At 46.5% G+C, this 55814-nt stretch carries 72 protein-coding genes, 1 rRNA gene and 1 other annotated feature (1 of these 74 running past the window's edge); of the genes, 71 read left to right on the top strand and 2 right to left on the bottom strand.

Translation table 11 applies throughout. The features are described from left to right. From clpC to CYJ37_RS25210, 68 genes are all read left to right on the top strand, one after another. Positions 1-433: the end of an ATP-dependent protease ATP-binding subunit ClpC gene (gene clpC, locus CYJ37_RS25555; protein WP_101552843.1), read on the top strand. Its footprint begins 2021 nt before the window's first position; only the last 433 of its 2454 coding nucleotides appear in the window; its start codon lies beyond the left edge, outside the window; its stop codon occupies positions 431-433. Between the two features lie 224 nt (positions 434-657). Then, positions 658-2040 carry a DNA repair protein RadA gene (gene radA, locus CYJ37_RS25550; protein ID WP_009791538.1) on the top strand — a complete coding sequence of 461 codons (1383 nt, stop codon included), beginning with the start codon at positions 658-660 and terminating at the stop codon, positions 2038-2040. Positions 2041-2043: 3 nt separating this feature from the next. Continuing rightward, a complete protein-coding gene (gene disA / locus CYJ37_RS25545) occupies positions 2044-3117 on the top strand; it encodes a DNA integrity scanning diadenylate cyclase DisA (RefSeq protein WP_009791539.1) in 1074 nt (357 codons plus the stop codon). Positions 3118-3327: 210 nt separating this feature from the next. Continuing rightward, on the top strand, positions 3328-4410 hold the full coding sequence (locus CYJ37_RS25540) for a PIN/TRAM domain-containing protein (RefSeq protein ID WP_009791540.1): 1083 nt from the start codon (positions 3328-3330) through the stop codon (positions 4408-4410). Between the two features lie 21 nt (positions 4411-4431). Further along, positions 4432-5124 carry a 2-C-methyl-D-erythritol 4-phosphate cytidylyltransferase gene (gene ispD / locus CYJ37_RS25535; protein WP_101552841.1) on the top strand — a complete coding sequence of 231 codons (693 nt, stop codon included), beginning with the start codon at positions 4432-4434 and terminating at the stop codon, positions 5122-5124. A gap of 18 nt (positions 5125-5142) precedes the next feature. Then, positions 5143-5622: a 2-C-methyl-D-erythritol 2,4-cyclodiphosphate synthase gene (gene ispF, locus CYJ37_RS25530; protein WP_009791542.1), complete on the top strand. Its 480-nt coding sequence runs from the start codon at positions 5143-5145 to the stop codon at positions 5620-5622. A 95-nt stretch (positions 5623-5717) separates the two neighbouring features. Then, positions 5718-7175 carry a glutamate--tRNA ligase gene (gltX, locus tag CYJ37_RS25525; protein ID WP_101552839.1) on the top strand — a complete coding sequence of 486 codons (1458 nt, stop codon included), beginning with the start codon at positions 5718-5720 and terminating at the stop codon, positions 7173-7175. Between the two features lie 492 nt (positions 7176-7667). Further along, positions 7668-8318: a serine O-acetyltransferase gene (cysE, locus tag CYJ37_RS25520; RefSeq protein WP_009791545.1), complete on the top strand. Its 651-nt coding sequence runs from the start codon at positions 7668-7670 to the stop codon at positions 8316-8318. Further along, on the top strand, positions 8318-9715 hold the full coding sequence (cysS, locus tag CYJ37_RS25515) for a cysteine--tRNA ligase (RefSeq protein ID WP_009791546.1): 1398 nt from the start codon (positions 8318-8320) through the stop codon (positions 9713-9715). The genes cysE and cysS overlap by 1 nt, the downstream gene beginning before the upstream one ends. Before the next feature lie 4 nt (positions 9716-9719). Continuing rightward, complete coding sequence (locus CYJ37_RS25510; protein ID WP_101552837.1) at positions 9720-10145, top strand: Mini-ribonuclease 3; 426 nt, start codon at positions 9720-9722, stop codon at positions 10143-10145. Continuing rightward, the gene (gene rlmB, locus CYJ37_RS25505; protein ID WP_009791548.1) at positions 10142-10885 is read left to right on the top strand and encodes a 23S rRNA (guanosine(2251)-2'-O)-methyltransferase RlmB; all 744 of its coding nucleotides are present in this window, start codon (positions 10142-10144) and stop codon (positions 10883-10885) included. Before CYJ37_RS25510 ends, rlmB begins: the two co-directional genes overlap by 4 nt. Before the next feature lie 3 nt (positions 10886-10888). Next, positions 10889-11398: an NYN domain-containing protein gene (locus CYJ37_RS25500; protein ID WP_009791549.1), complete on the top strand. Its 510-nt coding sequence runs from the start codon at positions 10889-10891 to the stop codon at positions 11396-11398. 93 nt (positions 11399-11491) lie between these two features. Continuing rightward, positions 11492-12130 (top strand): RNA polymerase sporulation sigma factor SigH, encoded by a 639-nt coding sequence (gene sigH / locus CYJ37_RS25495; RefSeq protein WP_009791550.1) that lies wholly within the window; start codon positions 11492-11494, stop codon positions 12128-12130. 114 nt (positions 12131-12244) lie between these two features. Next, the gene (gene rpmG, locus CYJ37_RS25490; protein ID WP_009791551.1) at positions 12245-12388 is read left to right on the top strand and encodes a 50S ribosomal protein L33; all 144 of its coding nucleotides are present in this window, start codon (positions 12245-12247) and stop codon (positions 12386-12388) included. 57 nt (positions 12389-12445) lie between these two features. Beyond that, complete coding sequence (gene secE / locus CYJ37_RS25485) at positions 12446-12616, top strand: preprotein translocase subunit SecE (RefSeq protein ID WP_009791552.1); 171 nt, start codon at positions 12446-12448, stop codon at positions 12614-12616. A gap of 246 nt (positions 12617-12862) precedes the next feature. After that, entirely contained in the window at positions 12863-13396 is a 534-nt protein-coding gene (gene nusG, locus CYJ37_RS25480; protein ID WP_009791553.1) for a transcription termination/antitermination protein NusG, read from the top strand. A gap of 173 nt (positions 13397-13569) precedes the next feature. Continuing rightward, positions 13570-13995: a 50S ribosomal protein L11 gene (rplK, locus tag CYJ37_RS25475; RefSeq protein WP_141195060.1), complete on the top strand. Its 426-nt coding sequence runs from the start codon at positions 13570-13572 to the stop codon at positions 13993-13995. Positions 13996-14161: 166 nt separating this feature from the next. After that, complete coding sequence (gene rplA, locus CYJ37_RS25470; protein WP_009791555.1) at positions 14162-14860, top strand: 50S ribosomal protein L1; 699 nt, start codon at positions 14162-14164, stop codon at positions 14858-14860. Positions 14861-14910: 50 nt separating this feature from the next. Further along, positions 14911-15048 (top strand) — a sequence feature (ribosomal protein L10 leader region). Between the two features lie 32 nt (positions 15049-15080). Beyond that, positions 15081-15581: a 50S ribosomal protein L10 gene (rplJ, locus tag CYJ37_RS25465; protein ID WP_022543216.1), complete on the top strand. Its 501-nt coding sequence runs from the start codon at positions 15081-15083 to the stop codon at positions 15579-15581. A gap of 51 nt (positions 15582-15632) precedes the next feature. Continuing rightward, the gene (gene rplL, locus CYJ37_RS25460) at positions 15633-15998 is read left to right on the top strand and encodes a 50S ribosomal protein L7/L12 (protein WP_022543217.1); all 366 of its coding nucleotides are present in this window, start codon (positions 15633-15635) and stop codon (positions 15996-15998) included. Positions 15999-16119: 121 nt separating this feature from the next. Then, the gene (locus tag CYJ37_RS25455; RefSeq protein ID WP_101552835.1) at positions 16120-16722 is read left to right on the top strand and encodes a class I SAM-dependent methyltransferase; all 603 of its coding nucleotides are present in this window, start codon (positions 16120-16122) and stop codon (positions 16720-16722) included. 301 nt (positions 16723-17023) lie between these two features. Then, positions 17024-20584: a DNA-directed RNA polymerase subunit beta gene (gene rpoB / locus CYJ37_RS25445; protein ID WP_035401163.1), complete on the top strand. Its 3561-nt coding sequence runs from the start codon at positions 17024-17026 to the stop codon at positions 20582-20584. 111 nt (positions 20585-20695) lie between these two features. Continuing rightward, positions 20696-24295 (top strand): DNA-directed RNA polymerase subunit beta', encoded by a 3600-nt coding sequence (rpoC, locus tag CYJ37_RS25440; protein ID WP_009791336.1) that lies wholly within the window; start codon positions 20696-20698, stop codon positions 24293-24295. A 200-nt stretch (positions 24296-24495) separates the two neighbouring features. After that, positions 24496-24744, top strand: coding sequence for a 50S ribosomal protein L7ae-like protein (locus tag CYJ37_RS25435; RefSeq protein ID WP_022543219.1), 249 nt, complete (start codon positions 24496-24498; stop codon positions 24742-24744). A gap of 102 nt (positions 24745-24846) precedes the next feature. Then, on the top strand, positions 24847-25269 hold the full coding sequence (gene rpsL / locus CYJ37_RS25430) for a 30S ribosomal protein S12 (RefSeq protein WP_009791334.1): 423 nt from the start codon (positions 24847-24849) through the stop codon (positions 25267-25269). Positions 25270-25316: 47 nt separating this feature from the next. Further along, positions 25317-25787: a 30S ribosomal protein S7 gene (gene rpsG, locus CYJ37_RS25425; protein ID WP_009791333.1), complete on the top strand. Its 471-nt coding sequence runs from the start codon at positions 25317-25319 to the stop codon at positions 25785-25787. Between the two features lie 51 nt (positions 25788-25838). After that, positions 25839-27917, top strand: coding sequence for an elongation factor G (fusA, locus tag CYJ37_RS25420; RefSeq protein ID WP_009791332.1), 2079 nt, complete (start codon positions 25839-25841; stop codon positions 27915-27917). A 118-nt stretch (positions 27918-28035) separates the two neighbouring features. Continuing rightward, complete coding sequence (gene tuf, locus CYJ37_RS25415) at positions 28036-29223, top strand: elongation factor Tu (RefSeq protein ID WP_009791331.1); 1188 nt, start codon at positions 28036-28038, stop codon at positions 29221-29223. Between the two features lie 636 nt (positions 29224-29859). Continuing rightward, a complete protein-coding gene (gene rpsJ, locus CYJ37_RS25410; protein ID WP_009791329.1) occupies positions 29860-30168 on the top strand; it encodes a 30S ribosomal protein S10 in 309 nt (102 codons plus the stop codon). A 36-nt stretch (positions 30169-30204) separates the two neighbouring features. Next, complete coding sequence (gene rplC / locus CYJ37_RS25405; protein WP_009791328.1) at positions 30205-30831, top strand: 50S ribosomal protein L3; 627 nt, start codon at positions 30205-30207, stop codon at positions 30829-30831. 28 nt (positions 30832-30859) lie between these two features. Next, positions 30860-31483, top strand: coding sequence for a 50S ribosomal protein L4 (gene rplD / locus CYJ37_RS25400; RefSeq protein ID WP_009791327.1), 624 nt, complete (start codon positions 30860-30862; stop codon positions 31481-31483). After that, positions 31480-31767: a 50S ribosomal protein L23 gene (rplW, locus tag CYJ37_RS25395; RefSeq protein WP_170939578.1), complete on the top strand. Its 288-nt coding sequence runs from the start codon at positions 31480-31482 to the stop codon at positions 31765-31767. The genes rplD and rplW overlap by 4 nt, the downstream gene beginning before the upstream one ends. 30 nt (positions 31768-31797) lie before the next feature. Then, positions 31798-32628, top strand: a complete 831-nt coding sequence (gene rplB / locus CYJ37_RS25390) for a 50S ribosomal protein L2 (RefSeq protein ID WP_009791325.1) — start codon at positions 31798-31800, stop codon at positions 32626-32628. Positions 32629-32688: 60 nt separating this feature from the next. After that, the gene (rpsS, locus tag CYJ37_RS25385; RefSeq protein WP_009791324.1) at positions 32689-32967 is read left to right on the top strand and encodes a 30S ribosomal protein S19; all 279 of its coding nucleotides are present in this window, start codon (positions 32689-32691) and stop codon (positions 32965-32967) included. Between the two features lie 18 nt (positions 32968-32985). Then, entirely contained in the window at positions 32986-33327 is a 342-nt protein-coding gene (gene rplV, locus CYJ37_RS25380; protein WP_009791323.1) for a 50S ribosomal protein L22, read from the top strand. 3 nt (positions 33328-33330) lie between these two features. Continuing rightward, a complete protein-coding gene (gene rpsC / locus CYJ37_RS25375) occupies positions 33331-33987 on the top strand; it encodes a 30S ribosomal protein S3 (protein WP_009791322.1) in 657 nt (218 codons plus the stop codon). A gap of 1 nt (position 33988) precedes the next feature. Further along, on the top strand, positions 33989-34423 hold the full coding sequence (gene rplP, locus CYJ37_RS25370) for a 50S ribosomal protein L16 (protein WP_009791321.1): 435 nt from the start codon (positions 33989-33991) through the stop codon (positions 34421-34423). Continuing rightward, positions 34413-34616, top strand: a complete 204-nt coding sequence (gene rpmC, locus CYJ37_RS25365) for a 50S ribosomal protein L29 (RefSeq protein WP_003351417.1) — start codon at positions 34413-34415, stop codon at positions 34614-34616. Before rplP ends, rpmC begins: the two co-directional genes overlap by 11 nt. A 19-nt stretch (positions 34617-34635) precedes the next feature. Beyond that, positions 34636-34899 carry a 30S ribosomal protein S17 gene (gene rpsQ, locus CYJ37_RS25360; protein WP_009791320.1) on the top strand — a complete coding sequence of 88 codons (264 nt, stop codon included), beginning with the start codon at positions 34636-34638 and terminating at the stop codon, positions 34897-34899. A gap of 40 nt (positions 34900-34939) precedes the next feature. Beyond that, positions 34940-35308 carry a 50S ribosomal protein L14 gene (gene rplN, locus CYJ37_RS25355; RefSeq protein WP_009791319.1) on the top strand — a complete coding sequence of 123 codons (369 nt, stop codon included), beginning with the start codon at positions 34940-34942 and terminating at the stop codon, positions 35306-35308. Between the two features lie 33 nt (positions 35309-35341). Further along, positions 35342-35653, top strand: a complete 312-nt coding sequence (rplX, locus tag CYJ37_RS25350) for a 50S ribosomal protein L24 (RefSeq protein WP_009791318.1) — start codon at positions 35342-35344, stop codon at positions 35651-35653. A 25-nt stretch (positions 35654-35678) separates the two neighbouring features. Then, positions 35679-36218 (top strand): 50S ribosomal protein L5, encoded by a 540-nt coding sequence (gene rplE, locus CYJ37_RS25345; RefSeq protein ID WP_009791317.1) that lies wholly within the window; start codon positions 35679-35681, stop codon positions 36216-36218. A gap of 25 nt (positions 36219-36243) precedes the next feature. Then, a complete protein-coding gene (locus tag CYJ37_RS25340) occupies positions 36244-36429 on the top strand; it encodes a type Z 30S ribosomal protein S14 (protein ID WP_009791316.1) in 186 nt (61 codons plus the stop codon). 30 nt (positions 36430-36459) lie between these two features. Beyond that, a complete protein-coding gene (gene rpsH, locus CYJ37_RS25335; RefSeq protein WP_009791315.1) occupies positions 36460-36858 on the top strand; it encodes a 30S ribosomal protein S8 in 399 nt (132 codons plus the stop codon). A gap of 30 nt (positions 36859-36888) precedes the next feature. Then, a complete protein-coding gene (gene rplF, locus CYJ37_RS25330; protein ID WP_009791314.1) occupies positions 36889-37425 on the top strand; it encodes a 50S ribosomal protein L6 in 537 nt (178 codons plus the stop codon). A gap of 32 nt (positions 37426-37457) precedes the next feature. After that, positions 37458-37820, top strand: coding sequence for a 50S ribosomal protein L18 (gene rplR / locus CYJ37_RS25325; RefSeq protein ID WP_009791313.1), 363 nt, complete (start codon positions 37458-37460; stop codon positions 37818-37820). Positions 37821-37841: 21 nt separating this feature from the next. Next, positions 37842-38342: a 30S ribosomal protein S5 gene (rpsE, locus tag CYJ37_RS25320; RefSeq protein ID WP_009791312.1), complete on the top strand. Its 501-nt coding sequence runs from the start codon at positions 37842-37844 to the stop codon at positions 38340-38342. Between the two features lie 13 nt (positions 38343-38355). Continuing rightward, positions 38356-38538 (top strand): 50S ribosomal protein L30, encoded by a 183-nt coding sequence (rpmD, locus tag CYJ37_RS25315; protein WP_009791311.1) that lies wholly within the window; start codon positions 38356-38358, stop codon positions 38536-38538. Between the two features lie 30 nt (positions 38539-38568). Then, on the top strand, positions 38569-39009 hold the full coding sequence (gene rplO, locus CYJ37_RS25310; protein WP_022543220.1) for a 50S ribosomal protein L15: 441 nt from the start codon (positions 38569-38571) through the stop codon (positions 39007-39009). Then, a complete protein-coding gene (gene secY, locus CYJ37_RS25305; RefSeq protein WP_009791309.1) occupies positions 39009-40304 on the top strand; it encodes a preprotein translocase subunit SecY in 1296 nt (431 codons plus the stop codon). The genes rplO and secY overlap by 1 nt, the downstream gene beginning before the upstream one ends. Before the next feature lie 59 nt (positions 40305-40363). Next, complete coding sequence (locus CYJ37_RS25300) at positions 40364-41014, top strand: adenylate kinase (RefSeq protein WP_094769453.1); 651 nt, start codon at positions 40364-40366, stop codon at positions 41012-41014. Continuing rightward, complete coding sequence (map, locus tag CYJ37_RS25295) at positions 41014-41760, top strand: type I methionyl aminopeptidase (protein ID WP_009791307.1); 747 nt, start codon at positions 41014-41016, stop codon at positions 41758-41760. The genes CYJ37_RS25300 and map overlap by 1 nt, the downstream gene beginning before the upstream one ends. An 11-nt stretch (positions 41761-41771) precedes the next feature. After that, positions 41772-42059, top strand: coding sequence for a KOW domain-containing RNA-binding protein (locus CYJ37_RS25290; protein WP_224952345.1), 288 nt, complete (start codon positions 41772-41774; stop codon positions 42057-42059). A 50-nt stretch (positions 42060-42109) separates the two neighbouring features. Next, on the top strand, positions 42110-42328 hold the full coding sequence (gene infA / locus CYJ37_RS25285) for a translation initiation factor IF-1 (RefSeq protein ID WP_009791305.1): 219 nt from the start codon (positions 42110-42112) through the stop codon (positions 42326-42328). Between the two features lie 37 nt (positions 42329-42365). Then, entirely contained in the window at positions 42366-42479 is a 114-nt protein-coding gene (gene rpmJ / locus CYJ37_RS25280; protein ID WP_000868344.1) for a 50S ribosomal protein L36, read from the top strand. 21 nt (positions 42480-42500) lie between these two features. Beyond that, positions 42501-42866, top strand: a complete 366-nt coding sequence (rpsM, locus tag CYJ37_RS25275; RefSeq protein WP_009791304.1) for a 30S ribosomal protein S13 — start codon at positions 42501-42503, stop codon at positions 42864-42866. A gap of 22 nt (positions 42867-42888) precedes the next feature. Further along, positions 42889-43278 carry a 30S ribosomal protein S11 gene (rpsK, locus tag CYJ37_RS25270; protein ID WP_009791303.1) on the top strand — a complete coding sequence of 130 codons (390 nt, stop codon included), beginning with the start codon at positions 42889-42891 and terminating at the stop codon, positions 43276-43278. Between the two features lie 171 nt (positions 43279-43449). Further along, a complete protein-coding gene (locus tag CYJ37_RS25265) occupies positions 43450-44394 on the top strand; it encodes a DNA-directed RNA polymerase subunit alpha (protein WP_009791301.1) in 945 nt (314 codons plus the stop codon). A 65-nt stretch (positions 44395-44459) separates the two neighbouring features. Continuing rightward, positions 44460-44822, top strand: a complete 363-nt coding sequence (rplQ, locus tag CYJ37_RS25260) for a 50S ribosomal protein L17 (protein WP_009791300.1) — start codon at positions 44460-44462, stop codon at positions 44820-44822. Positions 44823-45408: 586 nt separating this feature from the next. Next, positions 45409-46248: an energy-coupling factor ABC transporter ATP-binding protein gene (locus CYJ37_RS25255; protein ID WP_101552833.1), complete on the top strand. Its 840-nt coding sequence runs from the start codon at positions 45409-45411 to the stop codon at positions 46246-46248. After that, positions 46224-47093 (top strand): energy-coupling factor ABC transporter ATP-binding protein, encoded by an 870-nt coding sequence (locus tag CYJ37_RS25250; RefSeq protein ID WP_101552832.1) that lies wholly within the window; start codon positions 46224-46226, stop codon positions 47091-47093. Before CYJ37_RS25255 ends, CYJ37_RS25250 begins: the two co-directional genes overlap by 25 nt. After that, entirely contained in the window at positions 47090-47887 is a 798-nt protein-coding gene (locus CYJ37_RS25245; protein ID WP_009791295.1) for an energy-coupling factor transporter transmembrane component T family protein, read from the top strand. The genes CYJ37_RS25250 and CYJ37_RS25245 overlap by 4 nt, the downstream gene beginning before the upstream one ends. 12 nt (positions 47888-47899) lie before the next feature. After that, positions 47900-48637, top strand: a complete 738-nt coding sequence (truA, locus tag CYJ37_RS25240; RefSeq protein WP_009791294.1) for a tRNA pseudouridine(38-40) synthase TruA — start codon at positions 47900-47902, stop codon at positions 48635-48637. A 193-nt stretch (positions 48638-48830) separates the two neighbouring features. Further along, positions 48831-49265 carry a 50S ribosomal protein L13 gene (gene rplM / locus CYJ37_RS25235; RefSeq protein ID WP_009791293.1) on the top strand — a complete coding sequence of 145 codons (435 nt, stop codon included), beginning with the start codon at positions 48831-48833 and terminating at the stop codon, positions 49263-49265. Positions 49266-49287: 22 nt separating this feature from the next. Further along, the gene (rpsI, locus tag CYJ37_RS25230) at positions 49288-49680 is read left to right on the top strand and encodes a 30S ribosomal protein S9 (protein WP_009791292.1); all 393 of its coding nucleotides are present in this window, start codon (positions 49288-49290) and stop codon (positions 49678-49680) included. Between the two features lie 189 nt (positions 49681-49869). Then, positions 49870-50313, top strand: coding sequence for a YbaK family protein (locus CYJ37_RS25225; protein ID WP_022543221.1), 444 nt, complete (start codon positions 49870-49872; stop codon positions 50311-50313). Between the two features lie 77 nt (positions 50314-50390). Further along, positions 50391-51110 (top strand): N-acetylmuramoyl-L-alanine amidase CwlD, encoded by a 720-nt coding sequence (gene cwlD, locus CYJ37_RS25220; protein ID WP_101552830.1) that lies wholly within the window; start codon positions 50391-50393, stop codon positions 51108-51110. Positions 51111-51812: 702 nt separating this feature from the next. Beyond that, positions 51813-52859 carry a P-loop NTPase gene (locus CYJ37_RS25210; protein ID WP_009791289.1) on the top strand — a complete coding sequence of 349 codons (1047 nt, stop codon included), beginning with the start codon at positions 51813-51815 and terminating at the stop codon, positions 52857-52859. Positions 52860-52913: 54 nt separating this feature from the next. On the opposite strand, the gene gerD is transcribed toward CYJ37_RS25210, so the two are convergent. Continuing rightward, positions 52914-53546 (bottom strand): spore germination lipoprotein GerD, encoded by a 633-nt coding sequence (gerD, locus tag CYJ37_RS25205; RefSeq protein WP_009791288.1) that lies wholly within the window; start codon positions 53544-53546, stop codon positions 52914-52916. 151 nt (positions 53547-53697) lie between these two features. On the opposite strand from gerD, the gene CYJ37_RS25200 reads away from it, so the two are divergent. Then, positions 53698-54324: a KinB-signaling pathway activation protein gene (locus CYJ37_RS25200; protein WP_022543223.1), complete on the top strand. Its 627-nt coding sequence runs from the start codon at positions 53698-53700 to the stop codon at positions 54322-54324. Positions 54325-54378: 54 nt separating this feature from the next. On the opposite strand, the gene pdaB is transcribed toward CYJ37_RS25200, so the two are convergent. Further along, positions 54379-55131, bottom strand: coding sequence for a polysaccharide deacetylase family sporulation protein PdaB (gene pdaB / locus CYJ37_RS25195; RefSeq protein WP_094769459.1), 753 nt, complete (start codon positions 55129-55131; stop codon positions 54379-54381). A gap of 168 nt (positions 55132-55299) precedes the next feature. Between pdaB and CYJ37_RS25190 the strand changes: the two genes are divergently transcribed. Together CYJ37_RS25190 and CYJ37_RS25185 are read left to right on the top strand one after the other, a co-directional pair. Further along, a complete protein-coding gene (locus CYJ37_RS25190) occupies positions 55300-55524 on the top strand; it encodes a hypothetical protein (RefSeq protein ID WP_101552827.1) in 225 nt (74 codons plus the stop codon). 220 nt (positions 55525-55744) lie between these two features. After that, positions 55745-55814, top strand: a 16S ribosomal RNA gene (locus CYJ37_RS25185); the annotation flags it as partial.

Genomic DNA, 55814 nt, shown 5'->3' with positions numbered 1-55814 from the left:
CATCCAGGATGGAGAGCAGGACTATAAGGATATGAAAGGCAAGGTAATGGAAGAGCTTAAGAAGGCTTTCCGCCCTGAATTCCTTAACCGGATCGATGAAATCATCGTGTTCCACGCCCTTGAGAAAAAACATCTCAAGGAAATCGTTACATTGCTTTCCGATCAATTGGTTAAACGCCTGCAGGAACAGGAAATTGTCCTTGGCCTGACCGATAAGGCAAAAGAGAAAATTTCCGAGGAAGGGTACGACCCTGAGTATGGTGCAAGGCCGCTCCGCCGCGCGATCCAAAAGCATATCGAGGACCGTTTGTCAGAGGAGCTGCTGAAGGGCCAGGTGCTGACAGGGCAGAATGTCATTATCGATGTAGAAGATGGGGAATTTGTCGTGAAAACAGAAGAATCTCCTGAAACTGCAACAAACTTATCTAAATAAACGTCATATTATATAATAAAAAAGGTACACGGTGCACAATGCGTGTACCTTTTTTCCATTGAAGGCATTTCAATCTGTCCTTATATAAAAAATCAGCCATTTCCACTACTTTCCTTGGACAGGCATTTTTATATAAGCGGGGAAGTATAATATACTTTCCCTATAATGAAACTAATGGTGCACTTTTCACAATAGAAGAGAATGAAATAGAAAGGGAGAAACGGATGGCAAAAAGAAAGACCAAATTCATCTGCCAGGAATGCGGCTATGAGTCCGCCAAGTGGATGGGCAAATGTCCTGCCTGCGGGCAGTGGAATACAATGGTGGAGGAAACGGAGAAGCCTGCAGCTGGAGGAAGAAGAGGTGCATTTGCCCATTCGGCAGGCGTAACCCTTGCTTCTAAAGCGACGCCGATCACCTCAATTGAGACAGTCAATGAACCGCGGATCTATACAGACCTGAAGGAGCTCAACCGCGTTCTGGGAGGCGGGGTGGTAAGGGGCTCGCTTGTTCTGATCGGGGGCGACCCCGGAATCGGGAAGTCGACGCTCCTCCTGCAGGTATCTTCCCAGCTGGCCCGGAAGGATCATTCTGTTCTTTATATTTCCGGAGAGGAATCCATGAGGCAGACAAAGCTCAGGGCTGACAGGCTTGGGGTTGTATCAGATAAGCTGCTCGTATATGCAGAAACGAATCTCGAGGAAATCAGCCGGACCATTGAAAATGAAAATCCCAGCTTTGTGATCATTGATTCAATCCAGACTGTTTTTCATCCGGATATCACCTCGGCCCCTGGAAGCGTCTCGCAGGTAAGGGAATGTACCGCGGAGCTGATGAGGATCGGAAAGACCAAAGGCATCGCGATCTTTATCGTGGGGCATGTCACGAAGGAAGGATCGATTGCCGGCCCGAGGCTGCTCGAGCATATGGTTGACACAGTCCTCTACTTCGAGGGTGAAAGGCATCATACGTACCGCATTCTCAGGGCTGTTAAGAACCGTTTCGGATCGACCAATGAAATGGGCATCTTTGAAATGAAGGAATTCGGCCTTGAAGAGGTGGAAAATCCATCGGAAATATTCCTTGAAGAGCGCTCCCAGGGGGCATCCGGATCTACAGTTGTTGCCTCCATGGAAGGGACGAGGCCGGTGCTGGTTGAAATTCAGGCGCTCATTTCCCCGACGAGCTTCGGGAATCCGCGGAGGATGGCAACCGGGATCGATCATAACCGCGTCCCGCTTTTAATGGCTGTGCTTGAAAAACGTGTCGGGATGCTTCTGCAAAATCAGGATGCTTATTTGAAGGTGGCAGGCGGCGTTAAGCTGGATGAACCTGCGATTGACCTGGCAATTGCCGTCAGCATTGCCTCAAGCTTCAGGGATAAGCCAACACAGGCCTCTGATTGCATCATTGGAGAAGTGGGTTTGACCGGCGAAGTCCGCCGTGTCTCCAGGATTGAACAGCGTGTCCAGGAAGCTGCTAAGCTTGGGTTTGAACGGATCATCCTTCCTGCTAAGAACCTTGGAGGCTGGGACTCTCCGCCGGGCGTGCAGCTAATCGGGGTTAATACAGTCAGCGAGGCCTTAAAAGCGGCATTAGGAGGATAAGATATGGACAATAAAAAGCTGGGCGAAAAGACCCGGAGCGACATTTTGAAATTTCTGGCACCGGGAACACCGATACGCGAAGGGATCGATAATGTCCTGCGTGCAAACACAGGCGGACTGATTGTACTGGGCTGCAATGAAAAGGTGAAGGCGATTGTAGATGGGGGCTTTCAGATCAATTGCCCTTTCACGCCAAGTTATTTGTATGAGCTGGCCAAAATGGATGGCGCCATCGTCCTGAATGAGACAGGCAGCAAGATTCTTATAGCCAATGCCCAGCTTGCCCCGAACCCGGGCATCCCTTCTTCGGAAACCGGGATGCGGCACCGGACGGCAGAGCGGGTGGCAAAGGAGACAGGGGCGCTTGTCGTTGCCATTTCACAGCGGCGGACAGTCATCACACTCTACCAGGGCCATTTCAGATATGCATTGAAAGACATCGCCGTCATTCTCGCAAAAGCCAACCAGGCAGTCCAGACGCTTGAGAAATACAAAGTGGTGCTGGAGCAGAGCATCGCAAGCCTCGGGATCCTTGAGTTTGAAGAGCTTGTGACCTACAGTGATGTTCTTCAGGTGCTGCACCGCTATGAGATGGTGCTGAAGATCAAGCAGGAACTGATGTCCTACCTGAGTGAACTGGGTACAGAAGGCAGGCTGATCCGCCTGCAGATGAACGAGCTCTTGACTGACATGGAAAAGGAAACTTCTTTGATCATCAAAGACTATGCCTTTGATAAGGATGTCAGCACGAAGGAAGCAATCAGCAAAATGCAGGAGCTGGCAAGCGGCGAAACGATCGAGGACAGCATCCTCCTGAAGCTGATCGGCTATAGCGGCTATGTCCACCTGGATGAAGGAATTTGTCCAAGAGGGTACCGGATGCTTAATAAAATCCCCCGGCTCCCGCCAATCATTATTGAAAATCTCATCACCAGATTCCAGGAGCTTCCTGAAATCACAGCAGCTTCAGTAGAGGATCTTGATGAGGTGGAAGGCATCGGTGAAGTCAGGGCGAGAAAAATCCGTGAGGGCCTCAAGCTGGTCAAGGAGCAGCTGTTTGCGGACCGTCAGCTTTAATTGCCCATTGAATTGGTCTATACAGTATGCTAAAATGGTGGTTTTATATTATTTGACACTCTGTTTGCACGGTGCTACGCTTAAGGTGTATCAGTATATAAAACCTCCGATATTATTATATTTAAATAATGTTACAAAAAACCAAATTAACATATTCTGCAGGTTTCAATTCAGGGAATTTGTTTATAATGATTAAAAGGAGGTGAAGGAATGTTAAAACGCATTGTACAGGCATGCTTTCTTATTACCGGGGGGACCCTTGGGATCTTTTTGATTCCGGACTTGCTCGGGCTAGTTGCTTTGGACGACATTCCTCTTTTAAATAATCCGTATGTGTCCGCTATTTTAGGTGCCATTATTTTTTATCTTATATCTTTTTGGGCAGTTGATTATGTAACCAATTTCGTGAGATGGGTAGAGGAATCATTGGTGAAAGCGCCTATAACAGATATTATTTTTGGCAGTGTGGGCCTTGCTTTCGGCCTGATAGTGGCATTTTTGATCGGCTTTGCGCTCAATGCAATCGAATTTCCGATTGTCAATACGGTCGCCCCGATCCTGCTGACGCTGATTTTTGGCTATCTTGGCTTCCAGGTGGGCTTTAAAAAGCGGGATGAGCTTCTGGGATTATTTACGAGCCGGAAAAAGAAATCCGGTGAAGAGGAAGCAGAGCCAGTTGAGAAAAACGCATTAAAGATTCTGGATACAAGTGTGATCATTGACGGCAGGATCGCGGATATCTGCCAGACGGGCTTCCTTGAAGGAACCATCGTCATACCCCAGTTCGTCCTTGAGGAGCTTCAGCATATAGCTGATTCTTCAGATGTATTGAAAAGGAACAGGGGGAGGCGGGGGCTGGATATCCTGAACCGTATCCAGAAGGAGCTTTCCATCAAGGTCGAGATTTATGAAGGGGACTTTGAGGAGATCCAGGAAGTAGACAGCAAGCTTGTGAAATTGGCAAAGCTGACGAACGGTGTTGTGGTGACAAATGACTTTAATCTTAACAAGGTATGCGAGCTCCAGAAGGTATCTGTGCTCAATATCAATGACTTGGCCAATGCGGTCAAGCCGGTGGTGCTGCCTGGAGAAGAGATGAAGGTGCAGGTCATCAAGGACGGGAAAGAGCATAATCAGGGTGTTGCTTATCTGGATGACGGTACAATGATTGTCGTCGAAGATGGCCGCGATTATATCGGCAAGCACATCGATGTCCTTGTCACCAGCGTGCTGCAGACCTCTGCGGGCCGCATGATATTTGCAAAGCCTAAGCTGCTTGAAAAAGCTTTATAAAAGAGAGTTGGGAGACTGTTTATGCCTTATCAGGTAATTATTCCTGCTGCAGGCCAGGGGAAAAGGATGGGCGCCGGCAAAAATAAACTTTTGCTTGAGATCCGCGGTGTGCCGGTTTTCATACACACGCTGAGGGTGTTTGAAAGCGATCCGGATTGTACTGGCATCCTGCTTGCGGTCAATCCTTCCGAGAAGGCGGAGATCCAAGAGCTTCTTGCCTTTTACGATATCAAGAAAGTCATTGGACTCGTTCCCGGTGGATCCGAACGCCAATACAGCGTCTATAATGCGGTGAAGGAGCTGCAGGGCAATGGCATTGCCATGGTGCATGATGCGGCCCGCCCCTTCATCGACCAGCACCTGATCAGGGAGCTGACGGAGGCTGCGGATCAGGATGGCAGCGCAGTACTGGCCGTGCCGGTGAAGGATACTGTGAAAAAGGCTGTCGGCAATCAAATCCTGGAAACAGTTGAACGATCAAGTCTGTGGGCAGTCCAAACCCCACAGGCTTTTCGTGTTTCCACCCTCCTGCACATTCATCAGAAAGCGGCTGAGGAGGATTACCTCGGCACAGATGATGCCAGCCTGGCAGAACGGCTCGGCATCCCTGTAAAAATCGTTGAAGGACATTATGATAATATCAAGCTTACAACCCCGGAGGATCTTTATTTTGCAGAAGCGATTATCCGGAAACGTGAAGCTCGAAGTAACTGACATAAAGGGGAATATACTATGTTTCGTATTGGACAGGGCTTTGATGTACATCAATTAACCGAAGGAAGGCCGCTGATTATCGGCGGTATTGAAATTCCCTATGAAAAGGGGCTGCTGGGCCATTCTGATGCGGATGTGCTTCTTCATACCATTGCAGACGCGTGTCTCGGGGCAATAGGGGAAGGCGATATCGGCAGGCACTTTCCGGATACAGATCCTGAATTCAAGGATGCTGATTCAGCCAAGCTGCTGGAGCATGTATGGAAGATTGTAGATGAGAAAGGATATAAGCTTGTGAATGCCGATTGCACCATCATTGCGCAAATGCCGAAAATGGCGCCTTATATCGGCCAGATGAGAGAGCGGATTGCAGAGCTGCTGCAGGCAGATGCGGACCGCATCAATGTCAAGGCAACGACAACAGAAAAGCTCGGTTTTCCGGGCAGGGGCGAAGGGATCGCTTCACAGGCTGCCGTCCTGCTGCAGAAAAAGGACTGAGCCCCCCCCCCGAAAAAATTAGCTTTATAAGGCAAAAACACGGTGTTAGAATATAGCAAAGAAGAAGGAAAATGACTACAATAGGAGGCTTATTCATGTCTAATGAAATCAGGGTCCGCTATGCGCCAAGCCCAACCGGACATTTACATATAGGCAATGCCCGCACAGCGCTGTTCAACTATTTGTTCGCACGCTCAAAAGGCGGGAAATTCATCATCAGGATCGAGGATACCGACCTTAAGAGGAATATTGAAGGCGGAGAGGAAAGCCAGCTGAAGTATCTGCAGTGGCTTGGAATCGACTGGGATGAAAGCATTGATAAAGATGGGGGATACGGCCCGTACCGCCAGTCAGAACGGAATGATCTCTACCAAGAGCTGTACCAGGAGCTCCTGGATAAAGATCTTGCTTATAAATGCTATTGCACAGAGGAAGAGCTTGAAGCAGAGCGCGAAGATCAGATGGCAAGGGGAGACAACCCCCAATATTCCGGCAAATGCCGCCATTTGACCCAGGAGGAAAGGGAAAAGCTGGAGGCTGAAGGCCGCAGGCCAAGCATCCGATTCATCGTGCCCAAAGGGAAGGTTTATGCATTCAATGATATGGTCAAGGACGAAGTTTCCTTTGAGTCTGACGGATTCGGCGATTTTGTCATCGTAAAGAAAGATGGAATTCCAACTTATAATTTTGCGGTGGCTGCCGATGACCATATGATGAAAATTTCCCACGTACTGCGCGGGGACGACCATATTTCCAACACACCAAAGCAGCTGATGATCTATGAGGCCTTCGGCTGGGAGCCTCCTGTCTTTGGCCATATGACGCTCATCGTCAATGAAAGCCGCAAGAAGCTCAGCAAGCGGGATGAATCCATCATCCAGTTCATCGAGCAGTACGAAGACCTTGGCTATCTTCCGGAAGCATTATTCAACTTCATCGCCCTGCTTGGATGGTCGCCTGCCGGAGAAGAAGAGATCTTCACGAAGGAAGAGCTGATCAATATCTTTGAAGCGGACCGGCTTTCAAAGTCGCCAGCTCTGTTTGATAAGCAGAAGCTGACATGGATGAATAACCAATACATCAAGCAGGAAGAACTCGATAAGCTGGTGGAAATTTCACTTCCTCATCTCATCAAGGCAGGAAAAGTAAGTGAAAACCTGACAGCCGCAGATGAAGAGTGGGTGCGCGGGCTCATTTCCCTTTACCAGGACCAAATGAGCTATGGCGCTGAAATCGTTGACCTTTCAGGTATCTTCTTCACAGAGGACGTCAGCTATGATGGAGAAGCGAAAGAAGTCCTGAGCGAAGAGCAGGTGCCGGAAGTGCTTTCTGCCTTCCTGACCGAGATTGATTCCCTGGAAGATTTTACGGCAGAAGAAATCAAAGCAGCCCTGAAGGCAGTCCAGAAAGGCACAGGCCATAAAGGCAAGAAGCTGTTCATGCCTGTACGTGCAGCCATTACAGGCCAGACACATGGACCGGATCTTCCTAAGGCCATCGCTCTTTTAGGAAAAGACAAGGTAAAAAATCGTTTGGCAAGCATTAATGATTAACATCTTGGCAAAAATGTAATATAGTAAGAGTAATTCAAATTTCATGATTCAAAAGTGTTGAAGAGGAAGAGTAGAAAAATGATGCTTCATAGCCTGGCCCATAACGGGATAAGGCTGAAAGAGAGAACCATCACCGGCTGAAAGTGGTTCAGGCCCCTCATTTTTTGAAGTGCCCCTCTGAGTCCCATTTCGAAAATACAGAGTAGATTTGGGCGGATTTCCTACCGTTAACAGGGCAGAGTTGGGGCCTTTTTTACATGTGCCTAAACAGAGTGGAACCGCGCTTTCAGCGTCTCTGTCATTATGACAGGGGCGCTTTTTTGTTGTTAAGGATCAAAGCTTGCCGGGCTTGAATAAACAGCCCGAGGCCTGCTTGAGCACCCGGTCACTCGTATATGAGCCGCTCCGGAAGGGAATTCCCTGAAGGGATGCAGGCTGTCCGGAAGATAAATTTCAACCGTCAGATAGGCAATAACAGGGAGGGGAGAACAAATGTTCCGAAGGCTTAAAGAGGATATAGAGGTGGTTTTTGACCAGGACCCCGCAGCCAGGAGCTATATTGAAGTTATACTTACGTATTCCGGAGTCCATGCCATATGGGCACATCGGCTGGCACATGCCCTGTTCAAAAGGAAATTCTATTTTTGGGCCCGGGTTGTTTCCCAGATCAGCCGATTCTTCACCGGTATTGAGATCCACCCTGGTGCAAAAATCGGCCGGCGTTTCTTCATTGATCACGGCATGGGCGTAGTGATCGGCGAGACATGCGAAATCGGCGATAATGTGACGGTGTTCCAGGGCGTCACCCTCGGCGGGACCGGCAAGGAAAAAGGAAAACGCCACCCGACCATCAAAGATAATGCCCTGATAGCCACCGGTGCGAAGGTTTTAGGTTCCATCACCATCGGCGAGAACTCGAAAGTGGGAGCGGGGTCGGTCGTCCTTAGGGATGTTCCCCCCAATTCAACGGTAGTGGGGATTCCGGGCAAGGTGGTCATCAAAGATGGCGTAAAGCTTAAGAAGGATCTCAACCACAGCGATCTGCCCGATCCAGTGAGCGACAGGCTGGTCGAGATGGAGAAGAAGCTTCAGGAGATGCAGGTCGAACTGGAGGATTTGAGAAGAGAAAGGAGCCTTAAATAATGGCAATTGCTATTTATAATACAATGTCCAGGCAGAAGGAAGAGTTTATCCCCCTTGAAGAAGGGAAAGTCAAAATGTATGTATGCGGACCGACCGTATATAACTATATCCATATAGGAAATGCCCGTCCGCCGATCGTTTTTGATACGGTAAGAAGATATCTGGAGTTCAGGGGCTATGATGTGCAATATATCTCCAATTTTACGGATGTGGATGATAAGCTGATCAGAGCTGCCAAGGAGCTTGGGGAGGATGTTCCATCCATTGCCGAGCGTTTCATCGATGCATATTTTGAGGATGTGTCAGCGCTTGGGTGCAAACGGGCGGATGTGCACCCGCGCGTAACTGAGAGCATGGATCTTATCATCCAGTTCATCGAGGCCCTGATTGAGAAAGGATTTGCCTATGAATCAAATGGAGATGTGTATTTCCACACCAGAAGATTCGATGAATACGGCAAGCTGTCACAGCAATCCATTGACGAACTCCGTGTCGGAGCCAGGATTGCTGTAGGGGAGAAAAAGCAGGATGCCCTTGACTTTGCACTCTGGAAAACGGCGAAAGAAGGAGAGATATCCTGGGAAAGCCCATGGGGCAAAGGACGTCCGGGCTGGCATATCGAGTGCTCTGCCATGGCGAGGAAATATCTTGGCGACACGATTGATATCCATGCCGGCGGCCAGGATCTCTCGTTCCCGCACCACGAAAATGAAATCGCCCAGTCCGAAGCGCTGACAGGCAAGACATTTGCGCGCTATTGGATGCATAACGGGTATATTAATATCAATAATGAAAAGATGTCCAAGTCGCTTGGCAACTTTGTCCTTGTGCATGACATCATCAAAAAGCATGATCCGCAGGTTTTGAGATTCTTCATGCTTTCTGTCCATTACCGCCACCCGATCAATTACAGCGATGAGCTGCTTGAAAATACACGCAGCGGGCTGGAAAGAATCACAACTTCTTATCAGAACCTTGCACACCGGAAGGAAGCAAGCGCCGAGCTGACAGACAACAACAGCGAATGGCTGAAGAAGATTGAAGATCTCCACGGGGAATTTATCAAGGAAATGGATGATGACTTCAATACAGCAAACGGGATCTCCGTCCTGTTCGAGCTTTCAAGGCAGGCGAATTATTATCTGCTGGAAAAGAATACGAGCGTCGAAGTAATCGAAGCCTTCATGAAAGAATTTGAAATTCTGTTCGATGTCCTCGGTCTGTCGCTTGGCGGCGAAGAGCTGCTGGATGATGAGATCGATGCGCTGATTGAAAAGCGCAACCAGGCGAGGAAAGAGCGGAACTTCCAGCTTTCCGACCAGATCCGTGATCAGCTGAAGGAAATGAACATCATTCTGGAAGATACGGCCCAGGGCACAAGATGGAAAAGAGGCTGACGTCATGCTCCGCTACGAAAATAAAGTCAATGAAAAGCAGCTGAACAGCCTCGCGCTTGCCTATATGGGCGATGCTGTATTTGAGCAGTATGTACGGAATCACTTGATCCAGAAGGGGACCGTGAGGCCGAACTTCCTTCATAAAGAGGCGACGGCTTATGTATCCGCCAAGGCGCAGTCCTATGTGATCCATAAATTCCTTGAAGCGGACTTTCTGGATGAAGAGGAAGCTGCCGTTGTCAGGAGGGGGCGGAATGCCAAGTCCGGAACCATCCCGAAAAATACTGATGTGCAGACATACCGGTACAGCACTGCATTTGAAGCGCTGATTGGCTATCTATATTTAGCTGGAGCGGAGGAGCGGCTGGAGGAAATCATCTCTGCCGCCTTCCTTCACGCCGAAGAAAGGAAAGGGGGGCAAGGAAAGTGAGCCAGGATTTTATTATTGGGAAAAACCCCGTGCTGGAAGCCTTAAGGGCTGAGCGGGATATCAACAAGATTTTTATAGCGGAAGGATCCCAGGGCGGGCAAATGCAGCAGGTTATCGGCCTTGCCAAAACAAACGGGGTGCTTGTGCAGTTTGTGCCGAAGAAGAAGCTTGACCAGATGGCAGAAGGAATTCACCAGGGCGTCGTGGCAGCGGTCGCGGCCTATGAGTACGCAGAGGTGGATGATCTCTTCGCGGCAGCGGAGAAAAAGAATGAAGCTCCGTTTTTCCTGCTGCTGGATGAGATTGAAGACCCCCATAACCTGGGCTCCATCATGAGGACGGCAGATGCTGTCGGTGCCCATGGCATCATCATTCCGAAAAGAAGGGCAGTGGGGCTGACCGCCACAGTGGCGAAGGCATCGACCGGTGCAATCGAGCATATCCCCGTCGCAAGAGTGACCAATTTGGCCAGGACGATTGATGAGCTGAAGGAAAAAGGTGTCTGGATCGCCGGGACGGATGCAAAGGGAAGCGAGGATTACCGCCGTTTTGACGGAACTATGCCGCTGGGCCTTGTGATCGGCAGTGAAGGAAAGGGGATGGGCCGCCTGATCCGCGACAAGTGCGATTTTCTGATCCATTTGCCGATGGCCGGGCATGTAACATCTCTGAACGCTTCTGTTGCAGCAGCACTTTTAATGTATGAGGTATACCGCAAACGCCATCCGCTAGAGGGATAAAAGATGGACATCCTTATAGTGGACGGCTATAACATCATTGGCGCCTGGCCTGATCTCAGGGAGCTGAAGAACAAGGATCTTGGTGCAGCAAGGGACAAGCTTGTAGAAAAGATGGCGGAATTCCAGGGATACTCAGGATACCGGGTCATCATCGTCTTTGATGCCCATTATGTCAAAGGAACAGAGAAAAAGTTCAAGAACTATAAAGTCGAGGTTGTTTTTACAAAAGAAAATGAGTCAGCAGATGAACGCATTGAAAAACTCGCCATCAGCCTGAACAACATTAAAACACAAATCCATGTCGCCACGTCCGATTATACCGAGCAATGGGCCATTTTCGGACAGGGCGCCCTGCGCATATCCGCGCGGGAGCTGTTGATCGAGATGGAGAGCACGGAAAAAAGGATCGAAAAAAAGGTGAAGAAAATTCAGGAAAAAAAGCCGGTTTCAAAGATCCCGCTCACTGATGAAGTGGCAGAAATTTTTGAAAAATGGCGCAGAGGACAGAAATGAGCGGTTGACGCTCAAAATTTTCCTGCTGTATAATATTTCTATCCAGTGGTTTGTGCGGTCAGGGGGATCTGTGTGAGTACCGATTTCAAGACGATGATCAACGAAGAGGAAAAGAATTATCTTCAGCTCGAAGATGAAGAGATAATTGAATTGGTCCACAGGGGCGAGAGCGAGGCTTTGGATTATCTGATCCAAAAGTACCGGAATTTCGTGCGTGCCAAGGCAAGGTCCTATTTCCTGATAGGCGCTGATAAAGAAGACATCGTCCAGGAGGGCATGATCGGCCTCTATAAGGCCATCAGGGACTTCAAAGAGGACAAGCTGTCTTCCTTCAAGGCGTTTGCCGAGCTGTGCATCACCCGGCAGATCATAACAGCGATCAAAACCGCCACCCGCCAAAAGCATATACCGCTCAATTCCTATGTTTCGCTTGATAAGCCGATTTATGATGAAGAATCGGACAGGACGCTGATGGATGTGATCTCCGGCGCCAAGGTGATGGACCCGGAAGAGCTGATCATCAACCAGGAGGAATTCGACAACATTGAAGTGAAAATGTCCGAGCTCCTGAGCGATCTGGAAAGGAAGGTCCTTGCCCTCTATCTTGACGGGCAGTCCTATCAGGAAATCTCTGAGGAACTGAACAGGCATGTGAAGTCGATTGACAACGCCCTGCAGCGGGTCAAGAGGAAGCTGGAGAGATATCTTGAAGTCCGCGAATTTTCATTGTAAAGCCAATTATTACAAATAGATCCTTATTTCCTATGATTCTGACTCTTATTGACATGATAGGGGTGCCATGTTAAAGTTTGTAAGGAAACAGACAAGCAATAAGAAGGTGCCGATATGAGGAAAAAAGTTGTACTGGCTTGTGCAGAATGCGGGTCCCGCAACTATTCGACCATGAGCAATAAAGAATCAGAGCGTATGGAATTAAAAAAGTTCTGTGATACATGCAAGGCTCATACTGTCCACCGGGAAACAAAATAGCAATAGCACTCATCCATAGATCAGCAAGCAACCCTTGAAAGTTGGAGGTTACGAACCGTGAATTTTTTCCGTGATATTGGACGCGAAATGAGAAAGGTCAGCTGGCCAAAGCGCAAGGAGCTCACCAGCTATACGATAACAGTCCTTGTGACAGTAACGTTCTTCGCCCTTTTCTTCGCCGTTCTTGACTTAGGTATTTCTGAATTGATTCGTTTAATTCTTGAATAACTCCTGTAATCTCATGGTATAATGGAGAATAACACAGGAAACTTCTGCAAAGCCCGGAAACGGGTTTTTTCATTTGCTTAAAAAAAGACAGGCATCCGCGCCTGTTTTGGCCTGGGAAGAGCGGAACTCTTTAAGGGAGCCGGAGGAGTAAACAGGATCCGGCCGTGTTCACAGGTATATTGGAAACCTACAGAGGGAAGTTTGATTTTATTTAGACAGGGAGGGAAGGACGAACAGTCCTCTTGAATGGAAAAAAACTGGTATGTAGTCCATACTTATTCAGGTTATGAAAACAAAGTAAAAGCCAACCTGGAAAAACGGGTGGAAACAATGGCGATGCAAGATAAGATCTTCCGCGTGATTGTGCCTGAAGAAGAAGAAACAGATATTAAGAATGGCAAGAAAAAAGTGGTGAAGCGAAAGGTATTTCCGGGTTATGTGCTTGTCGAGATCGTCATGACAGACGACTCCTGGTATGTAGTCCGCAATACACCGGGCGTTACAGGGTTCGTCGGTTCGGCAGGGTCGGGCTCAAAGCCGACGCCATTGCTCCCTGAGGAAGTAAATGTTATCCTTAAGCGCATGGGCGTTGATGAAAAGCGCGTGGACATCGACTTCGAAATCGGCGAGACCGTCAAGGTGAACGAAGGTCCTTTTGCGAACTTCACGGGCTCCATTGAAGAGATTGATAAAGACAAAGCGAAGATCAAAGTTCTGGTTAATATGTTCGGGCGGGAAACTCCTGTCGAGCTCGATTTTACACAAATTGAAAAATTATAGCCTGAAAAACTTGAAATCCGCTTTTAAAAATGTTACTATTTCATAGGTCAGTATGTCTCGGACAACGAGGCTGGACAAATTGCTATGTTCTTTATTTTTAATATAAAGACTACAAGTTGAGTGGGAGGGAAATTCCCTATTACCACATCACGGACTTTAAGGAGGTGTGTCTCGTGGCTAAAAAAGTTATCAAGGTAGTTAAATTGCAAATCCCTGCTGGTAAAGCAAATCCAGCACCGCCAGTTGGTCCTGCATTGGGTCAAGCCGGTGTTAACATCATGGGATTCTGTAAAGAGTTTAATGCTCGTACAGCTGAACAGGCTGGACTGATCATCCCTGTTGAAATCTCGGTTTTTGAAGACCGTTCATTTACATTTATTACGAAAACTCCTCCTGCTGCCGTTCTTCTTAAGAAAGCGGCTGGAATCGAGTCTGGTTCTGGTGAACCAAACCGTAATAAAGTAGCAACAGTTAAGCGTGATAAAGTACGCGAGATTGCTGAGACTAAAATGCCTGACTTAAATGCTGCTAGCGTTGAATCCGCTATGCGCATGGTAGAAGGTACTGCACGCAGCATGGGTATCGTCATCGAAGACTGATCCATGCTCGAAGATTAGGTTCTAACGGGGTTGCGGCTGAATTGGATTCACTCGCAACCTTTGTTCTGTAAAGCCCGGGCGCCCGGCCTTTTCGAGGGAGGGCGCCCCTGCTTTTGGGACGTGGGAGGTTATTCCGCTAAAACCACAATTCAAGGAGGAAATAATAATGGCTAAAAAAGGTAAGAAGTATTTAGAAGCTGCTAAGCTTGTAGATCGTTCTAAAGCTTACCCAGTCGCTGAAGCGATTGAGCTTGCTAAGAAAACAAACTATGCGAAATTCGATGCAACTGTTGAAGTGGCTTTCCGTCTTGGGGTTGACCCTAAGAAAGCTGACCAGCAAATCCGCGGAGCAGTCGTGCTTCCAAACGGAACTGGTAAAACTCAGCGTGTATTAGTATTCGCTAAAGGTGAAAAAGCGAAGGAAGCTGAAGCTGCCGGAGCTGACTACGTAGGCGATTCCGAGTACATCAACAAAATCAGCCAAGGCTGGTTCGAATTTGATGTAATCGTTGCTACTCCAGACATGATGGGTGAAGTTGGTAAGCTTGGACGTACATTAGGTCCTAAAGGCTTAATGCCAAACCCTAAAACTGGAACAGTTACTTTTGATGTAGAAAAAGCAGTAAACGAGATCAAAGCTGGTAAAGTTGAGTACCGTCTGGACAAAGCTGGAATCATCCACGTTCCAATCGGAAAAACTTCATTCGAAGATGCGAAGCTTGCTGAAAACTTCAACACGATCTACGATACTATGCTGAAGGTTAAGCCTGCTGCAGCAAAAGGAACTTACGTAAAATCTGTTACTGTAACAACAACTATGGGCCCTGGCGTCAAAGTTGATCCTTCTACAGCCGCAGTAAAATAATACCAATTGACAACAGCCGGTTTATTTCATATAATCTAAACTGTTGTGAAAATAAAATAACATTTGTACCGTAGACAGCAGGTGCGACAGCTTAATTTCCTGCCGAGGTCATACGATAGATTTTCTTTTGAACGGCTATTGTATACTTCCTCCATGTCTGCAAGATGTGGAGGTTTTTCTTTGGACGGTATAAATGAAAAAATCTACAGGAGGTGTAAGGATGAGCAGCGCTATTGAACAAAAGAAATTGATCGTTGACGAGATTGCCGATAAATTCAAAGCAAGCAAATCAACGGTTGTAGTTGACTACCGCGGACTGACTGTTGCTGAAGTAACTGAACTTCGTAAGCAGCTTCGTGATGCGGGAATCGAGTTCAAGGTTTACAAAAACAGCATGGCTCGCCGTGCTGCAGAAGCTTCTGAGCTTTCTGGCTTGAACGAAGCACTGACAGGTCCAAATGCGATTGCATTCAGTAATGAAGATGTAGTTGCACCTGCGAAAATCCTAAACGATTTCGCTAAAAAACATGAGGCTCTTGAAATCAAGGCTGGTGTAATCGAAGGCAACATCGCTTCTGTTGAGGATGTTAAAGCTCTTGCTGAACTTCCATCACGCGAAGGCTTGCTGTCTATGCTACTCAGTGTACTTCAAGCACCTATCCGCAATCTTGCTCTTGCTGCAAAAGCTGTTGCAGATCAAAAAGAAGAACAAGGCGCGTAAGCTAGTCTTTTTATAAAAAAATCAAACCAATCATAAGGAGGAAATTTTATCATGACTAAAGAACAAATCATTGAAGCAGTCAAAAGCATGACTGTTCTAGAACTTAACGACCTAGTAAAAGCAATCGAAGAAGAGTTTGGCGTAACTGCTGCAGCTCCTGTAGCTGTAATGGGTGGCGCTGCTGGCGGAGATGCTGCAGCTGAGAAAACTGAATTTGACGTTGTTCTTGCATCTGCAGGCGACCAAAAAATCAAAGTTATCAAAGTTGTTCGTGAAATCACAGGTCTTGGTCTTAAAGAAGCAAAAGAACTTGTTGACAACACTCCTAAGCCTGTTAAAGAAGGCGCTTCTAAAGAAGAAGCTGAAGAAATCAAAGCTAAGCTTGAAGAAGTTGGAGCTGGCGTTGAAGTTAAGTAATGCCAACTTTGAAAAGCCCGCTGCCTAGCGGGCTTTTTGCTTTTTTCTTTTGTATGATTTATAATTCGTCCGAACAGGATGCATGATCCTCAATGTGTTTCCTCAGGTTGGAGGTGATTCTATGACCGAACATTATTATTCCCGCACATCAAAAACGGAAAGTGACCCTGCCTATTGGGATTTTTCCCTAAGAGGGCATTCCTTCCGATTTAAAACCGATAATGGTGTATTTTCAAAAAAAGAAGTGGACTTCGGTTCAAGGCTTCTTGTTGAAGCGTTCAAACTGCCGGAGCTGGAAGGAAATATTCTGGATGTTGGCTGCGGCTACGGTCCGATCGGCTTGTCCATCGCCAAAAGCTTTCCGGAAAGGACGGTCCACATGGTTGATGTGAATCTCCGGGCAATCGAACTGGCAAAGGAAAATGCAGCCGGGAATTCAGTCAGCAATGCTGCCATCTATGAAAGTGACCGGTTAACCGGTGTTGGAGGGGGCAAGTTTGCGGCTATCCTGACAAATCCGCCAATCCGTGCCGGAAAACAGGTTGTCCATGACATTTTTGAACAAAGCTTTGAGCACTTGCTGACGGGCGGAGAGCTCTGGGTTGTCATCCGGAAAAAGCAGGGTGCCCCTTCAGCGATCGAGAAACTTGACTCGCTTTTTTCAGACGTGGAAACCGTAGAGAAGAAAAAAGGCTACTTTATTTTAAAAGCGAAAAAAAGTTGACTTGACTTTTTCTCTATGATAGTATTGTAAAATGCCAACATAATACTTTCCGATTTATTTGCTATTTTGCAGTCGTTCTGTATAAATTTGGCTATAATGGGAAAGCTAATAAAATAATAGTCGAAATGTGAAAATGTGGTTTTTGAGTTGAAAACCCTTTTTCTTTTTGTCTTATGAAAAGTAAAAGCTGTCTGCGCCCGAGGGGGATTGGCAATGCCGGTTTGTATCAATGCCGGTTTCTCTTTTGGACAGGGTGCTTGCGCTTTTCGATAAATAACGCTTGATTTGAGGGGTGAATCAGTTGACAGGTCAACTAGTTCAGTATGGACGACACCGCCAACGTAGAAGTTACGCACGAATCAGTGAAGTTTTGGATTTGCCTAATTTAATTGAAATCCAAACCTCTTCTTATCAATGGTTTCTTGATGAGGGTCTTCGTGAAATGTTCCAGGACATTTCGCCAATTGAAGACTTTACTGGTAACTTATCGCTTGAATTTATTGATTACAGCCTTGGCGATCCAAAGTATTCCGTTGAGGAATCGAAAGAACGAGATGTTACATATTCAGCACCTTTGCGTGTTAAAGTGCGTCTTGTAAACAAAGAAACAGGCGAAGTTAAAGACCAGGATGTCTTTATGGGTGACTTCCCGCTTATGACAGAAACAGGTACGTTTGTGATCAATGGAGCAGAACGCGTCATCGTTTCTCAGTTAGTACGTTCACCGAGTGTATACTATAGCGGAAAGCTGGATAAAAACGGGAAAAGAGGCTTCTCTGCTACTGTTATCCCGAACCGCGGCGCCTGGCTTGAATATGAAACAGATGCCAAGGATGTCGTATACGTTAGAATAGATCGTACTCGGAAACTGCCCGTTACGGTTCTTTTGCGTGCACTTGGGTTCGGCTCTGATCAAGAAATCATTGATTTGATCGGAGACAATGAATATATCCGCAATACGCTTGAAAAAGACAACACAGAAAGTACAGATAAAGCCCTTCTGGAAATCTATGAGCGTCTTCGTCCGGGCGAGCCGCCGACTGTAGAAAATGCAAAAAGCCTGCTCGTTTCCAGATTCTTTGATCCAAAACGCTATGATTTAGCGAATGTTGGACGCTACAAGATCAATAAGAAGCTTCATATTAAAAATAGACTGTTCAATCAGCGCCTTGCTGAGACTCTGGTTGATCCTGAAACAGGCGAAATCATCGCTGAGAAAGGGACTATGCTGGACCGCCGCAACCTGGACCGCATCATCCCTAATCTTGAGAACAATATCGGCTTCAGGACAGCAGCTCCTTCAGGAGGAGTGGTGGAGGACGAGGTCCTTCTTCAATCCATCAAGGTGTATGCCCCTAATGAAGACGGAGAAAAAGAGATCAATATCATCGGCAATGCCTATGTCGAGGAAGCGGTCAAGAATATCGCGCCTTCTGATATCATTGCGTCCATTGGCTATTTCTTCAACCTTCTTCATGGAGTCGGCGATACCGATGATATCGACCACCTGGGGAACAGACGTCTTCGTTCAGTAGGCGAACTGCTCCAGAACCAGTTCCGAATCGGACTTTCCAGGATGGAACGTGTTGTCCGCGAGAGGATGTCCATCCAGGATACAAATACAATTACACCGCAGCAGCTGATCAACATCAGGCCTGTGATCGCTTCTATCAAAGAGTTCTTTGGCAGCTCACAGCTTTCACAGTTCATGGACCAGACAAACCCGCTTGCCGAGCTGACGCATAAGCGCCGTCTATCTGCATTGGGGCCTGGCGGTCTGACTCGTGAGCGCGCCGGCTTTGAAGTCCGTGACGTTCACTATTCACACTACGGCCGCATGTGTCCGATTGAAACGCCGGAAGGACCGAATATTGGTCTGATCAACTCACTGTCATCCTTTGCGAAGGTAAACCGCTTCGGATTCATCGAAACGCCTTACCGCCGCATCAACCCTGAGACAGGCAGAGTGACAGACCAGATCGATTACCTGACCGCTGATGAAGAAGATAACTATGTTGTTGCACAGGCGAATGCGCGTCTTGGCGATGACGGTACTTTCCTTGACGATGAAGTCGTTGCGCGTTTCCGCGGGGAAAATACAGTTGTGCCGAAAGACCGCGTCGACTATATGGATGTTTCTCCTAAACAGGTAGTATCAGCTGCAACAGCTTGTATTCCTTTCCTTGAAAACGATGACTCCAACCGTGCCCTCATGGGGGCGAACATGCAGCGTCAGGCTGTGCCATTGCTGCAGCCTGAAGCACCTCGTGTAGGTACAGGAATGGAGTATGTTTCCGGAAAAGACTCCGGTGCGGCTGTCATCTGCAAGCACGAAGGAATCGTCGAGCATGTTGAAGCTCGTGAAGTCTGGGTGCGCCGCATTTCCGAGGTCAATGGCCAGGAAGTCAAAGGCGACCTTGATAAATACAGGATGCTGAAATTCATCCGTTCCAACCAGGGAACCTGCTATAACCAGCGTCCGATTGTTGCTGTCGGGAACCGTGTGACAAAAGGCGAGATCCTTGCCGACGGCCCTTCCATGGAGCTTGGCGAGCTTGCGCTTGGCCGCAATGTGCTTGTTGCCTTCATGACTTGGGACGGCTATAACTATGAGGATGCGATCATCATGAGCGAACGCCTTGTAAAAGACGACGTTTATACATCCATCCACATTGAAGAATATGAATCAGAATCAAGAGATACAAAGCTAGGGCCTGAAGAAATCACCCGCGACATCCCGAATGTCGGTGAAGATGCACTCCGCAATCTTGATGAGCGCGGAATCATCCGTACGGGTGCTGAAGTAAAGGATGGCGACCTGCTTGTCGGTAAGGTTACTCCTAAGGGTGTAACAGAGCTGACAGCAGAAGAACGCCTCCTGCATGCCATCTTTGGCGAGAAAGCCCGTGAAGTGCGTGATACTTCCCTTCGTGTTCCTCACGGAGGAGGCGGAATCGTGCTTGATGTCAAAGTCTTCAACCGTGAAGACGGAGATGAGCTGCCGCCAGGCGTGAACCAGCTTGTACGTGTTTATATCGTTCAGAAGCGTAAAATCTCCGAGGGAGATAAAATGGCAGGACGCCACGGAAATAAAGGGGTTATCTCCCGGATCCTTCCGGAAGAAGATATGCCTTACCTTCCAGATGGCACACCAGTCGACATCATGTTGAATCCGCTGGGGGTTCCTTCCCGTATGAACATCGGGCAGGTGCTTGAGCTTCACCTCGGCATGGCTGCGAGAGCGCTGGGCATTCACGTTGCTTCACCGGTATTTGATGGAGCGCGCGAGGAAGATGTCTGGTCAACAATTGAAGAAGCCGGCATGGCCCGTGATGCGAAGACAGTCCTGTACGACGGCCGTTCGGGAGAACCGTTCGACAACCGTGTATCTGTCGGCGTCATGTACATGATCAAACTGGCCCACATGGTTGATGATAAGCTCCATGCCCGTTCAACCGGCCCTTACTCACTTGTTACGCAGCAGCCTCTTGGCGGTAAAGCCCAGTTCGGCGGACAGCGTTTCGGGGAGATGGAGGTTTGGGCGCTTGAAGCTTACGGTGCCGCCTATACATTGCAGGAAATCCTGACAGTTAAATCAGATGACGTAGTCGGACGTGTGAAAACGTACGAAGCGATTGTCAAAGGCGAGAATGTACCTGAGCCGGGAGTGCCGGAGTCCTTCCGCGTATTGATGAAAGAGCTTCAGAGCTTGGGTATGGATGTTAAGATCCTGTCAGGCGATGAGAAAGAAATTGAAATGCGCGACCTTGAGGACGATGATGATGTACAGCAGGCTGAATCGCTGACCATCGCGCCGGATACAGAGGAAGCAAACACTGAAAAAGTAGCTAGCAAAGAATAAATAGAATAACTATATAAATTTGACTGCCGCTCCGCCTAAGGCGGAGGGCGGCATATTATTGCCGGATTAGCAATAAGGGTATAACCCGAGATTGAAAGGGAGGTAGGCCCCTTGCTGGATGTAAACAATTTTGAGTATATGAAGATCGGTCTTGCTTCACCTGATAAGATCCGTTCCTGGTCTTTTGGTGAAGTCAAAAAACCTGAAACAATCAACTATCGTACATTAAAGCCTGAAAAAGACGGCTTATTCTGCGAGCGTATTTTCGGACCTCAGAAAGACTGGGAATGCCATTGCGGAAAATACAAAAGGGTGCGCTATAAAGGCGTAGTCTGCGACCGATGCGGAGTGGAAGTCACCCGCGCGAAGGTTCGCCGCGAAAGAATGGGCCATATCGAGCTTGCTGCTCCTGTATCGCATATCTGGTATTTCAAAGGCATCCCAAGCCGCATGGGCCTTGTTCTGGATATGTCACCGCGTGCGCTTGAAGAAGTCATTTACTTTGCTTCATATGTAGTAACTGATTCCGGCGATACAGCACTAGAGAAAAAACAGCTTCTGTCTGAGAAGGAATACCGCGCTTACCGTGAGAAGTACGGCAATAAGTTCCAGGCATCCATGGGTGCAGAATCCATCAAGAAGCTGCTTTCTGATATCGATCTGAACAAAGAAGTAGACGCGCTTAAAGAAGAACTGACAACTGCCCAGGGCCAGCGCCGCACACGCGCCATCAAGCGCCTTGAGGTACTTGAAGCCTTCCGTGGATCTGGAAATGAACCATCATGGATGATCCTGGACGTGCTTCCTGTCATCCCTCCTGAGCTTCGTCCAATGGTTCAGCTTGACGGAGGAAGATTCGCGACGTCTGACCTGAACGATCTGTACCGCCGTGTCATCAACCGGAACAACCGTCTGAAGCGCTTGCTGGACCTCGGTGCTCCAAGCATCATCGTCCAGAACGAAAAGCGCATGCTCCAGGAAGCTGTAGACGCCCTGATTGACAATGGCCGCCGCGGACGTCCTGTCACAGGCCCGGGGAACAGGCCGCTTAAATCTCTTTCACACATGCTGAAAGGGAAGCAGGGCCGTTTCCGTCAGAACCTGCTTGGTAAGCGTGTTGACTACTCCGGACGTTCTGTTATCGTAGTAGGTCCTAACCTGAAAATGTACCAGTGCGGTCTGCCGAAGGAAATGGCGCTTGAGCTTTTCAAGCCTTTCGTCATGAAGGAATTGGTGGAAAAAGGACTGGCTCACAATATCAAATCAGCAAAGCGCAAAATTGAAAGAGTCCAGCCTGAGGTATGGGATGTGCTTGAAGAGGTAATCAAAGAGCACCCAGTTCTGCTGAACCGTGCACCTACTCTTCACAGGCTCGGAATCCAGGCCTTTGAACCAACATTGGTTGAAGGGCGCGCAATCCGTCTCCATCCGCTTGTATGTACAGCATACAATGCCGACTTTGACGGTGACCAAATGGCAGTCCACGTACCGCTGTCATCTGAAGCACAGGCAGAAGCACGCCTTCTAATGCTTGCGGCTCAGAACATCCTGAACCCTAAGGATGGAAAACCTGTTGTTACACCTTCCCAGGATATGGTGCTTGGTAACTATTACCTGACTATGGAAAGAGAAGGGGCAGTAGGAGAAGGAATGGTCTTCAACGATACAAGCGAAGCACTGCTTGCTTATCAGAACGGCTATGTCCACCTTCATACCCGTGTAGCAGTGAATGCAGGTACACTGAACAATGAAACATTCACAGAGGAACAAAGGAAAAAGCTTCTGATCACGACTGTCGGAAAGCTCGTTTTCAACGAAATCCTGCCGACTTCATTCCCGTATATCAATGAGCCGACAAAGACGAATCTTGAAGAAGAAACGCCTGCCCGCTACTTTGTAGAACGGGGAACGGATGTAAAAGAAGCTATTAAAAATATGCCGCTTGTTGATCCTTTCAAGAAGAAAATCCTTGGAAACATCATTGCGGAAGTGTTCAAGCGCTTTAAGATCACTGAAACATCCAAAATGCTTGACCGCATGAAGGATCTCGGTTTCAGACATTCCACTAAAGCCGGCATCACAGTCGGTGTGGCAGATATCGTCGTTCTTAAAGAAAAGCAGGAAATCATTCAGGAAGCCCAAGGCAAGGTTGATAATGTCCTTAAACAATTCAGGCGCGGTCTCATCACTGAGGACGAACGCTATGATCGTGTCATTTCCATCTGGAGTGCTGCGAAGGACACTATCCAGGCCAAGCTGATGAAGTCCCTGGATAAATCCAACCCGATCTTTATGATGAGTGACTCCGGTGCCCGTGGTAACGCATCTAACTTTACACAGTTAGCCGGTATGCGCGGACTCATGGCCAACCCGGCCGGCCGGATCATCGAACTTCCGATCAAGTCCAGCTTCCGTGAAGGACTGACAGTACTTGAGTACTTCATCTCCACACACGGAGCGCGTAAAGGATTGGCGGATACAGCCCTTAAGACGGCTGACTCCGGCTATCTGACCCGACGCCTTGTTGACGTTGCGCAGGATGTCATTGTACGTGATGATGATTGCGGAACAGACAGAGGACTGCAGATCAGCGCGCTGAAGGATGGCACCGAAGTTATCGAAGCACTGGATGAGCGCCTCATTGGCCGTTATGCACGCAGAGATATCAAGCATCCTGAAACAAACGCAGTAATCGTAAAAGAAAATGATCTTATTACAGAAGATCTGGCTGTTGAAATCGTGGAAGCAGGCATTGAGACTGTATGGATCCGTTCCGCCTTTACCTGCAACACGCGCCATGGCGTATGTAAGAAATGCTACGGGCGCAACCTGGCAACAGGCCAGGAGGTTGAAGTGGGCGAAGCTGTCGGAATCATCGCAGCCCAATCCATCGGTGAGCCTGGAACACAGCTTACAATGCGTACTTTCCATACAGGAGGCGTAGCAGGAGACGATATTACACAAGGTCTTCCGCGTATCCAGGAAATTTTCGAAGCACGTAACCCTAAAGGGCAGGCTGTCATTTCAGAGCTTGAAGGTGTTGTCGTGGGCATCAATGAAGGCCGTGACCGCCAGCATGAAATTGTGGTGCAGGGCGAGGTTGAATCCCGCACATATACTGCTCCATATACAGCACGCCTGAAAGTGGCTGTTGATGACAGGGTAGACCGCGGACAGGAATTGACTGAAGGTTCTATTGACCCTAAAGAATTGATTAAAGTAAGAGATGTAAATGCTGTACAGGAGTATCTGCTTCGCGAGGTGCAGAAGGTATACCGTATGCAGGGTGTTGAAATCGGCGATAAGCATATCGAGGTAATGGTCCGCCAGATGCTTCGCAAGGTGCGTGTCATCGATGCAGGGGAAACAGAAGTGCTGCCTGGCTCGCTTCTTGATATCCACCAGTTCACAGATGCCAATGAAAAGGCTCTGTTGAACGGCAAAATGCCTGCGACCGGCCGTCCTGTACTGCTCGGTATCACCAAGGCTTCACTTGAGACGGATTCCTTCCTGTCAGCTGCTTCCTTCCAAGAAACAACAAGGGTACTTACAGATGCTGCCATCAAAGGCAAGCGAGATGAATTGCTCGGGCTTAAAGAGAATGTCATCATCGGTAAACTGGTCCCTGCCGGAACTGGAATGCAGCGCTACCGCAGGGCAGAACCTTTCACTGCGGAAGAAGCATCCGAAGAAACAGTTACAGTGGAATAATGGAAATGCGGTGCCTGCCGAAAAGGAGGCACCGCATTTTATAGTAATAGCAAAACAGGAGGACGCACAGGTTCATAGATAGACTAAATGGAAATATGCATGAATCTAAAAAAATATTTGCCGTGATGTTGACAATATTCTTGTGCGATGGTACTATAGCAAAGGTGCTCCTATTTACCGGATACTTTGGAGGATATATCATGTCTTATGATAAAGTATTGCAGGCAAGAAATATTATAGTAGGAACAAAGCAAACAGTAAAAGCTCTGAAATCAGGAACAATCAGCGAAGTGCTGATCGCAGAAGATGCAGACCATAGAGCTGTTGAAAAAGTGATCAATGCGGCGCTTGAATATAAAGTTCCGGTCACCCGGGCCGGCTCGATGAAATCATTGGGAAAGGCCTGCGGAATCGACGTAGGTGCGGCAGCTGTTGCAATATCTATTTAAAAACTGTTTTTGTAGATGAAGATCTGCAAGGACTTTGTTTTTGCAACAAAATGAACCACCTGGATGTGTGGGCTTACACAAAAGACGAAGGGAGGAAAAATCATGCCTACAATTAACCAATTAGTGCGCAAGCCTCGTAAGACAAAAGAGGAAAAGTCAAAATCACCTGCGCTTAACAAAGGTTACAACAGCTTCAAAAAAGCACAAACTAACGTATCATCTCCACAGAAACGCGGTGTATGTACTCGTGTTGGTACAATGACTCCGAAGAAACCAAACTCAGCGTTGCGTAAATATGCTCGTGTACGCTTGACTAACGGAATCGAGGTTACTGCCTACATTCCTGGTATCGGACACAACCTTCAAGAGCACAGCGTAGTATTAATCCGCGGCGGACGAGTAAAGGACTTACCAGGGGTACGTTACCACATCGTGCGCGGCGCGCTTGACACTGCCGGTGTTAACAACCGTATGCAAGGCCGTTCTAAATACGGTACTAAGCGTCCTAAAGCAGCTAAAAAATAATGATTGACCACAAATAATATTCAGTTTTTTCGAAAGGAGGAAATTACATGCCACGTAAAGGTCCTGTAGCAAAAAGAGACGTATTACCAGATCCGATTTACAATTCAAAGCTAGTTAGCCGTCTTATCAACAAAATGATGGTTGATGGCAAGAGAGGTAAATCTCAAGCTATTCTTTATTCAGCATTTGATATCATCAGCGAGCGCAGCGGAAAAGAGCCAATGGAAGTGTTCGATCAAGCACTTAAGAACATCATGCCGGTTCTTGAAGTAAGAGCGCGCCGTGTAGGTGGTGCAAACTATCAAGTACCAGTTGAGGTGCGCCCAGACCGCCGTACGACTCTTGGTCTTCGCTGGTTGGTTAACTATTCTCGTCTTCGCGGTGAGAAAACAATGGAAGAGCGTTTGGCTAACGAAATCCTTGACGCTGCCAACAACACAGGTTCATCTGTGAAGAAGCGTGAAGATACTCATAAAATGGCTGAAGCTAACAAAGCATTCGCTCACTACCGCTGGTAGGATTGAACCCACAAACAAACTATTACATTTACTAGGAAGGAGAAAGACCCAATGGCAAGAGAGTTCTCCTTGGATAATACTCGTAATATCGGCATCATGGCCCACATCGATGCCGGTAAAACAACTACGACTGAGCGCGTACTTTACTACACTGGCCGTATCCACAAAATCGGTGAAACACATGAAGGTGCTTCACAGATGGACTGGATGGAACAGGAGCAGGAACGCGGTATCACAATCACTTCTGCAGCAACAACTGCACAGTGGAAGGGCCACCGTGTAAACATCATCGATACACCAGGACACGTAGACTTCACAGTTGAAGTTGAGCGTTCACTTCGTGTACTTGATGGTGCAGTAGCAGTCCTTGATGCACAATCAGGGGTTGAGCCTCAGACTGAAACAGTTTGGCGCCAGGCTACTACTTACGGTGTACCACGTGTGGTATTCGTAAACAAAATGGATAAGCTGGGTGCAGATTTCCTTTACTCACTCGGTACACTCCACGATCGTCTGCAAGCCAATGCAGCAGCTATCCAGCTGCCAATCGGTGCTGAAGACCAGTTCGAAGGAATCATCGACCTGATCGAGATGAAAGCGACTTTCTACGGCAACGACCTTGGAACAGACATCGAAGACCGTGAAATCCCTGAGGAATACAAGGCGCAAGCTGAAGAATACCGTGAAAAGCTGATTGAAGCGGTAGCAGAGCTTGATGAAGAATTAATGGAGAAATACCTTGGCGGTGAAGAAATCACTAACGACGAGCTGAAAGCAGCTATTCGTAAAGGTACTGTAAACGTTGAATTCTATCCTGTAATCTGTGGATCAGCGTTCAAAAACAAAGGTGTTCAGAAAATGCTTGATGCAGTAATCGACTATCTTCCGTCTCCACTGGACGTACCTGCAATCAAAGGTACTCTTCCGGATTCTGAAGAAGAAGTTACTCGTCCTTCAAGTGACGAAGAGCCATTCTCAGCTCTTGCATTTAAAGTTATGACTGACCCTTATGTCGGTAAGCTTACATTCTTCCGTGTATACTCTGGTACATTGAGCTCAGGTTCATACGTACAGAACTCTACTAAAGGCAAGCGTGAGCGTGTAGGACGTATCCTGCAGATGCACGCCAACTCCCGTGAAGAGATCTCTCAAGTATACGCAGGGGACATTGCTGCTGCCGTAGGTCTTAAGGATACTACTACAGGTGACACTCTCTGTGATGAGAAGAACCTTGTAATCCTTGAGTCCATGGAATTCCCTGAGCCGGTTATCCAATTGTCCATCGAGCCTAAGTCAAAGGCTGACCAGGACAAAATGACAACTGCTCTTCAAAAGCTTCAGGAAGAAGATCCTACATTCCGTGCGCATACTGACCAGGAAACTGGACAGGTTATCATCGCGGGTATGGGTGAACTTCACCTTGATATCCTTGTTGACCGTATGAAACGTGAATTTAAAGTGGAAGCAAACGTTGGTGCGCCTCAGGTTGCATACCGTGAAACTTTCCGTGCTTCAGCTAAGGTTGAAGGTAAATTCGCACGCCAATCTGGTGGACGCGGACAATTCGGACACGTTTGGATTGAATTCTCTCCAAACGAAGAAGGTAAAGGCTTTGAATTTGAAAATGGCATCGTCGGCGGTGTTGTTCCACGTGAATACATCCCGGCTGTTCAAGCTGGACTGGAAGATTCCCTTGACAGAGGTGTTCTTGCTGGATATCCGCTAGTTGATATTAAAGCAAGACTGTTCGATGGATCTTACCATGATGTCGATTCATCAGAAATGGCGTTTAAAATTGCCGCTTCAATGGCACTGAAAAACGCTGCTTCTAAATGTAACCCTGTTATCCTTGAGCCAGTCATGAGGATAGAAGTTATCATTCCAGAAGAATATCTGGGAGATATCATGGGTAACGTCACTTCCCGTCGTGGACGTGTAGAAGGTATGGATGCCCGCGGCAATGCTCAAGTTGTCCGTGCAATGGTTCCGCTGTCTGAAATGTTCGGATATGCAACTTCCCTGCGTTCAAGCACACAAGGCCGTGGAGTATTCTCCATGCACTTTGACCACTATGAAGAAGTACCGAAGTCGATTTCTGAAGAAATCATCAAAAAAAATAAAGGTGAATAATTGATTTTACCTTTATAATCAAGTATAACTACTATTGTAGAACCAAGCTGCTGATCGGCTTGCCTGTCAGCAGCTCTAAAAATACTTAACTTTTTAAAATTAAAGGAGGATTTTCCTAATGGGTAAAGCTAAATTCGACCGTTCAAAACCCCACGTTAATATTGGTACAATTGGTCACGTTGACCACGGAAAAACAACTCTAACAGCTGCTATCACTACAGTTCTTGCTAAGTCTGGCGGAGCTGAAGCACGCGCTTACGATCAAATCGACGGTGCTCCAGAAGAAAGAGAGCGTGGAATCACAATCTCTACTGCACACGTTGAGTACGAAACTCCTAACCGTCACTATGCGCACGTTGACTGCCCAGGACACGCTGACTATGTTAAAAACATGATCACTGGTGCTGCTCAAATGGACGGCGGTATCCTAGTAGTATCTGCTTCTGACGGCCCAATGCCACAAACTCGTGAGCACATCCTTCTTTCTCGTCAAGTAGGTGTACCTTACCTTGTTGTATTCATGAACAAGTGTGACATGGTTGACGACGAAGAGCTTCTTGAACTAGTAGAAATGGAAATCCGTGACCTTCTTTCTGAGTATGAGTTCCCTGGTGATGACATTCCTGTAATCAAAGGTTCTGCTCTTAAAGCTCTTGAAGGTGACGCTGCTTGGGAAGAGAAAATCAACGAGCTTATGGCTGCAGTTGACGAGTACATCCCAACTCCAACACGTGACACTGACAAGCCATTCATGATGCCTGTTGAGGATGTATTCTCAATCACTGGCCGTGGTACTGTTGCTACAGGACGTGTTGAGCGTGGACAAGTTAAAGTCGGTGACGTAATCGAAATCATCGGTCTTACTGAAGAGCCAAAATCAACAACTGTAACAGGTGTTGAAATGTTCCGTAAGCTTCTTGACTTTGCAGAAGCTGGAGACAACATCGGTGCCCTTCTTCGTGGTGTAGCACGTGAAGATATCCAGCGTGGTCAAGTTTTGGCTAAGCCAGGCTCAATCACTCCACACGTAAAATTCAAAGCTGAAGTTTACGTTCTATCTAAAGAAGAAGGTGGACGTCACACTCCATTCTTCACTAACTACCGCCCTCAGTTCTACTTCCGTACAACTGATGTAACTGGTATCTGCAACCTTCCTGAAGGTGTAGAGATGGTTATGCCTGGCGACAACATCGAAATGACTGTTGAGCTTATCGCTCCAATCGCTATCGAAGAAGGTACTAAGTTCTCTATCCGTGAGGGTGGACGTACTGTAGGCGCTGGCGTTGTTGCTACAATCACTGAGTAATCTCTGATTGATATATAAAGAAGCAGATGGATCAATTCCATCTGCTTCTTTTTTGCTTTTATCTCCGAACTAACCTTAGGTCTTTCATACATGAGGGTTGCTTTCAACCTGCCGTGAGTGGAAGCTGGCTCCAGAAGAACATAGATAGAAGCTTGCGTTTCAAGCTTGAATTTCTGTTGCGTAACAATACCAGGGGGTAATCGTTTATTTATCGGAATGCTGGATGGTGATGCCCTTGATGTCTGCCCATGCAAAACTGCTCTATAGTATAGAAGAAAAAGGTTGCGCTGCTTAAGAAGAGAGAAGAAACAGTAACGGGTCCAGCATGAGTGACAGCAGGTTTTTTTAGTTTCAATATATAAATATACATCAGGCACAGTGAATTGTTAGACTTCTTCCAATCCCCTTGAAAACCTGCGATATACCCGCTATAATAGTAAAAGTGTGCGAAACATAAAAGAATATAACATTTCATGTTGCAATTCTTAAATGGTTTCTGTATAATAGACAATGTTGGTCTTTGACTGCGATGAAGTGAAAGGTTGCTGACACACCCGGCCGCTTTGCCATGGCGAGTGTGTGGGAAATTTTCACGGAGAATGTCTATATCAATATAGGCGAAAAGGAGGGAAAATAATGGCAAAACAAAAAATTCGTATCCGTTTAAAAGCGTATGATCACAGGATCCTTGATCAGTCTGCCGAAAAGATTGTTGAAACTGCAAAGCGTTCTGGTGCGGCTGTGTCCGGCCCGATCCCATTGCCGACTGAAAAGTCAATTTACACAATCCTGCGTGCGGTCCATAAGTACAAAGATTCACGTGAGCAGTTCGAAATGCGTACGCATAAGCGTCTGATCGACATCATCAACCCAACTCCACAAACAGTTGATTCACTGATGCGCTTAGACCTGCCATCAGGTGTAGATATCGAAATCAAATTATAATGAAATAAATTATTAAATTCTCAGGAGGTGTGACTAATGACCAAAGGAATCTTAGGAAGAAAGATCGGTATGACTCAAGTATTTGCTGAAAATGGCGACCTTATCCCGGTAACTGTTGTAGAAGCTACAGGAAACGTTGTTCTTCAAGTGAAATCTGTCGACACTGACGGATATGAAGCGATCCAGCTTGGCTTTGAAGATAAGCGCGAAAAGCTTTCCAACAAACCTGAACAAGGACATGTCGCGAAAGCTGATACTGCTCCTAAGCGCTTCGTTCGCGAATTCCGCGGAGTTGACTTAGCAGCATATGAAGTTGGTCAAGAAGTCAAAGTAGATATTTTCGCAGAAGGCGATACTGTTGATGTAACAGGAATCTCTAAAGGTAAAGGTTTCCAAGGCTCTATCAAGCGCCACGGACAATCACGCGGACCTATGTCACACGGTTCACGCTACCACCGTCGCCCTGGTTCAATGGGACCTGTAGCTCCTAACCGTGTATTCAAAGGTAAAGCATTGCCAGGACGCATGGGCGGAGACCAGATCACTGTTCAAAACCTGGAAATCGTTAAAATTGATGCAGAACGCAACCTGCTTCTGATCAAAGGAAACGTACCTGGAGCGAAGAAAGCTCTTCTAAAAATCAAAACTGCGGTTAAAGCATAATTAATCCAGTCAGAAAGGAGGAAATAGAATGCCTAAAGTAGCATTGTTAAACCAAGCTGGTTCACAAGTTGGAGAAATCGAACTAAATGAAACCATCTTCGGTATTGAGCCTAACAACCACGTACTATTCGAAGCTGTTGTAATGCAAAGAGCTTCTTTACGTCAAGGAACTCATAAAACTAAAATTCGTTCTGAAGTAGCCGGCGGCGGACGCAAGCCATGGCGCCAAAAAGGAACTGGACGCGCTCGTCAAGGTTCCATCCGTTCACCACAATGGCGCGGAGGCGGTACAGTATTCGGTCCTACTCCACGCAGCTACAGCTATAAGCTGCCTAAAAAGGTACGCCGTTTAGCAATCAAATCTGCACTATCTTCTAAAGTGGCAGAAGAAAACATTCTAGTATTAGAAAACCTTGCTTTAGAAACTCCTAAAACAAAAGACTTCAAGGGTGTCCTTACTGGACTGTCTGTTGATAAGAAAGCTCTTATCGTAACAGCTGATCTTGATGAGAACGTAGCATTGTCTGCGCGCAATATCCCTGGAGTGACTGTTGTAACTGCAACAGGCGTCAATGTTTTGGATGTTCTAAGCCATGATAAGCTTATCATGACTAAAGCAGCGGTTGAAAAAGTAGAGGAGGTGCTTGCATAATGGATGCACGCGATATCATTAAGCGCCCCGTTATCACTGAACGTTCTACTGACCTGATGGCTGACAAAAAGTATACTTTTGAAGTTGATGTTAGAGCTAACAAAACTCAAGTTAAAGATTCTATCGAAGAAATCTTTGGCGTAAAAGTTGAGAAAGTAAACATCATGAACTACAAAGGTAAGTTCAAGCGCATGGGTAAATTCGGCGGCTATACAAACAAACGCCGTAAAGCTATCGTAAAACTAACTGCAGACAGCAAAGAAATCGAATTCTTTGAAGTCTAATAACCATAACTAGAAGAGGAGGGAAACGAAATGGCGATTAAAAAGTATAAACCTACCTCCAACGGTCGTCGCGGCATGACTACTTCTGACTTTGCTGAGATCACTACAGACAAACCGGAAAAGTCACTATTAGCTCCTTTAAAGCGTAAAGGCGGCCGTAACAACCAAGGTAAGTTAACAGTTCGTCACCAAGGCGGCGGACACAAACGTCAATATCGTATCATCGATTTCAAACGTGATAAAGATGGCATTCCAGGACGCGTTGCTACGATCGAATATGATCCAAACCGTTCAGCCAACATCGCACTAATCAACTACGTGGATGGAGAAAAGCGTTACATCCTTGCTCCTAAGAACCTTTCGGTGGGCACTGAAGTAATGTCTGGACCTGAAGCTGACATCAAAGTGGGTAACGCACTTCCACTTGCAAATATTCCAGTGGGTACTGTTATCCACAACATCGAACTGAAACCTGGCAAAGGCGGACAGCTTGTACGTTCAGCAGGTACTTCTGCTCAAGTATTGGGTAAAGAAGGCAAATATGTTCTTGTTCGTTTAAACTCTGGTGAAGTTCGCATGATCCTTGCTACTTGCCGCGCTACAGTAGGTCAAGTGGGCAACGAGCAGCACGAACTGATCAACATCGGTAAAGCCGGTCGTTCACGCTGGTTAGGCAAGCGCCCAACTGTCCGTGGTTCTGTAATGAACCCGAATGATCACCCGCACGGTGGTGGTGAAGGTCGCGCTCCTATCGGACGTAAATCACCAATGTCTCCTTGGGGCAAACCAACTCTTGGTGCCAAAACACGCAAGAAGAAGAGCAAATCCGACAAGTTTATCGTACGTCGTCGTAAAAAATAACGGGATTGAGCTACGGTTCCACAAGAGAACCGTAGAACGATCACGAAGGGAGGTTCAATCATGGGTCGCAGCTTAAAAAAAGGACCTTTTGTTGATGAGCATTTAATGACAAAGATCGAAAAGTTAAATGAAAACGAAGGCAAGCAAGTGGTAAAGACTTGGTCACGCCGTTCTACGATCTTCCCGCAATTCATTGGTCACACTATCGCAGTTTATGATGGTCGTAAACATGTACCTGTATATGTGACAGAAGACATGGTAGGGCACAAGCTTGGAGAATTCGCTCCATCTCGTACTTACAAAGGCCATGGCAATGATGATAAGAAAACAAGACGTTAATGAGAGGAGGGCATCCTGATGCAAGCTAAAGCTGTTGCAAGAACAGTTCGTATTGCTCCTCGTAAAGCTCGTTTAGTCGTAGATTTAATTCGAGGTAAGCAAGTAGGTGAAGCGGTGGCTATCTTAAACCATACGCCAAAAGCAGCTTCTCCTGTCGTTGAAAAATTATTGAAATCCGCATTGGCAAATGCTGAGCATAACTACGAAATGGACGTAAACAATTTAGTAGTATCTCAAGTATTCGTTGACGAGGGACCAACTTTGAAGCGTTTCCGTCCGCGTGCTATGGGCCGTGCAAGTGCAATCAACAAACGTACTAGTCATATTACTATCGTTTTATCAGAAAAGAAGGAGGGATAATCAGTGGGTCAAAAAGTAAATCCAGTCGGTTTGCGAATCGGTGTCATCCGTGATTGGGAGTCAAAATGGTTCGCAGGCAAAGACTATGCTGAACTTTTACACGAAGACCTTAAAGTGCGTGAGTACATTACGAAGCGTTTAAGCGATGCATCACTTTCTAAAGTTGAGATCGAGCGTGCAGCTAACCGTTTAAACATCACTATCCACACTGCTAAGCCTGGTATGGTTATCGGTAAAGGCGGTTCTGAAGTTGAAGCTCTTCGTAAAGCTCTTAACTCACTTACTGGCAAACGTGTTCACATCAACATTCTTGAAATCAAAAAAGCAGACATCGACGCGAAATTAGTTGCGGAAAACATTGCTCGTCAATTGGAAAACCGCGTATCTTTCCGTCGTGCTCAAAAGCAAGTTATCCAACGTGCAATGCGCGCTGGCGCTAAAGGTATCAAAACAATGGTATCTGGCCGTCTTGGCGGTGCTGATATCGCTCGTTCTGAATCTTACAGCGAAGGTACTGTTCCACTTCATACACTTCGTGCTGATATCGACTATGCTACTGCAGAAGCAGACACAACATACGGTAAATTAGGCGTTAAAGTATGGATCTATCGTGGAGAGGTGCTTCCTACAAAGAAGAAAACTGAGGAAGGAGGCAAATAATATGTTATTGCCAAAACGCGTTAAGTATCGCCGTGTACACCGCGGAAAAATGCGTGGACAATCAAAAGGCGGTACTGAAGTGAACTTCGGTGAATTTGGCCTTCAAGCTCTTGAGGCTTCTTGGATCACTAACCGTCAGATTGAATCTGCCCGTATCGCGATGACTCGTTACATGAAACGTGGCGGTAAAGTATGGATCAACATCTTCCCTCACAAGCCTTACACTGCAAAGCCTCTAGAAGTCCGAATGGGTTCTGGTAAAGGTGCTCCTGAAGGATGGGTAGCAGTAGTTAAGCCAGGGAAAATCATGTTTGAAATTGCCGGCGTATCTGAAGAGGTAGCTCGTGAAGCATTACGTCTTGCATCACACAAACTTCCTGTAAAGTGCAAGTTTGTAAAACGAGAAGAAATTGGTGGTGAATCAAATGAAAGCTAATGAAATTCGTGACCTTACCACTGCTGAAATAGAACAAAAAGTAAAATCTTTAAAAGAAGAGCTATTCAACCTGCGCTTTCAATTGGCGACTGGACAACTTGAAAATACAGCTCGCATTCGTGAAGTACGCAAAGCGATTGCTCGCATGAAAACTGTTATTCGTGAGAGAGAGATCGGCGTTAACAATCGATAATTGATAGGAGGTTCGCACAATGAGTGAACGTAACCAACGCAAGGTTTACACTGGACGCGTTGTTTCCGACAAGATGGACAAAACAGTCACTGTTCTTGTAGAAACATACAAAAAGCACACGCTCTATGGTAAGCGCGTTAAGTACTCTAAAAAGTTTAAAGCTCATGACGAGCAAAACGAAGCAAAAATTGGCGATGTGGTTCGTATTATGGAAACTCGTCCACTTTCTGCGACTAAACGCTTCCGTCTTGTAGAAGTAGTAGAAAAAGCAGTTATAATCTAATGGTTCGGAATAAGCTTCATCCCGAAGGGAGGTTACACGCATGATTCAACAAGAATCACGTTTGAAAGTTGCTGACAACTCAGGTGCTCGTGAAGTACTGACAATTAAAGTCCTTGGTGGCTCTGGCCGCAAAACAGCTAATATCGGTGATGTTATCGTTTGTACTGTAAAACAAGCAACACCAGGTGGCGTTGTTAAAAAAGGTGACGTCGTTAAAGCAGTTATCGTTAGAACTAAGCGCGGTGTCCGCCGTGATGACGGTACTTACATCCGTTTTGATGAAAACGCATGTGTAATTATCCGTGACGATAAGGGTCCACGCGGAACTCGTATCTTTGGCCCAGTTGCACGTGAATTGCGCGACAGCAACTTTATGAAAATCGTATCACTAGCTCCAGAAGTACTATAATTCAAACAAATTGCCTTTAAGGAGGTGCGACAGATGCATGTAAAAAAAGGTGACAAAGTCATGGTCATTTCTGGTAAGGATAAAGGCAAATCAGGTGTGATCCTTGCTGCTTTCCCAAAACAAAGCCGTGTGCTTGTTGAAGGTGTGAACGTAGTAAAGAAGCACTCTAAGCCATCCCAAGTGAATCCGCAAGGCGGAATCATCAGCCAAGAAGCACCTATTCATGTATCAAACGTGATGCCAATCGATCCTAAGTCAGGTAACCCGACACGTGTTGGTTACAAAGAGGTTGATGGCAAGAAAGTTCGCGTTGCGAAAAAATCCGGTGAAGTTCTAGATAAATAAGTAATTGAAGAAGGGAGGTACAAGAATGAACCGCCTAAAAGAGAAGTTTTCAAATGAAATTACACCTGCTCTTATGAGCAAGTTTAACTACGAATCAATCATGCAAGTACCAAAGCTTGAAAAAATCGTTATCAACATGGGTGTCGGCGATGCTGTTGCAAACGCAAAGTCGCTTGACAATGCTGTTGAAGAGCTTGCGGTTATCAGCGGCCAAAAGCCGGTTGTAACCCGTGCTAAAAAATCAATCGCTGGGTTCCGTCTTCGTGAAGGCATGCCTATCGGTGCTAAAGTTACTCTGCGCGGAGAGCGCATGTACGAGTTTTTTGATAAATTAGTATCTGTATCTCTTCCACGTGTACGTGACTTCCGCGGGATCTCAAAGAAATCCTTTGACGGCCGTGGCAACTACACTCTTGGTGTGAAAGAACAGTTAATCTTCCCTGAGATTGATTACGATAAAGTAAGCAAAGTTCGTGGTATGGATATCGTTATCGTTACTACAGCTAACACAGATGAAGAAGCTCGTGAACTTTTAACTCAATTTGGAATGCCATTCCAAAAGTAATCGCTAAATAGAGGGAGGCGACAACGTGGCTAAAAAGTCAATGATTGCGAAACAAAAACGCACGCCTAAATATCCGGTACAAGAATACACTCGCTGCGAACGCTGCGGGCGTCCACATTCCGTATACCGTAAATTTAAGCTTTGCCGTATCTGTTTCCGTGAATTAGCATACAAAGGACAAATTCCTGGTGTGAAAAAAGCTAGCTGGTAAAACCCAAAGTCTGGGAAGGAGGTAAAAACAATGGTCATGACAGATCCAATTGCAGATTTGCTTACACGCATCCGTAATGCGAATATGGTACGTCACGAAAAATTAGAGGTTCCTGCTTCTAATATCAAGAAAGAAATCGCTGAAATCCTTAAGCGTGAAGGTTTCGTTCGTGATGTAGAGTTTATCGAAGACAATAAACAAGGCATCATCCGCATTTTCCTTAAATACGGTGCAAACAACGAGCGCGTTATCACTGGTCTTAAGCGCATCAGTAAGCCTGGTCTTCGTGTATATGCAAAATCAAACGAAGTTCCTCGCGTGTTAAACGGTCTAGGAATCGCATTAGTATCTACTTCTCAAGGAGTTCTTACAGATAAAGAAGCCCGCGCTAAGCAAACTGGCGGAGAAGTATTAGCATACGTTTGGTAATAGAGTTTCTCAAGAATGGAGGTGCAATAAATGTCTCGCGTAGGTAAAAAACCAATTGAAATTCCAAGTGGAGTTACAATCACTGTAGATAATAACAATGTGACAGTTAAAGGCCCTAAAGGCGAATTGACTCGTTCATTCAGCCCTGATATGGCAATCAGCGTGGAAGAGAACATCATTAATGTTTCCCGTCCATCAGAAGCGAAAGAGCACCGCGCACTGCACGGAACTACTCGCGCCCTGATCGCAAACATGGTTGAAGGTGTTTCTAAAGGATTTGAAAGAGGCCTTGAGCTTATCGGTGTCGGTTACCGTGCTCAAAAGCAGGGGAAAAACCTGATCCTGAACGTTGGCTACTCTCACCCTGTTGAAATCGTTCCTGAAGAAGGAATCGAAATCGAAGTGCCTTCTAACACGAAGGTTATCGTAAAAGGCACAAGCAAAGAACGTGTTGGTGCACTTGCTGCTAACATTCGTGACGTTCGTCCTCCAGAGCCTTACAAAGGTAAAGGTATCCGCTACGAAGGCGAATATGTGCGTCGTAAAGAAGGTAAAACAGGTAAGTAATGCCGCATAGGCAAACGAAAGGAGTGACCTAAATGATTACGAAGGCTGATAAAAATCAAGTCCGCAAAAAAAGACATGCCCGCGTGCGTGCTAAACTTAGCGGTACTGAAGCTCGTCCTCGTTTAAACGTGTTCCGCTCTAACAAGCATATCTATGCTCAGCTGATCGATGATGTGAACAAAGTGACTGTTGCAAGTGCTTCAACACTTGATAAGGAAGTTGAACTTACTGCTACAGGAAACACAGATGCTGCTGTTAAGGTTGGAGAACTAGTTGCTAAGCGCGCTGTTGAAAAAGGTGTTAAAGCTGTTGTTTTTGACCGCGGAGGCTACCTGTATCACGGACGTGTTAAAGCATTAGCAGATGCTGCTCGTGAAAACGGCTTAGAATTTTAATAGAAGGAGGGACACATAAAGATGCTTCGTATTGACCCAAACAAACTTGAACTTGAAGAACGCGTAGTTACAATCAATCGTGTAGCGAAAGTTGTTAAAGGTGGACGTCGCTTCCGTTTTACTGCTCTTGTAGTAGTAGGCGATAAGAACGGACATGTAGGCTTTGGAACTGGTAAAGCCCAGGAAGTTCCGGATGCGATCCGCAAAGCAATTGAAGATGCTAAGAAAAACCTTATCGAAGTACCTATGGTTGGAACAACTATTCCACACCAAATCATCGGTCATTTCGGTGCTGGCGAAATCCTTTTGAAGCCTGCTTCTGAAGGTACTGGAGTTATCGCTGGTGGTCCGGTTCGTGCGGTTCTTGAATTGGCTGGTGTAGCTGATATCCTGTCTAAGTCATTAGGCACAAACACACCAATCAACATGGTTCGCGCAACTCTTGAAGGACTAAATAACTTAAAACGTGCTGAAGACGTAGCTAAGTTACGCGGTAAATCAGTAGAAGAACTGTTAGGATAAGGAGGGAAATCAAATGGCGAATAAACTAGAAGTTACCCTCACTCGCAGCGTGATTGGTCGTCCTCAAGACCAGCGCGAAACAGTTAAAGCTCTAGGATTACGTAAGATGAACCAAACAGTTGAGCACCAGGATAATGCTGCTATCCGCGGCATGATCAACAAGGTTGCTCACCTTGTAAAGGTCTCTGAGAAATAAGTTCGATTTTTTCAATAAGGAGGTGCCAAAATGAAACTTCATGAATTAAAACCTGCAGAGGGTTCTCGTCAAGAACGCAAGCGCAAAGGTCGCGGTATCGGTTCAGGCAATGGTAAAACTGCTGGTAAAGGTCATAAAGGTCAAAACGCACGTTCAGGCGGCGGTGTACGTCTTGGTTTCGAAGGTGGTCAAACACCTTTATTCCGACGCTTGCCTAAGCGCGGTTTCACAAACATCAACCGCAAAGAATATGCAGTTGTTAACCTTGATGCACTTAACCGTTTTGAAGACGGAACAGAAGTTACACCAGAACTTCTTATCGAAACAGGAGTCGTAAGCAACGAAAAAGCAGGAGTGAAAGTTCTTGCTAAAGGCAAAGTAGAGAAAAAGCTTACTGTTAAAGCTCATAAATTCTCCTCTGCTGCAAAGGAAGCTATTGAAGCTGCCGGCGGTCAAACAGAGGTGATCTAATGTTTCAGACAATCTCCAATTTTATGCGCGTGGGTGATATAAGACGAAAGATCCTATTCACCCTTTTAATGCTGATCATATTCCGCATCGGTACATTCATTCCTGTACCGCATGTGAATGCTGATCTGTTAAAAGCACAGGATGACTTGAGTGTATTTGGAATCCTGAATACATTCGGCGGAGGAGCGCTTCTCAACTTCTCTATCCTTGCAATGGGAATCATGCCGTATATTACGGCTTCGATCATCATTCAGCTATTGCAGATGGACGTAGTCCCGAAGTTTACTGAATGGTCAAAGCAAGGGGAAGTGGGACGCCGTAAGCTGGCTCAATTCACCCGTTACTTTACAATCGTGCTTGGTTTCATCCAGGCGCTGGGTATGTCCTACGGCTTTAATAACATGGCTGGCGGCATGCTGATTGAAAATCCGGGCATCGGAACTTATCTTCTGATTGCCACTGTACTGACTGCAGGAACAGCCTTCTTAATGTGGCTTGGAGAGCAGATCACATCTAAAGGTGTCGGAAACGGCATTTCCATCATCATATTTGCTGGTATCGTAGCGGCCATACCTTCCACGGTCAACCAGATTTACGCCCAGAAAATTGAAGATGCAGGTGAGCAGCTTTTCCTTAGCATTGTTACAGTAGTCCTGATCCTGGTTGCAGTCATTGCGATCATTGTTGGAACGATCTTCATCCAGCAGGCATTAAGGAAAATTCCGATCCAATACGCTAAGCGTATGGCCACAGGAGGCAATCCTGCGGGCGGACAATCAACTCATTTGCCTTTAAAGGTGAATGCTGCCGGAGTTATTCCAGTCATCTTTGCAGTCTCGTTCATCGTAACGCCAAGAACGATTGCTTCTTTCTTCGAGCAGAATGATGTGACGATGTGGATTCAAAGAGTGTTCGACTATACCCACCCAATTGGTATGATCGTGTATAGTGCATTGATCATTGCCTTTACGTATTTCTATGCTTTTATCCAGGTTAATCCGGAGCAGGTTGCCGACAACTTGAAAAAGCAAGGCGGCTATATCCCGGGTATACGCCCAGGTAAAAACACTCAGGAATATCTGACTCGTGTCTTATATCGTTTGACATTTGTCGGTGCGCTTTTCTTGACTGCCATTGCGATCCTTCCGGTTTTCTTCATCAATTTCGCCGGACTGCCGCAATCAGCCCAGATTGGCGGAACAAGCCTTCTGATTGTTGTGGGTGTTGCGCTCGAAACAATGAAGCAGCTTGAAGCCCAAATGGTTAAGCGTCACTATAAAGGTTTCATAAAATAATTCGGTTTTGGGAACTTTTAGTTCCCATTAACCTTATTAGAGACTGAGGGGGAAATCTTGTGAATTTAGTATTGATGGGGCTCCCAGGTGCCGGCAAAGGTACGCAAGCCGAGAAAATTGTCGAGAAGTACGGCATCCCTCATATCTCAACAGGAGATATGTTTCGTGCAGCTATAAAAGAAGGCACGGAACTAGGTTTAGAAGCTAAATCTTTCATGGATAAAGGCGAGCTTGTCCCTGACCAGGTGACAATCGGCATAGTCCGCGAAAGGTTAAGCAAGGAAGATTGCAATAAAGGCTTTTTGCTTGATGGCTTCCCAAGAACGGTTGCCCAGGCTGATGCCCTTGAAGACATTCTTTCAGAACTGGATAAAAAGATTGATTATGTCATCAACATTGATGTTGACCAAAGCATTTTAATGGAGCGCCTGACTGGCAGACGCATCTGCAAGAACTGCGGGGCAACTTACCACTTGGTATTCAATCCCCCGGCAAAGGCAGACGAATGCGACCGGTGCGGCGGCGAACTTTATCAGCGTGCTGATGATAACGCCGAAACTGTTAAAAACAGACTTGATGTCAACATTAAGCAGACTAAGCCTCTTCTTGATTTCTATGAAACAAAAGGGTATCTGCGCAATATTGATGGCCAGCAGGAAATTTCCAAGGTGTTCACTGATCTTGATGCGCTCCTCGGAGGCCTGCGTTAATGATCATCTGTAAAACACCGCGTGAAATTGAAATCATGCGTGAAGCCGGGCGTATTGTTGCCCTGACTCACCAGGAGCTGCAGAAGCATGTTGCACCGGGCATTACAACCGGAGAGCTGGATACAATTGCCGAGGCGTTTATACGTAAACATGATGCAATTCCATCTTTTAAAGGTTATAATGGTTTCCGTGGCAGCATCTGTGCATCTGTGAACAATGAACTTGTGCACGGGATTCCCGGGGATCGGGTGCTTAACGAAGGCGACATTATCAGCATCGATATAGGTGCTGAATATAATGGCTACCATGGCGATTCCGCCTGGACCTACCCTGTAGGCACTGTTGACAGACAAGTCCGGCAGCTGCTGGATGTCACAGAGCAGTCATTGTATGAAGGGCTTAAAGAGTCAAAGCCGGATGTACGTTTATCGAACATCTCTCATGCGATTCAGACGTATGCGGAAGCAAACGGTTTTTCCATTGTGCGTGAGTATGTTGGCCACGGAATCGGGCAAGACTTACATGAGGAACCGCAAATCCCTCACTACGGTCCGCCTAATAAAGGGCCGGTGCTTAAGCCGGGGATGGTACTGTGCATCGAGCCGATGGTCAATGCCGGAAGCAGGTATGTAAGAACCTTGGCTGATGACTGGACAGTCGTTACAGTGGACGGCAGCATGTGTGCGCATTTTGAACATACCATTGCCATTACTGAAACAGGCTATGAAATCCTCACTAAAGCTTGATGTGCAGGTGATTGCATAGGCTCATTCTGAAAATGGTCTGCGGCCCTGACAAGATCAATTTGATCTCTGGTCAAATTGTTTTGATTAAAAATGGGCGGGATGACGGCGAATATGATATAATTATAAGGTTGATAGATGGACGGTTTGTCTCAATAGCCGAAGGGGCCAGACGAAAGTCAGGCAATCCGCTGCTGAAGAGCGTCCGGCATCTGGAGCTGACTGATTATGTTTCTCCGGAAATCGAGTGCAGCATAAATGAAACCGGCCGTGCAATGAAGGGAAAATTACGTTTTGCGTAAGCAGCGTATGAATAGGTGAGATTCTGAAAAGAAGAAGGGAGACATGTTCGATGGCGAAAGACGATGTAATCGAAATAGAAGGCACAGTTATTGAAACTTTGCCAAATGCTATGTTTAAGGTAGAATTGGAAAACGGTCATACTGTTTTGGCTCATGTTTCCGGCAAGATCCGCATGCACTTCATCCGCATCCTGCCAGGAGATAAAGTAACAGTTGAGCTTTCACCATATGACTTGACTCGCGGAAGAATCACTTACCGCTTCAAATAGACTGATTGCACTCCGTAATATCAAGGAGGTTAGGATAATGAAAGTAAGACCATCAGTTAAGCCGATCTGCGAAAAGTGCAAAGTTATCCGCAGACGTGGTAAAGTTATGGTTATCTGTGAAAACCCTAAGCATAAACAAAAACAAGGCTAATAACAAGGAGGTGCGCATAGAATGGCACGTATTGCTGGTGTAGATATTCCACGTGAAAAACGTGTAGTAATCTCATTGACTTACATTTATGGTATCGGTAAAAATACTGCTCAAAAGGTTTTGGCTGAAGCTGGTGTTTCTGAAGACACTCGCGTTCGCGACCTTACAGAAGATGAGCTTAACAAAATCCGTGAAGTAATCGACAGACTCAAAGTTGAAGGTGACCTTCGCCGTGAAGTTTCACTCAACATCAAGCGTCTTATGGAAATCGGTTCTTACCGCGGTCTTCGTCACCGTCGTGGCCTTCCTGTACGCGGACAGAACACTAAGAACAATGCCCGTACACGTAAAGGTCCTCGTAAGACTGTAGCTAACAAGAAGAAATAATCGGTAAAGGAGGTAATATACAATGGCTCGTAAAACTAATACACGCAAACGCCGTGTTAAAAAGAATATTGAAAGTGGTATCGCCCACATCCGTTCAACATTCAATAACACTATCGTAACAATCACAGACGTTCATGGTAACGCTCTTTCTTGGTCAAGTGCTGGAGCTCTTGGATTCAGAGGTTCTCGTAAATCTACTCCATTTGCTGCTCAAATGGCTGCTGAAACTGCAGCGAAGACATCTATGGAACATGGTATGAAAACTCTTGAAGTTACTGTTAAAGGACCTGGTGCAGGACGTGAAGCTGCCATTCGTGCCCTTCAGGCTGCTGGTCTAGAAGTAACGGCTATCAGAGATGTTACTCCGGTTCCTCATAACGGATGCCGCCCGCCAAAACGTCGCCGCGTATAATTTTTTCTGTATAGAATTTGTATCCTTGTCTATAATGGGTTATGATACAATTTTCCGTTATACAGAAACTTTATTCCAGTTGTTGTGCACAAACGGGAACGTATACATGGGGGAATTTCGGCAGGCAGAAGCTAGCCGGGGTTTCGACGTTTTGAAGGAGGGTATATTTTGATGATCGAAATAGAAAAACCAAAAATCGAAACGGTTGAGATCAGCGATGATGCCAAGTATGGAAAGTTCGTCGTAGAGCCGCTTGAGCGTGGGTATGGTACTACTTTGGGTAACTCCTTACGTCGTATCCTTTTATCCTCACTCCCTGGTGCCGCTGTCACATCTATTCAAATTGATGGGGTACTTCATGAGTTCTCAACAATTGAAGGCGTCGTAGAAGATGTAACATCTGTAATCTTAAATATTAAAAAACTGGCTCTTAAAATCTATTCTGATGATGAAAAGACGCTGGAAATTGATATTCAAGGTGAAGGTGCGGTTACTGCAGCTGACGTAACGCATGACAGTGATGTCGAGATCCTCAATCCGGATCTTCATATTGCTACCCTTGGGTCCAATGGGCACTTGCGCATGCGCTTGACTGCCAAAAGAGGACGCGGTTATACACCAGCTGATCAAAACAAGCGAGAAGATCAACCAATCGGTGTCATTCCTATCGATTCCATCTACACTCCAGTATCGCGTATTTCCTACCAGGTAGAAAATACACGCGTCGGGCAAATGACTAACTATGATAAGTTAACATTCGATGTTTGGACTGATGGAAGCACTGGTCCACAAGATGCGGTTGCTCTTGGAGCGAAGATTTTAACTGAGCATTTGAATATCTTTGTCGGCCTTACTGACGAAGCGCAAAATGCTGAAATCATGGTTGAGAAAGAAGAGGACCAAAAGGAAAAAGTTCTTGAAATGACCATTGAAGAACTCGATCTTTCAGTCCGTTCATATAATTGCTTAAAGCGCGCAGGCATCAATACTGTTCAGGAATTGGCCAACAAGACCGAAGAGGATATGATGAAAGTCCGCAACCTTGGCAGAAAATCTCTTGAAGAGGTAAAACATAAATTAGAAGAGCTGGGATTAGGCTTACGCAAGGATGACTGATCTTAGGATCTATCACTCTTAGGTCTATCACCGACTGATCACTTCAACAAAGGAGGGAAACTTTCATGGGATACAGAAAGTTAGGACGCACTAGTGCTCAACGTAAAGCTATGCTACGTGACTTAGCTACAGACTTAATCATCAGTGAGCGCATCGAAACAACTGAAGCTCGTGCGAAAGAGCTGCGTTCAGTTGTTGAGAAAATGATCACTTTAGGCAAGCGCGGAGACCTGCATGCTCGCCGTCAAGCAGCTGCATTCATTCGCAATGAGGTAGCTAATGCTGAGACAAACCAAGATGCAGTACAAAAGTTATTCAGCGACATCGCAACTCGTTATGAAGAGCGCCAAGGTGGATACACTCGAATCATGAAGCTTGGGCCTCGTCGTGGAGACGGAGCACCAATGGTTATCATCGAGTTAGTATAATTGCTGCAGCAGACAACAAGGGCGCTGGACAGTTTATCATGAACTTGTTCTTTGCCCTTTTTCTGTAAAAGGCTTATCTTCCATTTTCTTCATAAGCCTTATATTCAAGCCAAACAAGAGCGTTACGATGAGCAAGATTCCGCTGCGCCTGAATCTCGGGCCTCTCAGTGCAAGTTCCATACTGACGGATGCAGTATAGGCATCCCGGACTTGTCTCGTCTAGCTCATGCACCTCTTCCGGAACTGTTTTATGCGCACAGAATGTAAATATTCTGCAGCCGGAATGAGGTGCAGGCTTTTTTATAAGTTTCAGGTTTTTTGGCAGAGAGCACAGATTAGAGAGGCAGCTAAAGCGATTATTGAGCTTTGATGCAATTAACGACACAAGCGCATATGTGCCGGCAGCCATCTGACTTCAGCTAATAATTCAATGTCTTCTGCAAATCAGGCTCGCCAAAAGGCGAGTTATTTTTATTTCCGGGAGATAATGATGTAATGCCTCATCCCACTTTAAAATGACAGGCGCTGAAGCAGTGAAGTCAAGGCTGTTTATGCAGCTGCAAGAAGAGCAGAGAGGAGGATCCCTATGTCAAATCCACTTGTTCAATTAGAAAACATTTCTTTTCAATATGATGCCGGCAGCCAGTATGCCTTAAGAAACGTTTCCTTTAACATACAGGAAGGGGAATGGCTTGCCATTGTCGGCCACAACGGATCAGGCAAGTCTACATTGGCCAAGCTCTTAAATGGGCTGCAGTATGCCCAGGAAGGCAGGATCCTGGTGAAGGGGACTGAACTGACAGAAGAGACCGTCTGGGACGTCAGAAGGGCTGTAGGGATGGTGTTCCAGAATCCCGATAACCAGTTTGTCGGAACAACGGTGCAGGATGATGTGGCTTTTGGTTTAGAAAACAATGGAGTCCCGCAGGAAGAGATGAAAGAAAGAGTGAGTTCCTCATTAGAGATGGTCAATATGGGCCAATTTCTAGATCAAGAGCCGCACCATCTTTCAGGCGGCCAGAAACAAAGAGTCGCCATTGCAGGGGTTATCGCCCTGCGACCGTCGCTGATCATACTGGATGAAGCTACAAGCATGCTGGACCCCCGCGGAAGAGAAGAGGTCCTGCAGACGGTAAGAGAGTTAAAGAGCGAGCACAGGATGACGGTTATCTCCATCACCCATGATCTTGAAGAAGCGGCCAAGGCAGATCGGATCATCGTCATGAACCAGGGGCAATTATACAGGGAAGGCACACCGGAGGAAATTTTCCAGATGGATGAGGAGCTTGTAAAGCTCGGCCTGGACATTCCATTCCCGGTAAAAATGAGCAAGGCACTGCGTGAAAAAGGGCTGGCCATCCCAAAATTTTATTTAACAGAAGAAGAGTTGGTGGAAAAGCTATGGACATCTCACTCCAAAATGTAGAGCATAGATACCAGATAAACACACCATTTGAGCGGCTGGCCATCCAGGATGTATCAATTGATATCCCATCAGGCACATATCTCGCCCTAATCGGCCATACCGGTTCAGGCAAGTCTACTGTCCTTCAGCATTTGAATGCCCTGTTAAAGCCGACAAAAGGCAGTGTCAAAATAGGGGACAGGGAAATTACTGCAGGGAAAAAGGAGAAAAACCTAAAGGCGGTCCGCCAAAAGGTCGGGATTGTCTTTCAGTTCCCAGAGCACCAGCTTTTCGAAGAAACAGTCGAAAAGGATATCTGCTTCGGCCCGATGAATTTTGGCGTCAGTGAGGCCGAGGCTAAGGAAAGGGCAAGAAAGGCAATCATTCAGGTCGGCTTGACCGAGTCCGTTCTTGAGAAGTCTCCTTTTGATCTATCCGGTGGCCAAATGCGGAGAGTGGCCATTGCCGGTGTGCTTGCCATGAACCCTGATGTAATCGTTTTGGATGAACCGACAGCTGGCCTGGACCCGCGCGGGCGGAAAGAGATCATGGAGATGTTCTATTCGCTCCATAAGGAAAGAGGCCTTTCCACTATCCTGGTGACCCACAGCATGGAGGACGCTGCCGCCTACGCCGATCAGATTGTGATCATGCATAAAGGCGAGGTATACAGAAAAGGCGTTCCGGTAGAAATCTTTGCGGATCCGGCAGGACTTCTTGAGCTCGGCCTGGATGTACCGGAGGTTGTAAAATTTCAGCAGAAGTTCGAGAAGGCATTCGGATTGAAGCTCGGAATGACCTGCCTGACGATGGAGCAGCTGACAGATGCGATAGCAGGCGCAGTGAAGCGGGGTGAGGCCAAATGATGGAGAAAATGATTTTTGGCCGCTATGTGCCTGCCGACTCCGTCCTTCACCGGATGGATCCCCGTGCGAAGCTTGCCATTATCTTTTTATTTGTTTGTGTCGTTTTTTTAGCCAATAATATCCTGACTTATGCCATTCTCACTGTCTACACGCTGATGATGGTCCGTTCATCCAGGGTCCCTGCGAGGTTCATTTATATGGGGCTGCGGCCGGTGCTGTGGCTTGTGCTTTTCACCCTGCTGCTGCATGTATTCATGACAAAGGGCGGAGAGGTCATCCTCGACCTTGGATGGCTGAAAATTTATGAAGAAGGCCTGAAGCAGGGTCTGTTCATCTCTATGCGCTTTTTCCTGCTGATCATGATGACGTCGCTATTAACCCTGACAACGACCCCCATTGAAATTACCGATGGGCTGGAAAGCCTGCTGGGTCCTTTGAACAAGGTGAAGTTCCCTGTCCATGAGCTGGCTCTGATGATGTCGATTTCGCTTCGCTTCATCCCGACCCTCATGCAGGAAACAGATAAGATCATGAAGGCGCAGACTGCCAGGGGAGTCGATTTTTCAGGCGGACCGATCAAGGACCGTGTAAAGTCGATCATTCCGCTGCTGATCCCTTTATTCGTCAGCTCGTTCAAACGCGCTGAGGAGCTCGCCACCGCTATGGAGGCAAGAGGCTACCGCGGAGGGGAAGGCAGAACGAAATACCGGCAGCTGAACTGGAGCACAAGGGACACCCTTATGCTGCTCCTGCTCCTGGCAGTTGCGGCACTGCTTGCTGTATTCCGCACATAATGGGGTGTAAAAATGCAAAGATTCAAATGCAAGATTGCCTATGACGGCTCACAGTTCTCCGGATACCAGGTGCAGCCGGGAAAGCGGACTGTGCAGCTTGAAGTGGAAAGGGCACTGGCCAAAATCCATAAAGGAAACCCGGTGAAGATCTTTGCTTCAGGCAGGACAGACGCCGGGGTGCATGCGAGAGGGCAGGTCATCCACTTTGACTCGCCGCTCGCCATTCCTGAGGACAGATGGGTGACAGCCCTGAACTCCCTCTTGCCGAAGGACATCGCTGTGGAGAGCACTGAGAAGGCCGCTGAAGGCTTTCATGCCCGCTTTGATGCATGCGGGAAAGAATACCGCTACTTTATTTACAGAGGGAAAATTCGAAGCCCGTTTGAGCGGCACTATAGCTATCACTATCCTCACCCCCTTGATATCCGAGCGATGAGGGAAGCTGCGGAACATCTTCTCGGCACCCATGACTTCTCAAGCTTCTGCGCCTCCAGGACAGATGTGGAGGACAAAGTAAGGGAAATCCGGAAGGTTCATGTCGAGGAGGCAGGGGAGATGCTGGAGCTCCATTTTACGGGCAGCGGCTTCTTATATAATATGGTCCGCATCCTGACAGGCACGCTCCTCGAAGCAGGAGCAGGAACGAGAGATCCGGGGAGCTTCCCGGAAGTCATTTCAGGCAGGGACAGGAGCCTGGCAGGCAAGACAGCTCCTGCCGAGGGGTTGTATCTATGGAAGGTATTCTATTAAAGGGAAAAAGGAAAAAATTATTTTTTTCAAAACAACTAAACCTGGCGTAACATTCCCTTGACATTGTACTATATAGGATATATCATAATATGGTATGTATTTTAACCCCACAAATAAGCCCCGGAACTTATCTGTGTGATAATATACGAAATCAAAGAACATGAATATGATTGATTATTTAGGAGGGAAACCCATGCGTACGTTTATGGCTAACGCAAACAATATCGAGCGTAAATGGTATGTTGTTGACGCTGAAGGCAAGACTCTAGGTCGCCTTGCAAGTGAAGTAGCAGCAGTCCTGCGCGGCAAAAATAAACCAACTTTCACACCGCACGTTGACACTGGTGACAATGTGATCATCATCAACGCTGAGAAAATCGAACTGACTGGTAAGAAGCTTACTGACAAGATCTATTACCGTCACACAATGCACCCAGGCGGTCTTAAAACAAGAACTGCTCTTGAGATGCGTACAAACTACCCTGTGAAAATGCTTGAGCTTGCTATCAAAGGCATGCTTCCAAAGAATTCACTTGGCCGTCAAATGTTCAAAAAATTACACGTATATGCTGGCAGCGAACATCCGCACCAAGCACAACAACCTGAAGTTTACGAACTTCGTGGATAATTTTTAAAGGGAGGTTATTATCTTGGCACAAGTTCAATATATCGGTACTGGTCGTCGTAAAAGCTCCGTTGCCCGTGTTCGTTTAGTTCCTGGCGATGGCAAAATCATCATCAATGGTCGTGAGATCGAAAGCTACATCCCATTCGCAGCTTTGCGTGAAGTAGTTAAGCAGCCGCTTGTTGCTACTGAAACACTAAACAGCTACGATATCCTGGTAAACGTTAATGGCGGTGGATACACTGGCCAAGCTGGCGCAATCCGTCACGGCATCGCTCGTGCATTGCTTCAAGCTGATCCAGAATTCCGTCCAACATTAAAGCGCGCTGGACTATTGACTCGTGACGCACGTATGAAAGAGCGTAAGAAATACGGTCTTAAAGGTGCTCGTCGTGCTCCTCAGTTCTCTAAGCGTTAATCATTACTCTATCAAAGGCTCCCAGGCTTACGTCTGGGGGTCTTTTTTGCTGTCTTTGCAAAGATTCACCAATAGCTTTTGAAAAATGGGTGGCCTTCATCCGCTTTATTCTCTGTCAAAATTGCCAGTGCTTTCTTGAATGACACCCATTGGGCGGATGAAGACTATCTTTAAGGGGTGAAGAAAGCTGTGAGTGTGATTACAACCTTTACAGATAAACAGCGTGAAAAGCAGATCAAATATGAAAAAACGGTCCTAAAGGACATTTCGATAAAATCTCTGAAGGAAAGTGTGAAAGGGCATTTTGGAAGTATAAGGTTTACGTCGGGGCTCCTGATGAATACAGGAGTGGAGGAGGCCTGTTATGATGTCGCAATCGAAGCCTACCTCCTTGGGGCCCATTTCAGCCGGTTCGGCTATTATGGAGAAGGCGTTGAACAGGTCCTCGAAAGATGCAGGAGCGAGGAAAAGCATTTTGTTGATACGCTCTATAATTTCCTTCTTTACTGGGGGAGCGGTGAAGAAGCGGCTGCGAACGAGTCACTGGCTGGCACCTGTGAGCATTATGTGCGCCATTGGTGGATGGAGGGCTTTCAAAAGGGCCAGCGGCGCCATAAGCTGAGACTTCATTGATCTCTTTAAAAATGTTCTAACCCCTTCCCTTGTCCCATATATATGAATGAGGACAAGCGGAGGGATGGGTTAGGACGATGAAGCGAAAATTGCAGATGGCTGCTTTTGCGGCCGGACTTATAATCTTATTTTTAATCTTTCGATACGATTTTCTCGAAAATAACTCCTGGAAGTCATGGAATTTGCCGCTCACAGGCGAAATCATCCTTCTGGATCCAGGACATGGCGGACCAGATGGCGGAGCCGGAGATTCAGATGCTTTAGAAAAGGATATCGCATTGAACGTCTCATTAAAGATCAGGGACTACCTGCAAGAGCAGGGAGCGCTTGTCATTATGACCAGGGAGGATGACCGTGACCTGGCTCCGGAGGGTACAAAGGGATACAGCAGGAGGAAGGTGGAGGACCTTAAGCAGCGGCTTAAGATGATTAATGAATCCGAGGCCGACTTTTTCCTGAGCATCCACCTGAATTCCATTCCATCTGCCCGCTGGAGCGGTGCACAGACCTTCTATGCCCCGCAGATTAAGGAAAATGCTGAAGCAGCCAAATTCATTCAGGATGAGCTGCGCAGAAACCTGGAGAACACAGAAAGAAGAGCCAAGCCGATCAGCCATGTGTATATCATGAAATACGCTAAAAAGCCTGGCGCACTGGTCGAAATCGGCTTCCTCTCCAATCCGGGAGAAAAAGCCAGGCTAAAAACAGATGACTACCAGGAAAAAGTGGCAGCCTCTATCTATAATGGAGTATTGCGCTATTTTACGAATGAAGAAGAGCTGGTGGAGCCAGAATAAAGGGGCATCCTGTGGGATGCTCTTTTTTTATAGAGAAAAATGAGACTGCGGAGGGTGTTGTTACTTTAACAGGCTGGCCAGGAGAGTTATGGGAGTTGGTGGTCGTGTACTGATAGGGGGGATTGCATGACAGGCATGTGCCGGGCTAGGTATAAGAAGGTGGCTAATCGATGCAAGAGAGGGCTGGTGAGAGCAGGCTCATGTATAGAAAGGTGGCTAATCGATGCAAGAGAGGGCTGCTGAGAGCAGGCTTATGTATAGAAAGGTGGCTAATCGATTCAAGAGAGGGCTGGTGAGAGCAGGCTTATGTATAGAATGGATCTCAACGATGCATGAGGGGCATGGCGAGCATTTGAATGTATTGAATGTGCAAGGCAGGCTGCGTTCTATAGAAAATCCTCCACTCTGCTCCATCTCCTTGCCCCTCGAGTCATAAGGCAAGAAAGAATCTGAGGCAAAGGGCAGCCTCATCACCTTTCTCGTCTTACGCTTGTCGGGTCAGAACAGTCGCCTCCACTTTTCGAATTGTCCAGCTCCGGCTCCTTGTTCCTCGAGTCATAAGCCGGAAAAGAATCAAAGGCAAAGGGCGGCCTTTGCTTCTTTCCCGTCTTATGCTTGTCGGAACAGAACAGTCGCCTCCGCTTTTCGGGCTATGTTATACTATACTAAGTTTAAAACGACTTAAAGGGCAGGTGCATATAGATGTTGACAGAGCAAAGAGTGAGAGAGCTTTTGGGTGATGTGAAGGAACCGTTCATACATAAAACACTGGGTGAACTGAATGCGATCCAGGAAGTTAGTGTAAAGCCAGAGAAGAATCACGTGAGTGTGAAGATTGCTGTTGCGAAAACAGGGACAGCGGAACAGCTTCAGCTGCAGACGCAGATTGTGGAATTGCTTAAGAAGAATGGTGCAGACTCTGTGGGCCTTCGCTTTAGCGAGCTGCCTGCGGAGGAATTGGCCAAGCACCGTTCTCCGGAAAAAGAGGATAAAGGGCTTTTATCAGAAGACAGCAAAACCAAATTTATTGCGATCGCCAGCGGTAAAGGCGGTGTCGGAAAGTCCACTGTGTCAGTCAACCTTGCTGTATCATTGGCGCGCCTCGGGAAAAAGGTCGGACTAGTCGATGCAGATATCTATGGGTTCAGTGTTCCTGATATGATGGGCATCACAAAGCGCCCGGTTGTCAGGGAAGGGCGGATCATCCCGGTTGAACGCTTTGGGGTGAAGGTCATATCCATGGGCTTTTTTGTTGAAGATAATGCACCAATCATCTGGAGGGGGCCGATGCTTGGCAAAATGCTGAACAGCTTCTTCAATGAAGTGGATTGGGGCGAGCTGGATTATCTGCTGCTTGACCTTCCTCCTGGAACAGGGGATGTGGCGCTGGATCTTCATACGATGCTTCCTTCCTGCAAAGAGATCATCGTCACCACTCCGCATCCGACAGCAGCTTTTGTTGCTGCGCGCGCAGGTGCAATGGCGTTGAGAACCGAGCATGAAATTGTCGGTGTAATTGAAAACATGGCCTTCTTCGAAAGTAAGCTGACTGGCGAGAAAGAATATGTCTTTGGCCACGGCGGCGGGGATAAGCTTGCTGATGAGCTAAGAACAAATGTCTTAGGGCAGCTGCCTTTGGCGCAGCCGGACTGGAATGATGCAGACTTTGCGCCATCCATTTATGATAAAGATCACAGGCTTGGTAAAATCTATACAGACATTGCGGAAAAAGTCATTCAATCAGTATAAAAAAGTGCCTCAGGCGAATCTTCGCCTGAGGCATTTTTACAATGAGATAGAGGATCAGGAACCTCCTCCGCTGTCCCCGCCTTCTCCGCCGCCTCCGCCGCTTTCACCGGATCCGCCGCCTTCGCTTTCTTTGCCGCCGCTCTTCACTTCTTCTGTAGCCTTGATGATCATATCCTGTATCTTGGCTTTGTATATAGGGCTTTCGAAAGTCTCAGTCATCACCTTCTGGAGATGCTCCCTGTATTCGTTGCTTTTTAAAATGGTTGTGACTTCTTTCTCTAATTCAGGATCTTTCAGGACTTCCACCATCATTTTTCGATATTCGGGATCTTTCATCAGATCTTTTAAAAGCTTTTCATTTTCTTTTTCCATACTTTTTGCCATGCTTTCGGCAAATTTAGGATCCTCAAAAGATTTTTTCCAGAATTCAGTCCCTTTATCAGATGTTAAGGTCCTCTCAATCGTATCGGAAACCATTGCCTGGTCCATTACAAGCTGCTGTTTTAGCTTTTCGTCTCCCATCAATTCCTGCAGCGCCTTCTTGCCATCATCGGTCTTTAATATATCGACAATCATTTTCTTTGTCTGATCATAGTCCATTTGGCCGCTGCCTGATTCGGCAGCCTGGCCGCAGCCCGAAACGGCAAGGAGGAGGATAAGTGGGAGGAGCCGGAATATTTTGTACATGATTGAAAGCTCCTTTCAGGATTGTCCCTAACCTTAGAATGGTGATTTGGGGCAAATATTATTCGTTTGGCGAGTAATGCCTAGATTTTTCATACTTTGGTTGGTACAATCATATAGGTGAATGACTATCGCTATGGAGGCTTAATATATAATGACCAGCCGTAATTGGGTAAGGTTGTTTTTGTCCACTCTGCTTTTGGGTGCAATTGCAACCGGTATCACAGGATTTATTGTCAGGTGGGAAGAATATCAGCCGTTATTTGCTGATTTTGAAGTATTGGAAATCATCTCTGTATTATTTTGGCTAGCAGGAGTGGGCTTGATTTTCAGCATCTTGAGCCAAATGGGCTTTTTCGCATATTTAACCGTACACCGGTTTGGATTAGGTATTTTCAGGTCTTTATGGAATGGCGTACAGGTTGTCCTTATATTATTCGCCTTATTCGACCTTGTATACTTAAGATACAGCAACTTTGCTGAAAACGGGGAAAGCTATGGACCTTATATTGCCCTGGCGCTAATCGTATTGGCAGCGGGGCTGGCGGCAGCATTCCTAAAGGCAAGGCAGACAAACAAAGGGGCATTCATCCCTGCACTGTTCTTCATGGTGGTGGTAACCAGTGTGGAGTGGACACCTGCACTGAGGGTAAATGAAGAAAGCTGGGTATATCTCATGCTTTTCCCTCTGCTTATCTGCAATGCCTATCAGCTTTTGATCCTGCATAAGCTGAATGAAAGCTCAATGAAAAAGAGGGAAGCCATCAAGGCTGCAAAATGATCCGGACATACAAAAAGGCGGGCCGCTGACTACAGGCCCGTCTTTTTTGCTGTATTATTTTATCTCATTTGATTTCGTGCTTGCGTTTGCCATCATTTCAGATACTGAAACCAGTTTTAGGCCTTTGTCTTTATAATTGCCTATAATGGCAGGGAGAGCTTTGGCCGTTTGTTTGGCCGAATCGGAGGCATGCAGGAGAATGATATCTCCTTTCCCGGCCTTGGCAGCATTTTCTGCAATCCTCTCAACGCCCGGATTAGTCCAATCTTTTGAGTCGATGCTCCAGTGTACAACCGTATAGCCCATCTTTTCTGCCACATTCAGTGTCTTTTGATCAAAATGGCCTGTTGGCGCCCTTACCAGCTTAATATCCTTTACATTCAGCTTCTTGAAAGCTTCCTGCCCTTTGGCAAGGTCCTGGCGGATTTTGCTTTCTTCCAGATCTGTATAATCCTTATAATCATAGCCAAGCATTCCAATCTCATACCCTTCTTTAACAATGCGTGCAACCAGCTCCGGATGCCTCTCCGCCCAAGAACCGGATAAGAAGAAAGTTGCAGCCTTGACGTTTTGCTTCTTCAGAACATCGAGTATGGGTTCGGCTTTTTCATCACCCCAGCCTATGTTAAATGTCAGGGCAGCATCCTTCTCTCCTTTGTAAATCGCCTTTGGTCCATCATTTGCCGAGAAAACTGGCATGTGAATAATATTCTCCATATACAAAAACCAGGCAGTAAAGAAGGAGGCAATAATGATAAGCAGCCCCTGTTTAATGGCCTTTCCGTTTACCACATAAAAAAAGTTCATCCAATCACCTCGTCCACAAAGAATCCTTGTCTTATTTTTATGAACACAAAAAGCAAATATGACTTAAATGATTTTTCCGCCAAAATTTTGATTTATTTTCTGTTCGTTTCATAAAAAACAGGGTAATGGAAAATACTACAAAAACCTTAAAAGACAAGGAGCGATACAATGCTTGGAATGCTGATCAATGAAAGGGAATTGAAAGAGATGGAATACTTGATTAAAAGAGAGATGGATGAGATTCTCTTTGATCTGAAAGATGAACGGATTGACCATATAGTGAAAAGAGCAATGGGGGAAAGGTATAGGATTTTGTTTTCCCTGTTTAAGCGGATCGCCCCTGAGAATGAGTGCATTAAATATATGCCTGCGCCGCAGCTGAAGGAACTTTAATTTTTTTTGGATATATTGTTGACTTCTTAATATTATCTTGGTATATTAATAAGCGTCGCTGATGACGCAAAACAAACTTAAGAAAAGTTGTTGACAAGTTATCTGCGCTGTGTTAAATTAATAAAGTCGCTCCTGAGCGGCAGAGATTGTTCTTTGAAAACTGAACGAACAAAAACGTCAACGTTAATCTTAATTTTTTATCAGAGCTAAATCTTACTCTTATATGGAGAGTTTGATCCTGGCTCAGGACGAACGCTGGCGGCGTGCCTAATACATGCAAGTCGAGCGGA

The organism is Bacillus sp. UMB0728, from assembly GCF_002858875.1.
Taxonomy (GTDB): Bacteria; Bacillota; Bacilli; order Bacillales; family Cytobacillaceae; genus Bacillus_AB; species Bacillus_AB infantis.
This window is presented reverse-complemented; position numbering and strand designations above follow the sequence as displayed.

Coding starts and splice junctions, on each gene's coding strand:
- radA (WP_009791538.1), top strand. CDS start 658: ATGGCAAAAAGAAAGACCAAATTCATCTGCCAGGAATGCGGCTATGAG.
- rpsQ (WP_009791320.1), top strand. CDS start 34,636: ATGAGTGAACGTAACCAACGCAAGGTTTACACTGGACGCGTTGTTTCC.
- rpmG (WP_009791551.1), top strand. CDS start 12,245: ATGAGGAAAAAAGTTGTACTGGCTTGTGCAGAATGCGGGTCCCGCAAC.
- rpsJ (WP_009791329.1), top strand. CDS start 29,860: ATGGCAAAACAAAAAATTCGTATCCGTTTAAAAGCGTATGATCACAGG.
- rplM (WP_009791293.1), top strand. CDS start 48,831: ATGCGTACGTTTATGGCTAACGCAAACAATATCGAGCGTAAATGGTAT.
- cysS (WP_009791546.1), top strand. CDS start 8,318: ATGGCAATTGCTATTTATAATACAATGTCCAGGCAGAAGGAAGAGTTT.
- rplJ (WP_022543216.1), top strand. CDS start 15,081: ATGAGCAGCGCTATTGAACAAAAGAAATTGATCGTTGACGAGATTGCC.
- disA (WP_009791539.1), top strand. CDS start 2,044: ATGGACAATAAAAAGCTGGGCGAAAAGACCCGGAGCGACATTTTGAAA.
- nusG (WP_009791553.1), top strand. CDS start 12,863: ATGGAAAAAAACTGGTATGTAGTCCATACTTATTCAGGTTATGAAAAC.
- CYJ37_RS25265 (WP_009791301.1), top strand. CDS start 43,450: ATGATCGAAATAGAAAAACCAAAAATCGAAACGGTTGAGATCAGCGAT.
- map (WP_009791307.1), top strand. CDS start 41,014: ATGATCATCTGTAAAACACCGCGTGAAATTGAAATCATGCGTGAAGCC.
- rpsK (WP_009791303.1), top strand. CDS start 42,889: ATGGCTCGTAAAACTAATACACGCAAACGCCGTGTTAAAAAGAATATT.
- ispD (WP_101552841.1), top strand. CDS start 4,432: ATGCCTTATCAGGTAATTATTCCTGCTGCAGGCCAGGGGAAAAGGATG.
- CYJ37_RS25210 (WP_009791289.1), top strand. CDS start 51,813: ATGTTGACAGAGCAAAGAGTGAGAGAGCTTTTGGGTGATGTGAAGGAA.
- rpsS (WP_009791324.1), top strand. CDS start 32,689: ATGGGTCGCAGCTTAAAAAAAGGACCTTTTGTTGATGAGCATTTAATG.
- CYJ37_RS25250 (WP_101552832.1), top strand. CDS start 46,224: ATGGACATCTCACTCCAAAATGTAGAGCATAGATACCAGATAAACACA.
- CYJ37_RS25200 (WP_022543223.1), top strand. CDS start 53,698: ATGACCAGCCGTAATTGGGTAAGGTTGTTTTTGTCCACTCTGCTTTTG.
- CYJ37_RS25510 (WP_101552837.1), top strand. CDS start 9,720: ATGCTCCGCTACGAAAATAAAGTCAATGAAAAGCAGCTGAACAGCCTC.
- rpsE (WP_009791312.1), top strand. CDS start 37,842: ATGCTTCGTATTGACCCAAACAAACTTGAACTTGAAGAACGCGTAGTT.
- cwlD (WP_101552830.1), top strand. CDS start 50,391: ATGAAGCGAAAATTGCAGATGGCTGCTTTTGCGGCCGGACTTATAATC.
- truA (WP_009791294.1), top strand. CDS start 47,900: ATGCAAAGATTCAAATGCAAGATTGCCTATGACGGCTCACAGTTCTCC.
- CYJ37_RS25245 (WP_009791295.1), top strand. CDS start 47,090: ATGATGGAGAAAATGATTTTTGGCCGCTATGTGCCTGCCGACTCCGTC.
- rpsH (WP_009791315.1), top strand. CDS start 36,460: ATGGTCATGACAGATCCAATTGCAGATTTGCTTACACGCATCCGTAAT.
- rplQ (WP_009791300.1), top strand. CDS start 44,460: ATGGGATACAGAAAGTTAGGACGCACTAGTGCTCAACGTAAAGCTATG.
- rplN (WP_009791319.1), top strand. CDS start 34,940: ATGATTCAACAAGAATCACGTTTGAAAGTTGCTGACAACTCAGGTGCT.
- rplP (WP_009791321.1), top strand. CDS start 33,989: ATGTTATTGCCAAAACGCGTTAAGTATCGCCGTGTACACCGCGGAAAA.
- rplA (WP_009791555.1), top strand. CDS start 14,162: ATGGCTAAAAAAGGTAAGAAGTATTTAGAAGCTGCTAAGCTTGTAGAT.
- rplC (WP_009791328.1), top strand. CDS start 30,205: ATGACCAAAGGAATCTTAGGAAGAAAGATCGGTATGACTCAAGTATTT.
- rplL (WP_022543217.1), top strand. CDS start 15,633: ATGACTAAAGAACAAATCATTGAAGCAGTCAAAAGCATGACTGTTCTA.
- CYJ37_RS25435 (WP_022543219.1), top strand. CDS start 24,496: ATGTCTTATGATAAAGTATTGCAGGCAAGAAATATTATAGTAGGAACA.
- gerD (WP_009791288.1), bottom strand. CDS start 53,546: ATGTACAAAATATTCCGGCTCCTCCCACTTATCCTCCTCCTTGCCGTT.
- CYJ37_RS25190 (WP_101552827.1), top strand. CDS start 55,300: ATGCTTGGAATGCTGATCAATGAAAGGGAATTGAAAGAGATGGAATAC.
- rpsM (WP_009791304.1), top strand. CDS start 42,501: ATGGCACGTATTGCTGGTGTAGATATTCCACGTGAAAAACGTGTAGTA.
- CYJ37_RS25255 (WP_101552833.1), top strand. CDS start 45,409: ATGTCAAATCCACTTGTTCAATTAGAAAACATTTCTTTTCAATATGAT.
- fusA (WP_009791332.1), top strand. CDS start 25,839: ATGGCAAGAGAGTTCTCCTTGGATAATACTCGTAATATCGGCATCATG.
- CYJ37_RS25500 (WP_009791549.1), top strand. CDS start 10,889: ATGGACATCCTTATAGTGGACGGCTATAACATCATTGGCGCCTGGCCT.
- sigH (WP_009791550.1), top strand. CDS start 11,492: ATGATCAACGAAGAGGAAAAGAATTATCTTCAGCTCGAAGATGAAGAG.
- rpmC (WP_003351417.1), top strand. CDS start 34,413: ATGAAAGCTAATGAAATTCGTGACCTTACCACTGCTGAAATAGAACAA.
- rplX (WP_009791318.1), top strand. CDS start 35,342: ATGCATGTAAAAAAAGGTGACAAAGTCATGGTCATTTCTGGTAAGGAT.
- rpsG (WP_009791333.1), top strand. CDS start 25,317: ATGCCACGTAAAGGTCCTGTAGCAAAAAGAGACGTATTACCAGATCCG.
- rplR (WP_009791313.1), top strand. CDS start 37,458: ATGATTACGAAGGCTGATAAAAATCAAGTCCGCAAAAAAAGACATGCC.
- rplF (WP_009791314.1), top strand. CDS start 36,889: ATGTCTCGCGTAGGTAAAAAACCAATTGAAATTCCAAGTGGAGTTACA.
- gltX (WP_101552839.1), top strand. CDS start 5,718: ATGTCTAATGAAATCAGGGTCCGCTATGCGCCAAGCCCAACCGGACAT.
- rplB (WP_009791325.1), top strand. CDS start 31,798: ATGGCGATTAAAAAGTATAAACCTACCTCCAACGGTCGTCGCGGCATG.
- infA (WP_009791305.1), top strand. CDS start 42,110: ATGGCGAAAGACGATGTAATCGAAATAGAAGGCACAGTTATTGAAACT.
- rpsL (WP_009791334.1), top strand. CDS start 24,847: ATGCCTACAATTAACCAATTAGTGCGCAAGCCTCGTAAGACAAAAGAG.
- rpmJ (WP_000868344.1), top strand. CDS start 42,366: ATGAAAGTAAGACCATCAGTTAAGCCGATCTGCGAAAAGTGCAAAGTT.
- ispF (WP_009791542.1), top strand. CDS start 5,143: ATGTTTCGTATTGGACAGGGCTTTGATGTACATCAATTAACCGAAGGA.
- rpmD (WP_009791311.1), top strand. CDS start 38,356: ATGGCGAATAAACTAGAAGTTACCCTCACTCGCAGCGTGATTGGTCGT.
- secY (WP_009791309.1), top strand. CDS start 39,009: ATGTTTCAGACAATCTCCAATTTTATGCGCGTGGGTGATATAAGACGA.
- rplE (WP_009791317.1), top strand. CDS start 35,679: ATGAACCGCCTAAAAGAGAAGTTTTCAAATGAAATTACACCTGCTCTT.
- pdaB (WP_094769459.1), bottom strand. CDS start 55,131: ATGAACTTTTTTTATGTGGTAAACGGAAAGGCCATTAAACAGGGGCTG.
- cysE (WP_009791545.1), top strand. CDS start 7,668: ATGTTCCGAAGGCTTAAAGAGGATATAGAGGTGGTTTTTGACCAGGAC.
- tuf (WP_009791331.1), top strand. CDS start 28,036: ATGGGTAAAGCTAAATTCGACCGTTCAAAACCCCACGTTAATATTGGT.
- CYJ37_RS25455 (WP_101552835.1), top strand. CDS start 16,120: ATGACCGAACATTATTATTCCCGCACATCAAAAACGGAAAGTGACCCT.
- rplV (WP_009791323.1), top strand. CDS start 32,986: ATGCAAGCTAAAGCTGTTGCAAGAACAGTTCGTATTGCTCCTCGTAAA.
- CYJ37_RS25540 (WP_009791540.1), top strand. CDS start 3,328: ATGTTAAAACGCATTGTACAGGCATGCTTTCTTATTACCGGGGGGACC.
- rplD (WP_009791327.1), top strand. CDS start 30,860: ATGCCTAAAGTAGCATTGTTAAACCAAGCTGGTTCACAAGTTGGAGAA.
- rplO (WP_022543220.1), top strand. CDS start 38,569: ATGAAACTTCATGAATTAAAACCTGCAGAGGGTTCTCGTCAAGAACGC.